This window comes from Rhodococcus zopfii NBRC 100606 = JCM 9919 (genome assembly GCF_001895025.1).
GTDB classification, from domain to species: Bacteria; Actinomycetota; Actinomycetes; order Mycobacteriales; family Mycobacteriaceae; genus Rhodococcus; species Rhodococcus zopfii.
Genome location: NZ_BCXI01000039.1, coordinates 1 through 57,671 on the forward strand (window position 1 = coordinate 1; position 57,671 = coordinate 57,671).

The 57,671-nt window shown below is 69.2% G+C and carries 53 protein-coding genes (1 of these 53 running past the window's edge); 24 read left to right on the forward strand and 29 right to left on the reverse strand.

Annotation, left to right across the window (positions count from 1 at the left end; translation table 11 throughout):
• Positions 1-98: 98 nt before the first annotated feature.
• Both RZ1_RS31450 and RZ1_RS22180 read right to left on the reverse strand, forming a co-directional pair.
• Positions 99-593, reverse strand: a complete 495-nt coding sequence (locus tag RZ1_RS31450; RefSeq protein WP_238072266.1) for a helix-turn-helix domain-containing protein — start codon at positions 591-593, stop codon at positions 99-101.
• Positions 594-639: 46 nt separating this feature from the next.
• Entirely contained in the window at positions 640-1,638 is a 999-nt protein-coding gene (locus tag RZ1_RS22180) for an NAD(P)-dependent alcohol dehydrogenase (protein ID WP_072814755.1), read from the reverse strand.
• A gap of 93 nt (positions 1,639-1,731) precedes the next feature.
• Between RZ1_RS22180 and RZ1_RS22185 the strand changes: the two genes are divergently transcribed.
• Both RZ1_RS22185 and RZ1_RS22190 read left to right on the forward strand, forming a co-directional pair.
• On the forward strand, positions 1,732-2,409 hold the full coding sequence (locus RZ1_RS22185) for a TetR/AcrR family transcriptional regulator (RefSeq protein ID WP_072814687.1): 678 nt from the start codon (positions 1,732-1,734) through the stop codon (positions 2,407-2,409).
• 198 nt (positions 2,410-2,607) lie between these two features.
• A complete protein-coding gene (locus RZ1_RS22190) occupies positions 2,608-2,979 on the forward strand; it encodes a DUF1622 domain-containing protein (protein ID WP_072814688.1) in 372 nt (123 codons plus the stop codon).
• A gap of 74 nt (positions 2,980-3,053) precedes the next feature.
• Here the strand turns inward: RZ1_RS22190 and RZ1_RS22195 are convergent, their stop codons facing one another.
• The 7 genes from RZ1_RS22195 to RZ1_RS22220 all read right to left on the reverse strand — a co-directional run bounded on the left by RZ1_RS22195 (position 3,054) and on the right by RZ1_RS22220 (position 11,002).
• Entirely contained in the window at positions 3,054-3,464 is a 411-nt protein-coding gene (locus RZ1_RS22195; protein WP_218020480.1) for a VOC family protein, read from the reverse strand.
• A complete protein-coding gene (locus RZ1_RS30645; RefSeq protein WP_169918047.1) occupies positions 3,448-3,621 on the reverse strand; it encodes a hypothetical protein in 174 nt (57 codons plus the stop codon). The genes RZ1_RS22195 and RZ1_RS30645 overlap by 17 nt, the downstream gene beginning before the upstream one ends.
• On the reverse strand, positions 3,618-4,475 hold the full coding sequence (locus tag RZ1_RS22200; protein ID WP_072814689.1) for a shikimate dehydrogenase: 858 nt from the start codon (positions 4,473-4,475) through the stop codon (positions 3,618-3,620). Before RZ1_RS22200 ends, RZ1_RS30645 begins: the two co-directional genes overlap by 4 nt.
• Positions 4,465-6,165, reverse strand: a complete 1,701-nt coding sequence (locus RZ1_RS22205) for an endolytic transglycosylase MltG (protein ID WP_072814690.1) — start codon at positions 6,163-6,165, stop codon at positions 4,465-4,467. The genes RZ1_RS22200 and RZ1_RS22205 overlap by 11 nt, the downstream gene beginning before the upstream one ends.
• A complete protein-coding gene (gene ruvX / locus RZ1_RS22210; protein WP_171061494.1) occupies positions 6,162-6,686 on the reverse strand; it encodes a Holliday junction resolvase RuvX in 525 nt (174 codons plus the stop codon). The genes RZ1_RS22205 and ruvX overlap by 4 nt, the downstream gene beginning before the upstream one ends.
• Positions 6,686-9,352, reverse strand: coding sequence for an alanine--tRNA ligase (gene alaS / locus RZ1_RS22215; RefSeq protein WP_072814756.1), 2,667 nt, complete (start codon positions 9,350-9,352; stop codon positions 6,686-6,688). Before alaS ends, ruvX begins: the two co-directional genes overlap by 1 nt.
• Before the next feature lie 243 nt (positions 9,353-9,595).
• Complete coding sequence (locus tag RZ1_RS22220) at positions 9,596-11,002, reverse strand: replication-associated recombination protein A (RefSeq protein WP_072814692.1); 1,407 nt, start codon at positions 11,000-11,002, stop codon at positions 9,596-9,598.
• 126 nt (positions 11,003-11,128) lie between these two features.
• Between RZ1_RS22220 and RZ1_RS22225 the strand changes: the two genes are divergently transcribed.
• Positions 11,129-12,790 carry an alkaline phosphatase D family protein gene (locus tag RZ1_RS22225; protein ID WP_072814693.1) on the forward strand — a complete coding sequence of 554 codons (1,662 nt, stop codon included), beginning with the start codon at positions 11,129-11,131 and terminating at the stop codon, positions 12,788-12,790.
• A gap of 32 nt (positions 12,791-12,822) precedes the next feature.
• On the opposite strand, the gene RZ1_RS22230 is transcribed toward RZ1_RS22225, so the two are convergent.
• Both RZ1_RS22230 and aspS read right to left on the reverse strand, forming a co-directional pair.
• Entirely contained in the window at positions 12,823-13,992 is a 1,170-nt protein-coding gene (locus RZ1_RS22230) for a kinase (RefSeq protein WP_072814694.1), read from the reverse strand.
• A 225-nt stretch (positions 13,993-14,217) separates the two neighbouring features.
• Positions 14,218-16,026, reverse strand: coding sequence for an aspartate--tRNA ligase (gene aspS / locus RZ1_RS22235; protein ID WP_072814695.1), 1,809 nt, complete (start codon positions 16,024-16,026; stop codon positions 14,218-14,220).
• A gap of 140 nt (positions 16,027-16,166) precedes the next feature.
• Here aspS and ypfJ point away from each other — a divergent pair, with 140 nt between their 5' ends.
• On the forward strand, positions 16,167-17,078 hold the full coding sequence (gene ypfJ / locus RZ1_RS22240; RefSeq protein ID WP_072814757.1) for a KPN_02809 family neutral zinc metallopeptidase: 912 nt from the start codon (positions 16,167-16,169) through the stop codon (positions 17,076-17,078).
• Between the two features lie 563 nt (positions 17,079-17,641).
• Here ypfJ and RZ1_RS22245 read toward each other — a convergent pair.
• Positions 17,642-18,592, reverse strand: a complete 951-nt coding sequence (locus RZ1_RS22245; protein WP_072814696.1) for an ADP-ribosylglycohydrolase family protein — start codon at positions 18,590-18,592, stop codon at positions 17,642-17,644.
• 56 nt (positions 18,593-18,648) lie between these two features.
• Between RZ1_RS22245 and RZ1_RS22250 the strand changes: the two genes are divergently transcribed.
• Together RZ1_RS22250 and RZ1_RS22255 are read left to right on the forward strand one after the other, a co-directional pair.
• Positions 18,649-19,338, forward strand: coding sequence for an NUDIX hydrolase (locus RZ1_RS22250; protein ID WP_072814697.1), 690 nt, complete (start codon positions 18,649-18,651; stop codon positions 19,336-19,338).
• Between the two features lie 59 nt (positions 19,339-19,397).
• The gene (locus RZ1_RS22255) at positions 19,398-19,586 is read left to right on the forward strand and encodes a hypothetical protein (protein WP_072814758.1); all 189 of its coding nucleotides are present in this window, start codon (positions 19,398-19,400) and stop codon (positions 19,584-19,586) included.
• Between the two features lie 10 nt (positions 19,587-19,596).
• Here the strand turns inward: RZ1_RS22255 and RZ1_RS22260 are convergent, their stop codons facing one another.
• Both RZ1_RS22260 and RZ1_RS22265 read right to left on the reverse strand, forming a co-directional pair.
• Positions 19,597-20,025, reverse strand: coding sequence for a hypothetical protein (locus tag RZ1_RS22260; protein WP_072814698.1), 429 nt, complete (start codon positions 20,023-20,025; stop codon positions 19,597-19,599).
• Positions 20,022-20,552: a flavodoxin family protein gene (locus RZ1_RS22265; protein WP_072814759.1), complete on the reverse strand. Its 531-nt coding sequence runs from the start codon at positions 20,550-20,552 to the stop codon at positions 20,022-20,024. The genes RZ1_RS22260 and RZ1_RS22265 overlap by 4 nt, the downstream gene beginning before the upstream one ends.
• A gap of 171 nt (positions 20,553-20,723) precedes the next feature.
• Between RZ1_RS22265 and RZ1_RS22270 the strand changes: the two genes are divergently transcribed.
• Positions 20,724-22,436 (forward strand): alpha/beta hydrolase, encoded by a 1,713-nt coding sequence (locus RZ1_RS22270; protein ID WP_072814699.1) that lies wholly within the window; start codon positions 20,724-20,726, stop codon positions 22,434-22,436.
• 58 nt (positions 22,437-22,494) lie between these two features.
• On the opposite strand, the gene RZ1_RS22275 is transcribed toward RZ1_RS22270, so the two are convergent.
• The 4 genes from RZ1_RS22275 to RZ1_RS22295 all read right to left on the reverse strand — a co-directional run bounded on the left by RZ1_RS22275 (position 22,495) and on the right by RZ1_RS22295 (position 25,921).
• Positions 22,495-22,992, reverse strand: coding sequence for a DUF2505 domain-containing protein (locus RZ1_RS22275; protein ID WP_072814700.1), 498 nt, complete (start codon positions 22,990-22,992; stop codon positions 22,495-22,497).
• 93 nt (positions 22,993-23,085) lie between these two features.
• Positions 23,086-24,162: an alpha/beta hydrolase gene (locus RZ1_RS22280; protein ID WP_072814701.1), complete on the reverse strand. Its 1,077-nt coding sequence runs from the start codon at positions 24,160-24,162 to the stop codon at positions 23,086-23,088.
• A 232-nt stretch (positions 24,163-24,394) separates the two neighbouring features.
• Complete coding sequence (locus RZ1_RS22290) at positions 24,395-24,961, reverse strand: LppP/LprE family lipoprotein (RefSeq protein WP_072814760.1); 567 nt, start codon at positions 24,959-24,961, stop codon at positions 24,395-24,397.
• Between the two features lie 108 nt (positions 24,962-25,069).
• Positions 25,070-25,921 carry a universal stress protein gene (locus RZ1_RS22295; protein WP_072814703.1) on the reverse strand — a complete coding sequence of 284 codons (852 nt, stop codon included), beginning with the start codon at positions 25,919-25,921 and terminating at the stop codon, positions 25,070-25,072.
• 83 nt (positions 25,922-26,004) lie between these two features.
• Here RZ1_RS22295 and RZ1_RS22300 point away from each other — a divergent pair, with 83 nt between their 5' ends.
• From RZ1_RS22300 to RZ1_RS22320, 4 genes are all read left to right on the forward strand, one after another.
• Positions 26,005-27,270, forward strand: a complete 1,266-nt coding sequence (locus tag RZ1_RS22300) for a serine hydrolase domain-containing protein (RefSeq protein WP_072814704.1) — start codon at positions 26,005-26,007, stop codon at positions 27,268-27,270.
• 112 nt (positions 27,271-27,382) lie between these two features.
• A complete protein-coding gene (locus RZ1_RS22305) occupies positions 27,383-28,783 on the forward strand; it encodes a wax ester/triacylglycerol synthase family O-acyltransferase (protein ID WP_072814705.1) in 1,401 nt (466 codons plus the stop codon).
• A 441-nt stretch (positions 28,784-29,224) separates the two neighbouring features.
• Positions 29,225-30,397 (forward strand): LLM class flavin-dependent oxidoreductase, encoded by a 1,173-nt coding sequence (locus tag RZ1_RS22315; protein WP_072814707.1) that lies wholly within the window; start codon positions 29,225-29,227, stop codon positions 30,395-30,397.
• 216 nt (positions 30,398-30,613) lie between these two features.
• Positions 30,614-30,910, forward strand: coding sequence for a hypothetical protein (locus tag RZ1_RS22320; RefSeq protein ID WP_072814708.1), 297 nt, complete (start codon positions 30,614-30,616; stop codon positions 30,908-30,910).
• Between the two features lie 255 nt (positions 30,911-31,165).
• Here the strand turns inward: RZ1_RS22320 and RZ1_RS22325 are convergent, their stop codons facing one another.
• The gene (locus RZ1_RS22325) at positions 31,166-31,549 is read right to left on the reverse strand and encodes a VOC family protein (protein WP_072814709.1); all 384 of its coding nucleotides are present in this window, start codon (positions 31,547-31,549) and stop codon (positions 31,166-31,168) included.
• Positions 31,550-31,619: 70 nt separating this feature from the next.
• A complete protein-coding gene (locus RZ1_RS22330; RefSeq protein WP_139281938.1) occupies positions 31,620-32,327 on the reverse strand; it encodes a hypothetical protein in 708 nt (235 codons plus the stop codon).
• Between the two features lie 182 nt (positions 32,328-32,509).
• On the opposite strand from RZ1_RS22330, the gene RZ1_RS30650 reads away from it, so the two are divergent.
• Positions 32,510-32,656: a hypothetical protein gene (locus RZ1_RS30650; protein WP_169918049.1), complete on the forward strand. Its 147-nt coding sequence runs from the start codon at positions 32,510-32,512 to the stop codon at positions 32,654-32,656.
• A 33-nt stretch (positions 32,657-32,689) separates the two neighbouring features.
• Here RZ1_RS30650 and RZ1_RS22335 read toward each other — a convergent pair whose 3' ends face one another.
• The gene (locus tag RZ1_RS22335; RefSeq protein WP_072814711.1) at positions 32,690-34,510 is read right to left on the reverse strand and encodes a flavin-containing monooxygenase; all 1,821 of its coding nucleotides are present in this window, start codon (positions 34,508-34,510) and stop codon (positions 32,690-32,692) included.
• A gap of 163 nt (positions 34,511-34,673) precedes the next feature.
• On the opposite strand from RZ1_RS22335, the gene RZ1_RS22340 reads away from it, so the two are divergent.
• Entirely contained in the window at positions 34,674-35,933 is a 1,260-nt protein-coding gene (locus RZ1_RS22340) for a sigma-54-dependent transcriptional regulator family protein (RefSeq protein WP_072814712.1), read from the forward strand.
• 11 nt (positions 35,934-35,944) lie between these two features.
• Here the strand turns inward: RZ1_RS22340 and RZ1_RS22345 are convergent, their stop codons facing one another.
• Both RZ1_RS22345 and RZ1_RS22350 read right to left on the reverse strand, forming a co-directional pair.
• Positions 35,945-36,271: a hypothetical protein gene (locus RZ1_RS22345; RefSeq protein WP_139281939.1), complete on the reverse strand. Its 327-nt coding sequence runs from the start codon at positions 36,269-36,271 to the stop codon at positions 35,945-35,947.
• Between the two features lie 110 nt (positions 36,272-36,381).
• Positions 36,382-37,401 carry an Rv2578c family radical SAM protein gene (locus RZ1_RS22350; RefSeq protein WP_072814714.1) on the reverse strand — a complete coding sequence of 340 codons (1,020 nt, stop codon included), beginning with the start codon at positions 37,399-37,401 and terminating at the stop codon, positions 36,382-36,384.
• Positions 37,402-37,487: 86 nt separating this feature from the next.
• Between RZ1_RS22350 and RZ1_RS22355 the strand changes: the two genes are divergently transcribed.
• The 7 genes from RZ1_RS22355 (at position 37,488) to RZ1_RS22385 (ending at position 47,049) form a co-directional block, all read left to right on the forward strand.
• The gene (locus RZ1_RS22355) at positions 37,488-37,850 is read left to right on the forward strand and encodes a RidA family protein (RefSeq protein WP_072814715.1); all 363 of its coding nucleotides are present in this window, start codon (positions 37,488-37,490) and stop codon (positions 37,848-37,850) included.
• A gap of 115 nt (positions 37,851-37,965) precedes the next feature.
• The gene (locus tag RZ1_RS22360) at positions 37,966-38,319 is read left to right on the forward strand and encodes a type VII secretion target (protein WP_072814716.1); all 354 of its coding nucleotides are present in this window, start codon (positions 37,966-37,968) and stop codon (positions 38,317-38,319) included.
• Positions 38,316-39,515 (forward strand): WXG100 family type VII secretion target, encoded by a 1,200-nt coding sequence (locus tag RZ1_RS22365; RefSeq protein WP_072814717.1) that lies wholly within the window; start codon positions 38,316-38,318, stop codon positions 39,513-39,515. Before RZ1_RS22360 ends, RZ1_RS22365 begins: the two co-directional genes overlap by 4 nt.
• Before the next feature lie 55 nt (positions 39,516-39,570).
• A complete protein-coding gene (locus RZ1_RS22370; RefSeq protein ID WP_174565230.1) occupies positions 39,571-42,216 on the forward strand; it encodes a carboxylate--amine ligase/circularly permuted type 2 ATP-grasp protein in 2,646 nt (881 codons plus the stop codon).
• A 1-nt stretch (position 42,217) separates the two neighbouring features.
• Positions 42,218-44,044 (forward strand): N-acetylglutaminylglutamine amidotransferase, encoded by a 1,827-nt coding sequence (locus RZ1_RS22375; protein ID WP_072814718.1) that lies wholly within the window; start codon positions 42,218-42,220, stop codon positions 44,042-44,044.
• 6 nt (positions 44,045-44,050) lie between these two features.
• Positions 44,051-45,922 (forward strand): alpha/beta hydrolase family protein, encoded by a 1,872-nt coding sequence (locus RZ1_RS22380; protein ID WP_072814719.1) that lies wholly within the window; start codon positions 44,051-44,053, stop codon positions 45,920-45,922.
• On the forward strand, positions 45,919-47,049 hold the full coding sequence (locus tag RZ1_RS22385) for an amidohydrolase (protein ID WP_072814720.1): 1,131 nt from the start codon (positions 45,919-45,921) through the stop codon (positions 47,047-47,049). The genes RZ1_RS22380 and RZ1_RS22385 overlap by 4 nt, the downstream gene beginning before the upstream one ends.
• Before the next feature lie 15 nt (positions 47,050-47,064).
• Here the strand turns inward: RZ1_RS22385 and RZ1_RS22390 are convergent, their stop codons facing one another.
• The 3 genes from RZ1_RS22390 to RZ1_RS22400 are packed head-to-tail and all read right to left on the reverse strand — an operon-like array spanning position 47,065 to position 49,698.
• Entirely contained in the window at positions 47,065-47,709 is a 645-nt protein-coding gene (locus RZ1_RS22390) for a hypothetical protein (RefSeq protein ID WP_072814721.1), read from the reverse strand.
• A complete protein-coding gene (gene hisS, locus RZ1_RS22395; RefSeq protein ID WP_072814722.1) occupies positions 47,696-48,970 on the reverse strand; it encodes a histidine--tRNA ligase in 1,275 nt (424 codons plus the stop codon). The genes RZ1_RS22390 and hisS overlap by 14 nt, the downstream gene beginning before the upstream one ends.
• 44 nt (positions 48,971-49,014) lie before the next feature.
• Positions 49,015-49,698: an MBL fold metallo-hydrolase gene (locus RZ1_RS22400; RefSeq protein ID WP_218020481.1), complete on the reverse strand. Its 684-nt coding sequence runs from the start codon at positions 49,696-49,698 to the stop codon at positions 49,015-49,017.
• A gap of 152 nt (positions 49,699-49,850) precedes the next feature.
• Here RZ1_RS22400 and RZ1_RS22405 point away from each other — a divergent pair, with 152 nt between their 5' ends.
• The 4 genes from RZ1_RS22405 to RZ1_RS22420 all read left to right on the forward strand — a co-directional run bounded on the left by RZ1_RS22405 (position 49,851) and on the right by RZ1_RS22420 (position 53,399).
• Positions 49,851-50,723, forward strand: coding sequence for a peptidylprolyl isomerase (locus tag RZ1_RS22405; RefSeq protein WP_072814724.1), 873 nt, complete (start codon positions 49,851-49,853; stop codon positions 50,721-50,723).
• Positions 50,723-51,505 carry a peptidylprolyl isomerase gene (locus RZ1_RS22410; protein ID WP_072814725.1) on the forward strand — a complete coding sequence of 261 codons (783 nt, stop codon included), beginning with the start codon at positions 50,723-50,725 and terminating at the stop codon, positions 51,503-51,505. The genes RZ1_RS22405 and RZ1_RS22410 overlap by 1 nt, the downstream gene beginning before the upstream one ends.
• Positions 51,506-51,998: 493 nt before the next feature.
• A complete protein-coding gene (locus tag RZ1_RS22415; protein ID WP_238072108.1) occupies positions 51,999-52,517 on the forward strand; it encodes a peptidylprolyl isomerase in 519 nt (172 codons plus the stop codon).
• A gap of 69 nt (positions 52,518-52,586) precedes the next feature.
• Positions 52,587-53,399 (forward strand): peptidylprolyl isomerase, encoded by an 813-nt coding sequence (locus tag RZ1_RS22420; RefSeq protein WP_244899376.1) that lies wholly within the window; start codon positions 52,587-52,589, stop codon positions 53,397-53,399.
• Positions 53,400-53,417: 18 nt separating this feature from the next.
• Here the strand turns inward: RZ1_RS22420 and RZ1_RS22425 are convergent, their stop codons facing one another.
• The 3 genes from RZ1_RS22425 to RZ1_RS22435 form a co-directional block, all read right to left on the reverse strand.
• Entirely contained in the window at positions 53,418-55,724 is a 2,307-nt protein-coding gene (locus RZ1_RS22425; protein WP_072814727.1) for a RelA/SpoT family protein, read from the reverse strand.
• A gap of 88 nt (positions 55,725-55,812) precedes the next feature.
• A complete protein-coding gene (locus RZ1_RS22430; protein WP_072814728.1) occupies positions 55,813-56,370 on the reverse strand; it encodes an adenine phosphoribosyltransferase in 558 nt (185 codons plus the stop codon).
• Positions 56,367-57,671: the 3' portion of an ABC transporter substrate-binding protein gene (locus tag RZ1_RS22435; protein WP_072814763.1), read on the reverse strand. The gene runs 450 nt beyond the window's last position; 1,305 of the gene's 1,755 nt are visible here — the last part of the coding sequence; the start codon falls outside the window, past its right edge; its stop codon occupies positions 56,367-56,369. The genes RZ1_RS22430 and RZ1_RS22435 overlap by 4 nt, the downstream gene beginning before the upstream one ends.

Sequence of the window (57,671 nt, forward strand, 5' to 3'; positions counted from 1 at the left end):
CCCCGTCCGTCAGCGGGGACGAACGTGTCCGTCTACAGGGAGATTGGCATGTCCGCTTGCAAGCACCGCGCCCGCTGTCCTACAGGAGCGGTGACAGCTCACCAGCGGTGGCACATGTGATGTGACGAGTAGCCACTGGACACAGCCTTCCCGATCGACGCCTGCCGCCCGCCGAGATCCGTGCCTCCCTCGTCCGAAGCTTGAACCCGTCGGTCCTGGTGGGGCTCGAGCCCGAACGCCTTCCAGATCCGTCCGACGGTCGACTTCGAGAGCCCGGTGCGTTCGGCCATCTTCGCCCGCGACCAGTGCGTCGCGTTCGGCGGTGTGGACTCGAGCGTCGCCACGACGACGTCCTCGACTTGCTCGGCGGCGACCGTCGCCGAGCGACCCGGTCGAGGGTCGTCGACCAAGCCGTCCAGGCGGTGCGCGATGAACCGGGACCGCCACTTCCCGACTGTCGTCCTGCTGATTCCCAATCGCGCCGCGACTTCCGTGTTGAACGCTCCCGCAGCGCATTCCAGCACGATCAGTCGTCCGGGTTCGATGTGGCCGGCGAAGATCCTGCGGACGTCACCGAGCAGGTAGATCGGCATAGGCTGATCCAGCTCCCGGCGAGAACAACGCGAGTCCACTCGATCGTCATATGGCTTCCCGGGTTGTAGCGGTGGTGACGGTTTCTTGCCCCGCGGCATGAGGCAGGATCACGAGATTGCCGATTTTCCGGCCGCTGTCGATCCGTCGGTGCGCTTCGGGCAATGCCTCGAGGCTGCCGACGACCTCGACCAGCGGATCGAACGCCCCGCTCGCGACAAGGTCGAGCAGCAGCGCGAAGTCCTCCCGGCGTTCGGGCGCCGCCCCCGCGATCACGCGCCCGTGAGCGGTCACCGCGTCCGCGAGGCCCGCGACCGCGAGCACTGCCGCACCGTGATCCCCAGCGAGCCGGAGCCCGGCGGCACGGCTCAGGTTCCCGACCGCGTCGAAGACGACGTCGAAGCGCTCGCCGAGTCCGGCGACCGGTGTTTGCCGGTAGTCGATCACCTGTGCCGCGCCGAGGCGGCGCAGCAGATCGTGGTTGGGCCTGCTGCTCACCGCGGTGACAGTTGCTCCGAAGTGGGCCGCCAGCTGCACCGCCGCTGACCCGACCGACCCCGATGCTCCGTTCACGAGCACCGTCTGCCCGGTACCGAGCCTCGCGCGGTCGCGAAGAAAGTACAGGGCGGTACTGCCGCCGAAGAGCGCGCCCGCCGCATCCGAATGGGGCATGCCTGCGGGGAGGGGGGTGAGCGCGGTGACGGGTACCGTCACATACTCAGCGTGCGCACCGAACCGGGCGCCGGTCATTCCCGCAATCGAATCGCCCACCGAGAGTCCGGTGGCCCCGTCGCCCAAGCGCTCGACCTTGCCTGAGAACACCACACCGGGAATGCTGCGACGAGGCCCGCGCATGCCGATTCCGAGCCTGGCGGGGAGGCCGAATCCGCGCGGGAATCGGCCCGCCCGAATTCGGGCGTCGCCCGCGGTCACCGCCGCGGCTTCGACTCTGACGAGCACTTCGCCCCGACCGGGTGTCGGGACCGGCATTGTGGTGATCCTGATCGTCGTCGGCGGCCCGTATCGATCGATGGTTGCCGCTCTCATCTGTGTGTCCATGACTCCCCTTACGGATGTAAGTCCCGGTAGATAGGCAAGGTACCCTTACGGACGTAAGGGCACAAGGGAGGCGAGGTAGACATGGTTGCTCGGCAGCCGCTCAGCGAGGAGCGCATCGTCGCAGCCGCGGTCCGCGTCGCAGACGCGGGCGGGTATGCGGCGATCAGCATGCGCAATGTCGGCAAAGCGCTTGGGGTCGAGGCGATGTCGCTCTACCATCACGTTGCGAACAAGGATGCGCTGCTCGATGCACTGGCGGACTGGGTGTTCGCGCAGATCGAGTTGCCGGATCCCGAGATGGGGTGGCGCGAGGGTATGCGGTTGCGGGCGACATCGGCTCGAGACGTGCTGGTGGGGCATCCGTGGGCGCTGACTCTCATCGATTCACGCACGAATCCCGGCGCTGCGCTGCTCCGGCATCACGACGCGGTCATCGGATGCATGCGTCGTGGCGGGTTCCCGATCGATCTCGCGGCCCAGGCGTTCTCCGTGATCGACGCCTATGTATACGGTTTCGCGCTGACCGAGCGCAATCTCCCGTTCGACCCGAGTAGCAGCGATCAGGCGGTCGTCTTTGCTGCCGACATGATGCCGGCGCTGACCGAGTACCCGTACCTGGTCGAGTTCGTGCAGTATCTCACCGGGTCGGGTGTGTATTCCTTCTCGGACCAGTTCGGTGAAGGACTTGACATCATCTTGGACGAATTGGGGCGGCGGCTCGAGGAGCCGGGTTCTGCGTCGTGTTCCCGGTCGGGCTGATCGTGGTCGCTGCCGATCGGCGATCGACGGTGGGGACACGAGGTGGTCGCGATCGTCGTCCCCACCGCAGCTCATCGAGCACGCCGCACAGTCGAAGACCCGAACAACACGAGGGGCGGTGGCGTAGCCCCTTCGCACCGCATCCGGCCTGACGTGGTCACAATGATCCGGACACACGGCACACCGGAAGGAGTTCATATGGAGATCGCCGAGGTGATGGACAGCGTCGGCTCGGTCATCGACATGGTCGGGGTTGCCGTCATCGTCGTGGGGGCGCTTGTTTCCAGCTGGATTGCGTACAACACCCGACGCCACAGGCCTGGCCAACCGATCTACGTCGCGTATCGCCGCAATCTGGGACGGTCGATCCTGCTGGGTCTCGAGTTCCTGGTGGCGGCCGACATCATCAAGACCGTCGCCGTCACCCCCACCTTCACGTCGGTGGGAGTGCTGGCGATCATCGTCCTCATCCGCACGTTCTTGAGTTGGTCTCTGCAACTCGAGATCGACGGCCGCTGGCCGTGGCAGACGAGCGAGCGTCCGGCCGCGGCGGCCGAGCCGGCTCGCTGAGCGGCTTTGTGGCGGTCGGTCGCGCTCTCGACTCTCGACTCTCGACGATTCCACAGGGAAGCGCGGCCGGCCGATCAGCCTTCCCACGCGATTTCGACGTCGAGGACCCCGGTGACGCCGAACCGATCCCTCAGCATTGCGTAAAGCGGTGTCCACTGCGCGGGTGCGAGCGGCATGAGGATTGTCGCTCCGACTGCGAGTTCGCCCCAGCAGCCGGCGATCTCCTCGGCGTCGACGCCCCGGACGCACACGAACACCGGGACAGTGCCGGGGTCCCAGGCCGTGTGGGACGGAACGTCGTAGACCATGACGCGAAAACCGTTGTCGGACAAGATCTCGCCGTACATCATTTGATCGGACTCGGCCGGATCGGTGACGTTGTGGGCGTCATCGTCGGTCGCGACGGTGATCCGGCCGCCGAACACCGACCGGTGGAAGTCCAACGCGACACGGGCGTCCCGCGGAAGTTCAGGTGGGGGTGACATTCACGGACATGGCCTGCTCCCTGCTCATCGTCAACGGGCCGCAACCGGTTCTCGCGCCCGGACGCAGATCGTCGTCGGCGACGCCGAAACCGGCGCCGGCCTGGTCAACGTGTTCGTCGCCCGCGACCACCCCGAGATCCGACCACCCCGAGATCACTGATTCGGCGACTGGCTGAACTCGAGCCCGACGGCCCGCGCCATCTCCGGGCGCGGTGCCGGGCGGCCGGTGAACTGCTCGACTTGACCGAACGCCTGGTGCAGCAGCATGTGGAGACCGGAGACGACGACGCTGCCGCACGTCTTCGCAGCCGATGCGAGCGGTGTCGGCCACGGGTCGTAGATCGCGTCGAGGATGAACGGTGCCCGCGCAAGGACGTCGGCGAACGGTGCGGCGCCCGCGGCCGGGACGGTCGACACCAGCGCACCCGCCTCGGCGCACACATCGCCGAGACCCGGGTCGTCGAATCCCATCCAGCGGGGTGTCACCCCGACCGCTTCGGCACAGTCGAACGTCTCGGTGGCGCGGGCCTGCGATCGTGCGACGACGACGATCTCCCGGACGCCCAGGGACGCCAACCCCACGATCGCCGGCCGGGACGTTCCGCCGTTGCCGACGACGACGGCGCGGCGGCCCGTCAGGTCGGCGACGCCGATCGTGCCGAGCGCACCGGTCACGCCGTCGACGTCGGTGCAGTCGGCGCGCCAGCCGGTGTCGGTGCGGACGAGGGTGTTCGCGGAACCGACGGTCACTGCGCGATCGGTGCGTTCGTCGGCGTAGGCGAGCGCCGCGAACTTTCCGGGCATCGTGACCGACAGGCCGACCCATTCCGGCCCGAGCGAGTCGACGAATCCGGGAAGTTGCTCCCCGGTGCATTCGATGCGGTCGTACGTCCAGTCGGTCAGGCCCAGCGCCCGGTAGGCGGCCAGGTGCAGCAGCGGAGACTTCGAGTGCTGGATCGGGCTGCCCAGAACGGCGGCTTTGCGGGCACCGGTCACGTTGTCATCTACCACTGTCGAGAATTCCGCTTTCCAGGGCTCGTTCGGTGTTCGCGAGGTGCTCTTCGTAGTTGTCGGCGAACAGGGTCGTGCCCTGGGCGTCGACGGTCACGAAATACGTCCAGTTCCCCGGCTCCGGGTTCTCCACGGCCTGGAGCGCACCGATACTCGGCGACGAGATCGGCGTCGCCGGCAGGCCGGGGCTCGCGTAGGTGTTCCACGGAGTCACCCGCGCCCGGTCCGAGTCGGTCGTGGCGAGTTCGGTTTCGTCGAGCGAGTAGTTGACCGTCGAGTCGAACTGCAACGGCATGTCGATGTCGAGCCGGTTCAGGATCACCCGTGCAACCCTCGCGAAATCCGCAGGGAGCGCTTCACGTTCGACGAGGGACGCCGCGACGAGCAGCTCGTAGGGCGAGAGGCCGACCTTGGCGGCAGCATCGGCGATCCCTGTGCGGTCGTACTGTTCGGCGCTGGCCGACACGAGCCGGGCGAGCACCTCGGATGCACTGGCGGACGGATCGAAATCCCAGCTTCCCGCCGCGATGAGCCCTTCGAGCTGACGATCACGGTCCGGCACTCCGGTGACCGCCTGGCGTGCCCACTCCGGAACTCCGAGCGCCGCGAGGTCGATGCTCGCTCCGGCCTGGTTGAGTTCGTCGTAGGTCAGGCAACGGGAGGTTCCATCGTCCTCGTAGCAGCTCGCTTCCGCGATCAGCGTGTAGATGCCCTTGCGGACCGCTCCGGTGTTGACGTCGCGAATGTCGTGCAGTTGCCGGCCTTCGGACACGACGAGCGCACCCACCCGGGAGGCCGGATCGACGAGGTCGGCGACGGCGTCGACCGCCGGCATATTCGTCGCGAGACTGTAGAAGCCGGGCTGCACCGCATTCATCCCGGTGTTCTGCACCGCGGCATTGAAGAACGCGGACGCGCTGGCGACGACGCCCTTCTCGGTGAGTTCGACAGCGATCTCGTTGGCGGTTTCGCCCGAGCGGACCTGGATGATGACTGCCGGGCCGGCGGGGCCGGTGAAGTCCGGGGGCAGATCCGGTCCGACGAATCTCTTGTAGACGAAGAAGCCGCCGCCGACCGCGATCACGAGCAGCAGCGCCACGGCGAGAGCACCGATGACACGTCCGCGCTTCTTGCGTGCGCCGGCCTCGCGGTCGTGGGCACGCCGCACCGGGGACACACCGACCGCCTGGGGGGCGGCACGCTCGTCGTCCGGCCACGCGACCGGATCGGTCTCGTATGGCGCGGCGTAGTGGTCCTCGCCGGCATAGCGGGCTTGCTCGCCGGTGAGCTCTTCCCCGCCGTGGCTTTCGGTGCGCTCGGCGTAGCGGTAGCCGCCGGCGTACTCGTCTTCGTCGTAGCCGTCGCCGCTGTAGCCGTCGCCGCTGTAGCCACCGTCGGCCGAGCCGACCGGGTAGCCACCGTCGGCCGAGCCGACCGGGTAAGCACCGTCGGCAGTCCCGGTCGTCGGTGGCGGGCCGTCGAACACCCCTTCCTCGAAGCGCAGAACCGTCGTGGGCTCGTCGTCGGGGCGTGAGATCGGTCGGTGGTCCGGCTCCGGCGTCGAGCGGACCCTGTCGTAGGCGCCACCGACCTTGCGGCGACCGTCCACGGGTTCTTCACCGAAACGATCACCGAAGAAGTGCTGGTGTGTTGCTTCGGTGTCGTCTTCGGACCGTCCGTGCCTGGTCACCGGCCATCCCCCTGGTCGCCGTCCTCGGCCACGTTCAAAGCTGCACTCCGCTCGTCCAACCAACCCTGCAAGATGGCGACGGCCGCGGCCTGGTCGATGACCGGCCGCGCACCGCGCGCGCTGACTCCGCTGGCGCGGAGCGCACGCGCCGCAGTGACCGTGGTGAAGCGTTCGTCGGCCATCCGCACGGGAACGTCCGGCAGTTGCCGCCGAAGCCGGCGCGCGAAGTCGCTCGCCAGTTTCGCAGCCTTGCCGGGCTCACCGCGCAGCGTCTGCGGCAACCCGACGATAACCTCCACGGCGTCGTATTCCATAACGATTTGGACAATGCGCCGGATGTCGGGCGCGTCGGGCCCGCGGTCCTTGGACCGCGGGACCGTCTCGACCGGTGTGGCGAGGATGCAATCCGGGTCGCTCGAGGCGACCCCGATCCGGACGCTGCCCACATCGATGCCGATGCGTCGGCCTCGCCCGGGGTCGTCGTCGCCCGGGCGATCCGGGCCGGCGACTTCCGCCACGATCAGCCGGCCAGCTCGCGCAGTCGCGCCCGGAACGCGTCGAGCGCCGCGGGGATTCCGGCCGGGTCCGCACCGGACCCCTGCGCCATGTCCGGCTTGCCGCCGCCGCGGCCGCCGATCGCCGGTCCGAAGCTCGATACCAGTTCGCCGGCCTTGATGCCCTTCTCCTGGGCGGCCTTCGTCGTGGCGACGACGAACGGGACCTTGCCGTCGGCGCTGCCGAGCAGCAGCACGACGGCGGGTTCGCTGCCGAGGCGGCCACGCACATCCGTTGCCAGGCTGCGCAGGTCGTTGCCCGCGACCCCGTCGGGTGCCGCCTCGGCGATCACCAGGACGTCCCCGATCCGCTGGGCCTTCTCCGCGAAGGTGCCCGCCGAGGCGAGGACCGCCGCGGCACGGGTCTTCTCGAGTTCCTTCTCGGCCACCTTGAGGCGTTCGATGAGCGATTCGACCCGGCCGGGCACTTCCTCGGACGGCACCTTCAGCGTCGAGGACAGTCCGGCGAGCAGCGCGCGTTCCTTCGCCAGATGCCGGTACGAGTCCAGCCCGACGTACGCCTCGACGCGGCGGACGCCGGACCCGACGGACTGCTCACCGAGGAGGGTGACCGTGCCGATGTGCGACGAGTGCTGCACGTGGGTGCCGCCACACAGTTCCATCGAGAACGGTCCGCCGATCTCCACGACGCGCACCTCGTCGCCGTAGTTTTCGCCGAAGAGCGCCATCGCACCCATCTTCTTGGCCTTGTCCAGGTCGGTGACGAACGTGTTCACCGGGAAGTTCGCAGCGACGGCCTCGTTGGTGACGGCCTCGATGTCCTGCTTCTGCTGCTCGGACAGCGCCCCCGGCCACGAGAAGTCGAAACGCAGATAGCCGGGCTTGTTCAGCGAGCCGGCCTGCACGGCGTTGGGGCCGAGCACCTGACGCAGGGCGGCGTGCACCATGTGCGTGCCGGAGTGACCCTGGGTGGCGCCCTTGCGCCACTCGGGGTCGACCTGCACGAGGACCGTGTCCCCCTCGGTGATCTGACCTTCGAGGACGGTGACCTTGTGCACCCACAACTGCTTCGCGATCTTCTGCACGTCGTTGACCTTGACGCGCAGTCCAGTGGCGGTGATCGTGCCGATGTCGGCGATCTGGCCGCCGGATTCGGCGTAGAGCGGGCTGCGGTCGAGGATCAGCTCCACGTCCTGACCTGCCTGCGCCGCGTGCAGGCGTTCCCCGCCGGTGATGACGGCGAGCACGTTCGCTTCGGACACCAGCTCGGAGAACCCGGTGAACTCGGTGGGTCCGCGGTCGAGCAGTTCCTTGTAGACGGTCAGGTCGGCGTGCGCGTGCTTGCGGGCGCGGGCGTCGTCCTTCGCGCGCTGGCGCTGCTCGGCCATCAGCGACCGGAAGCCCTCCTCGTCGACGGACAGTCCGGCCTCGGACGCCATCTCCAGGGTCAGGTCGATCGGGAAGCCGTAGGTGTCGTGCAGCGTGAACGCCTCGGCTCCGCCGAGCACCGTCAGCCCTTCGGACTTGACCGCGTCGACGGCACCTTCGAACAGCTTCGAGCCGGTGTCGAGGGTCTTGAGGAACGCCGTCTCCTCACCGACCGCGACGGTCTCGATCCGCGAGAAGTCGGTGGCGAGCTCCGGGTAGGACGGGGCCATCGTGTCGCGCACGACGGCCATGAACTGGGCCATCGTCGGGGCGGTCGCGCCGAGCAGGCGCGCCGAACGCACGATGCGGCGCAGCAGGCGGCGCAGCACGTAGCCGCGGCCGTCGTTGCCGGGATTGACGCCGTCGACGATGAGCATCGCGGCGGTGCGGGCGTGGTCGGCGATGACGCGGAAGCGCACGTCGGATGCGTGTTCGGCGCCGTAGCGGCTGCCGGTCAGCTCCTGCGCCTTGTCGATGACGGGGCGCAGCAGATCGGTCTCGTAGACGTTCTCGACGCCCTGCAGCAGGAACGCGACGCGCTCGACGCCCATGCCGGTGTCGATGTTCTTCTTCGGCAGCGGTCCGAGGATCGGGTAGTCGTCCTTGGCACCGCCCTCGCCGCGCTCGTTCTGCATGAACACGAGATTCCAGATCTCGATGTAGCGGTCCTCGTCGGCTTCGGGTCCGCCCTCGACACCGTATTCCGGGCCGCGGTCGTAGAAGATCTCCGAGCACGGACCGCACGGACCCGGGATGCCCATGGACCAATAGTTGTCCTTCATGCCGCGACGCTGGATGCGTTCCTCGGGCACACCGACCTCGTCGCGCCAGATGGCGAACGCTTCGTCGTCGTCGAGGTACACGGTCGCCCAGAGCTTCTCCGGGTCGATTCCGTAGCCGCCCTCGTCGACGGAATCGGTGAGCAGCGACCAGGCGTGGGTGATCGCCTCGCGCTTGAAGTAGTCGCCGAAGGAGAAGTTGCCCGCCATCTGGAAGAACGTGTTGTGGCGGGTGGTGATACCCACCTCTTCGATGTCGAGGGTGCGCACACACTTCTGCACGGACGTGGCACGCGGGAACGGCGGTGTCTGCTGGCCGAGGAAGTACGGCACGAAGGGGACCATGCCGGCGTTGACGAACAGCAGGTTCGGGTCGGCGAGGATCAGCGAGGCGCTGGGCACTTCGGCGTGGCCGGCCTTCACGAAGTGGTCGAGAAAGCGCCTGCGGATCTCGTGGGTCTGCACGTCATGGTCCTTCGGGGTCTGGCGGTGTGGTGTGCGCCCGCGGTGGGGGCTGCCGACTCCGGCGAATCGGCCATCGTTCAGCTTATCGCGACTTCCGATGTCACCGCCGGTCCCCTCCACCCGGGCCCGCGTTCGCAGCGAAGACCACACTCGTTCCTGTCCGGCCTTCCTGTGGGCATCCGGCCGGAACGACCCGGTGGCGCAACTCGACGTCGAGGCCGGACCGCACGACCGTGCCGCCGCCTATCCGCGCACGATGCGGCGCAACTTCGGCACCCGAGACGCCAGTTCCCGTTCGACGCCATGCGCGGTGGGCCGGTAGTAGTCGACGCCCACGAGTTCGTCCGGCGGGTACTGCTGCGCGAGGACACCGTCGGGATGGTCGTGCGGATAGCGGTAGCCGATCGCATTGCCCAATCCGTGTGCGCCCTTGTAGTGGCCGTCGCGCAGATGCGAGGGCACGGACCCGGCCCGGCCCGCCTTCACATCCGCGATCGCCGCGCCGAGCGCCGCGGTCACGGCCCCCGACTTGGGTGCGGTCGCGATGTGAATCGTGGCCTGCGCGAGCGCCAGTTGCGCTTCGGGCATACCGACCTGCTGCACGACCTGCGCGGCGGCCACCGCGGTCTGCAGGGCGGTCGGATCGGCCATGCCGACCTCCTCGCTCGCCTGGATCATGAGCCGTCGCGCAATGAACCGGGGGTCCTCACCTGCGACGATCATCCGGGCGAGGTAGTGCAGTGCCGCGTCGACGTCGGAGCCGCGCAGCGATTTGATGAAGGCACTGGCGACGTCGTAGTGCTGGTCGCCGTCGCGGTCGTAGCGGACCGCGGCCTTGTCGATGCTCGATTCGACGGTGGGCAGATCGATGACCGCTTCGCCGCCCGCCGACCGGTCGACGGCGGTCTCGGCCGACGCTTCGAGGGCCGTCAGCGCCCGTCGGGCATCACCACCGGCAAGACGCACGAGATGATCGAGCGCATCGTCGGTGATCGCCACCGTGTCGCCGAGCCCGCGCGGATCGGTGCGGGCACGTTCGATCAGGGCACGGATGTCGTCGGGTGCGAGCGGCTGCAACTGCAATACCAGCGACCGCGACAGCAGCGGCGCGACCACCGAGAACGACGGGTTCTCGGTGGTGGCCGCGACGAGCAGGACGATGCGGTTCTCGACGGCGGCCAGCAGGGCATCCTGCTGGGTCTTCGAGAAGCGGTGGACCTCGTCGATGAACAACACGGTCTGCTCGCCCTGCGCGAGACGACGCCGCGCGAGTTCGATCACACCGCGCACGTCCTTGACGCCGGCGGACAGCGCGGACAGCGCCTCGAACCTGCGGCCGGTGGCCCCGGAAATCAGGGAGGCAAGCGTGGTCTTGCCGGTGCCGGGTGGCCCGTAGAGCACGACGGACGCCGCACCCGAGCCTTCGACGAGTCGACGCAGCGGCGCACCCGGCGCGAGCAGATGCTGTTGCCCGACGACTTCGTCGAGGCTGCGCGGGCGCATCCGGGCTGCGAGCGGAGCGCCCGGTCCAGTGGGTCCGAGGTTCGCGCGGCGGATCGACGGCTCGGGTTCCGGTTCCGGCGCGCTCGGCGCCTCGAACAGGGCATCCGGAGAGGCGGCAGGATCGTCCGCCCCGAAAAGGTCACTCACCCCTTCGACGCTACAAGGCGGGGCGGACAGCCGGCACAGGCCGCCACCGCCGGAACTGTGCGTGAACATCGCGCACGGCCGTGTGTCGGTCTTTACCTCTGTCCGACGGTGTGGTCGGATCGGCCGGTGCCTTCCAATTCCCCGGCCCCGCGGGTGTCCAGACGGGTCGTCCTGCGCTCCGGCGCGATCGTCGCCGGCGTCGCCGCACTCGGTACGGCCGCCCCCGCCTCGGCAGCACCGGCCGCGTTCGCCCACGGCGTCGCCTCCGGAGATCCGCTGCCCGACCGGGTGATCCTGTGGACCCGCGTCACTCCGGCCCCCGAGGCGACGCCCGGCTCCGGGTCGGGACCGGACACCGAAGTGCGCTGGGAGATCGCAACCGACGAGGGTTTCCGCGCGGTGACCGCATCCGGCTCGGTCACCGCGACCGCGGCGGCCGACCACACCGTGAAGGTCGACGCGACCGGTCTCGATCCGGACACCACCTACTTCTACCGATTCACCGCGGTCGAATCGGATGCGGCCTCCGCGACAGGGCGGACACGCACAGCCCCCGACGACGGTGCGAGCCTCGCACGACTGCGGTTGGGTGTCGTCTCGTGCGCGAACTGGGAGGACGGGTTCTTCTCCGCGTACCGGCACCTGGCAGCCCGCACGGATCTCGACGCGATCGTCCACCTCGGTGACTACCTGTACGAGTACGCGAGCGGCGAATACGCGCCGGCCAGCGGGCCGGTGCGACGCCATGCGCCGCTACGCGAAACCGTCACGCTCACCGACTACCGAATCCGGCACGGCGAGTACAAGACCGATCCGGATCTGCAGGCACTGCATGCACGGCTGCCGTGGATCGTCACCTGGGACGATCACGAGTTCGCGAACGACGCGTGGTCCGGCGGCGCCGAAAATCACGACCCGGTCACCGAGGGACCGTGGGGTGCGCGCGTGGCGGCGGCGCGCCGCGCGTACCTGGAATGGATGCCGGTGCGGGTCGCCGGTGCGGAACCTCGGCTCTACCGGCGCCTGCGGTTCGGGGACCTCGCCGAATTGTCGATGCTGGACCTGCGCAGCTACCGGTCCGCGCAGGTCCGCCTGGGACCGGGCCTGCGCGAGATCGACGACCCGGCCCGCTCGATCACCGGTGCCGAGCAGATGGCGTGGCTGACCGCCGGTATCACCAGCTCCGCCACACGCTGGCAGCTTGTCGGCAATTCGGTGATGATCTCACCGCTGCTGATACCACCGCTCGACACCCGCACCACCGCCGCGGTCACCGAGCTTCTGGGTATCCCCGCGGCGGGAGTCCCGGTCAACCCGGACCAGTGGGACGGGTACTCCGCGGACCGCCGTCGGTTGCTCGAGGCGATCGCTTCCGCCGGGCGCCGCAATGTCGTGTTCCTCACCGGGGACATCCACACGTCGTGGGCGTGCGATGTCCCGGTCGACGCTGCCGCATATCCCGCCGGCGGCAGCGTCGCCACCGAACTGGTCGTGGCGTCGGTGACCTCGCAGAACATCGACGACCTGCTCGGCGCCGCGCCCCGCACGTCTTCTCCCGGTATCGAAGCGGCGGTACGGAACCTCAACCGTCACGTGCGCTACGTGGAGCTCGATTCGCACGGCTTCGGCGTCCTCGATGTCACGCCCGACGCGGTGCAGATGGACTGGATGTATGTGCTCGATCGGGCGGATCCGGCGACCGCTGCGCGGCACGGCGCGAGCATGCGGGTGACCGCCGGATCGGCCCGCGTCGAGCCGACGGCCCCGTTGGATGCCGTCGTGCGCTGAAGCTGCTGCGCCGGCGCGCGTCGGTGGCCGGCTCAGGCGTCGGCTCGGCGCCCCTGGATGCAGGACAGCACGTCGCGGGCGTGTTCGGCGACGTCGTCGTGTCCGGTGTCGGCGGCGAAGTCGGCGAGCAGCGACCACCGGGCCTCGAGCGCGTCGAGCCGGTGCACCGACAGCTGGTGTGCCCGCACCGATGCGATCCGAGCGTGGTCCTCGGGGAGATACAGCTCGGTGCTCAGCCACACGCAGGCGAGCTGCGCGTCGAGCAGGCGCGTGATGAACACTTCGTCGAACGCCAGCTGCGGCCACATCGCCACGACCTCGGCGCGCCACGCGTCCGCCATCGCCCGGACCCGGTCGAGGGTCAGCGGCGCGGTGCACAGGCACGCCGGGAAGGAGGTGAGGGCGTACGCGATGTCGAGGGTGGCGTCCCGGAAGCCGCCCCACTCGTAGTCGAGGAACTGCACGCCGTCGTCGCCGACGACGACGTTGTCGGGGCACAGATCCGACGGGCTGAATGCCCGGAACCGGCCGCCGGTGAACAGGTTGGCGGCGCGGTCAGCGCGATCGAGGACCGACTGCGGCACCGTCAGCCCGAAATCGCGGGCAAGCAGCTCCGGCACCGCGTGGACGGCCTGCACCGCCTGCCGGGCCATCACGTCCGCGGCATTGCCGACGTCGGCGCGTCGCAGCAAGGCCGCGAAGTCCTCTTCACGGCCGACGGTCGCGGCGTGCATGCGGCCGAGCGCTTGGGCGAGGGCCATCAACGTGTTGCCGACGGTGTCGGCGTCGCCGCTGCGCAGCAACGAGGCGAGCGGGGTCGCGTCACCGAGGTCGCTGAGAACGAGCAGGCGGGTTTCGAAATCGTAGGCGAGTAGTTCGGCGCCGGGCCGGTTGTCCTTCGCGAGGGCGGTTGCGAACTGGTAGGACACCGCCTCCCGCAGGAACGCCACCTCTTCGTCGGTTTCGGCGCCGCGGAAGTCGACGTGCCCGATGGCGCGGGTCCGTGGCAACTGCTTGAGCACGAGGGTCCTCGGCAGCGAGAACGGGTTGGCCGCGACTCGCACGCGGAGCACGGTGGACAGGCCGCTACCACCGAGATCGATGGGATCGGCGAGAGTCACCGGTGCACCGGTACGCCGGGTGAGCAGCTTTTCGGCTGCCTGAACAACCTCTGAAACGGGGTCTGCCAATGTTGCGGTCATCGCCTCACAATCTACCCGGTGCGGGGCCCGCGCAGGTCCTGCAGAAGTCTCGATCCGACTAGGACCTTCGGTACGAGGACACGAAACGGCCCCGTGCTCCGGGGCTCACCGCGGCCGGCCGTCCGATCGCGCGAGCGGCGGGAATCGCGATGGCCCGATTCCGTGGCGTGCCGGCGCGGTGCACCGACACGCCACGGATCGAGACACGCAACGGATCGAACTTCCTTACTGGGCCGACACGGCGGGATCGTCCTTCTTCGGCTCGTCCTTCTTCGGCTCGGGCTTGAAGTCCATGCCGGACTCCTTGCGCTGGGCCGCGCTGATCGGGGCGGGCGCGTCGGTCAGCGGGTCGACGCCGCCGCCGGACTTCGGGAACGCGATGACCTCACGGATCGAATCCATACCGGCGAGCAGCGCGGTGATGCGATCCCAGCCGAACGCGATGCCGCCGTGGGGCGGGGCGCCGTACTTGAAGGCGTCGAGCAGGAAGCCGAACTGATCCTGCGCCTGCTCCTCCGAAATACCCATGACCTTGAAGACGCGTTCCTGCACGTCGGGGCGGTGGATACGGATCGAGCCGCCACCGATCTCGTTGCCGTTGCAGACGATGTCGTAGGCGTAGGCCAGAGCCGAACCGGGGTCGGTGTCGAAGGTGTCGAGGAACTCGGGCTTCGGCGAGGTGAACGCGTGGTGCACCGCCGTCCACGCCGACGAGCCGAGGGCGACGTCACCGGACGCGGTCGCGTCGGCGGCGGGCTCGAACAGCGGCGCGTCGACGACCCAGACGAAGGCCCACGCCTTGGGATCGATCAGGTCGAGTTTGCGTGCGATCTCGTCGCGCGCGGCTCCGAGCAGCGCCCGCATGGGCTTGGTGGCTCCGGCGGCGAAGAAGATGCAGTCGCCGGGCTTCGCACCGACGTGGTCGCACAGGCCGGCACGCTCGGTGTCGGTGAGGTTCTTCGCGACCGGACCGGACAGTTCGCCGTCCTCGCCGACCAGGACGTAGGCGAGGCCCTTCGCGCCGCGCTGCTTGGCCCATTCCTGCCAGGCGTCGAGCTGACGGCGGGGCTGGCTCGCACCGCCCGGCATGACAACTGCGCCGACGTACTCGGCCTGGAACACCCGGAAGGTGGTGTCCTTGAAGAAGTCCCTGCACTCGACGAGTTCGATGTCGAAGCGCAGGTCCGGCTTGTCGGTGCCGAACCGGCGCATCGCCTCGGCATAGGTCATGCGCGGGATCGGGGTCTCGAGTTCGAAGTCCACGAGCCGCCACAGAGCGTGCAGGATCTCCTCGGCGAGGAGGATCACGTCCTCCTGGGTCACGAAGGACATCTCGACGTCCAGCTGGGTGAACTCGGGCTGACGATCGGCGCGGAAATCCTCGTCGCGATAGCAGCGGGCGATCTGGTAGTACCGCTCGATACCGCCGACCATGAGCAGCTGCTTGAACAACTGCGGGCTCTGCGGCAGCGCGTAGAAGTTGCCGGGCTGCAGACGCGCCGGCACGACGAAGTCGCGGGCACCCTCGGGTGTGGAACGGGTCAGCGTGGGCGTCTCGACCTCGACGAACGAGTGGTGCGCGAGCACCGCACGGGCCGCGGCGTTGACCTTGCTGCGCAGGCGGATGGCCTTGCCCGGTCCCTCGCGGCGCAGATCGAGGTAGCGGTACTTCAACCGCGCTTCCTCACCGGCCTGGTCGTCGAGCTGGAACGGCAGCGGCGCCGCCTCGTTGAGAACCTCGAGGGTGGTCGCGTTGACCTCGATGGCGCCGGTCGGAATGTCGAAGTTCTGGTTGCCGTCGGGGCGCATCTCGACGACTCCGGTGACCTTGATGCAGAACTCGGCGCGCAGGCGGTGTGCCTGGTCGAGGACCGCGGCGTCGCGGAACACGACCTGGGAGACACCGGATGCGTCGCGCAGGTCGATGAAGATCACCCCGCCGTGGTCGCGCCGCCGGGCAACCCAACCGGTGAGGGTGACGGACTGCTCGGCGTGCTCGGCTCGCAACGAGCCGGCGAGATGGGTGCGCAGCACGGAATTCCTTTCGAAACGATCAACGAGGTTCTTCGTCGGCTGTAATCCTACGAAAGACACGGAGGCGACGAGGACACCCGTACCCGATTCGACGTGCCAAGCTTGTGCCGCTCGAGCACCTGCAACAAGAAGGCGATGCGATGACGTTCAACGACGGGGCACGGATCGAGGCGGGGCGAGTCCGCCGGGGCGGTGGTGGCCGCGGCGGCAAGATGGCGGTCGGCGGTGGTGTCGGCGGCATCATCGTCCTGATCCTCGTGCTGCTGTTCGGTGGCGATCCGGGGTCGCTGCTCGGGTCGGGGACCGTCGATCCGAATGCCGGGTCCGGGGCCGCCGGTTCCGAGGATTGCCAGACCGGTGCGGACGCCAACTCGGATGTGAACTGCCGGGTCGAGTACACCGTCGGCAGCCTCGATCTGGTGTGGGAGCAGCAACTGGACCAGCAGACAGGGGTGGCCTATGTGCGACCCGAGGTCCAGGTGTTCTCGGGTTCGGTCGGGACCGGGTGCGGCAACGCAACCAGCGAGGTCGGCCCGTTCTACTGTCCGGCCGACCAGACCGCCTACTTCGACACGAGCTTCTTCCAGGAGCTCGTGACCCGTTTCGGCTCGAGCGGCGGTCCGCTGGCGCAGGAGTACGTCGTCGCACACGAGTTCGGCCATCATCTGCAGACGCAGCTCGGCGACATCGGCCGGGCACAGGCCGATCCGCGCGGCCCCGAGTCCGGTGCGGTTCGCACCGAACTGCAGGCAGACTGCTACGCCGGTGTGTGGGCCTATCACGCGGACAAGATGGTGGACCCGGACACCGGTCAGCCGTTCCTCGTCCCGCTCACCGACAACGATGTCCGCGACGCGCTCTCTGCCGCGTCGGCGGTCGGCGACGACCGCATCCAGGCCGCCGCGACGGGCCGGGTGAACCCGGAGGGCTGGACGCACGGTTCGTCGGAGCAGCGGCAGAAGTGGTTCCTCGCCGGCTACCGCAGCGGTGAGGTCGGCGCGTGTGACACCTACTCGGCGCCGAACCTGGACAATCCGCCGGCATTGCGCTGACACCTGCCGTACCTCCCGAGGGCGGGCGCTCGATCGGGCGCGCGCCCTCGTTCCGGTGAGGCCCTTCCGATTTTGCGAGCGAATACCACGAACGACGACTCGGGCCGGATGATCAATCGCCGAGACGTCGCCCTGAATTGCATCGACCGAATTACACAATCGAATTCCCGCATGAATCGGACAGAATCGAAAAAGGGGACCCGCGGAGTCGTCTCCGCAGGTCCCCTTCGTTTCGGGTGACTAGCTGCTCAGACCCGAGAAGAAGTCGAGGGCACCGAACAGGTCAGCAGCAGCACCGAAGAAGTCGGCAAGGAAGGCGAGGTCGAGCACGGGGGACTCCAATTCTGATCTTGTGTATTCATGACGCGCGTCGCGCGCTACATCAATTGTTACCGCGAGCGAGCGGTTGTCGCAATTCGGAGACAAAATCGAAAATTCGGGCACGACCCCGCAACAGCGACGACAATCACCGTAATCGCACGCCGTTCAGCGGCATTCGCATCAACTCCAGCCTCCGCCCCGAGTGCGCGGAAGACGACCGGCTCCGCGCGGACACACCACCCCTATCGCGGAGTCGGACCGCCGCGGACCGCCTCCTGCGCGAGGCGGGTGAGGTCGGCGGCGGTGTGACCGGGCCAGCCGTGCAGGATGCGGCACCAGCGCGCCGGGATCGACGCCGCACCCCACCGCGCCCCGAGCAGCCCGCCGGCGATAGCCGCGGTGGTGTCGGTGTCGCCGCCGGCGCGGACAGCGGCTTCGAGCGCGGCGCGCAGATGAACCTCGCCGGTACCGGGGGTGGTCGTGATCGCCCACCATGCAGTCTGCAGGGCGTGCACGACCCAGCCGTTGTGCGCGAAGTCCGCGGGCGTGCCGCCTTCCGCCTCGTCGAGCAGCGGCCGCCAGAAGTCGGCCACACCCGAGGGTTCGATCTCCAGGTAGCCGCGCACACCGTCGAAGCTCCCGTGCCGCACGGCATGCCGGATGGCATGGGACCACAGGCGGCAGGCCTGCTCCGCGGTCGGGTCGTCGTGCGTCAGGGCGCTGATCTGCGCGGCGGCCTCGAGGCATCCGGCGCGATCGTCCAGATACGCGAGCGCGACGGGGGCGGTGCGCATGAGCGACCCGTTGCCTGCCTTGCGGCCGGTGAGTGCCCGCGCGTGCGCCTGCATGGTCGCGGCGTCTCCGGCGCGGCCACGGAGGACGCTGCGCGTCTGATTGCCGATGTCCTTCGGATCCGTGTCGTACCAGCGAACGAACTGCGCGGCAACCGCATCGAGTCCGCGGCCGCAGCCGATGTCGACGCCGGTGGCTGCGACCTCCGCGATCGCCACGGCCATAGCCGTGTCGTCGGTCCACTCCCCCGGTTCCCACGCGAACGGGCCGCCGCCGATCATGTCGATATTCGTACCGGCAGACGGGTAGGTGAATTCGTACCCGGCCCCGAGGGCGTCACCCGCGGCCATCCCGAGCAGCACTCCGGCGGCCCGGTCCATCTGCTGCGCAGACAAGTGCATCCCAAACCTCCAATTGGCTCACTTTTGCGCTAACTATAGATCAGCATTGCGCTAACATGCAAGGCGTGACCGAACGCGAGGACCCGGCGGGCAAGTCCCTCACCGACTACGACCGACCCTCCGTGGCCGTGGACGTCGCGGTGCTCACCTACCTCGACGGCGAGCTCCGCGTACTGGTCGTCGAGCACCGGCTCGGCGGCCGCGCGCTCCCGGGCACGTTTCTCCATCGCGGCGAACGCCTGATCGATGCCGCCGACCGCGCCCTCCGGGACAAGGCGGGCATCACCGGCCTGAAGTTCCACCAGCTGCGCATGTTCGACGACCCCGACCGCGACGAGCGTGGATGGGTGATTTCGATGGCGCACACCGCCGCGGTACCCGTGAGCGACCTACCGCCGGATGCGGCGCTGCGCGTCGTCGACGGTGGTGCGGTCGACGGCGACCTCGCCTTCGACCACACCGACATGGTGCGACTGGCGGTCGACGACCTGCGGGCCCGGTACACGGCACAGGTCGACCCCGACCGACTCCTCGGTGAGGAGTTCACCGTGCTCGATCTCCGTCGGCTCTACGAGGCGATCTTCGACCGGCCCCTGCAGAAGGATTCGTTCCGCCGCCACGTCGTCGCCGCGCTCGACAACACCGGACGACTGTCGCATCCCGGCCAGGGCCGGCCCGCCGAACTGTTCCGCCGGCGCGGGGCGGCACAGCTTCCCGCCCAGGCGGCCGTCCTGCTCACCGGCTGAGTTTGCCGCCGTCGGCTGCCGGGTATCTCGCTGCCGACCGATTCGAGGAGGGCAGCATCGTGACGCGTGCGGACGACACCGGCCCCGAGGGACTCGACGACACCGGGCCCGGTGAGGGACTCGACGACATCGTCGACGAACTGGAACGCAAGGTCGAGCGTGAACGCGACGAACGCGACGTTCCGGGGAGCAGATCGGACCGGGAGGACGTCGAACCCGTCGACACCGGGGACGATGCCCCCGACTGACGGGCGTGGCTCACCGCCTCCGCACCGCCGAGAACAGTGCGACGAGGATGGCGATGATGCTCCCGACGATGCCCAGCCCCAGCAGGATTCGCACGACGAGCGGCCAGTCGAACGAGCTGTCACCGAAGTCGAACGGGAATACCTGCCAGATCCGCAGCAACGCGACGAGTCCGACCGCCGTGGTCAGCACGTCGCCGAGCGACTTCAGCCACGACGTATCCCGCACCAGATACACCAGGTTCGCCGCGATGCCGACGACGATCGAGGCGTTGACCCATCCCAGTACCAGCCTCGTGTCGTCGGTGAGGAACGGCACCGCCTCCCAGCCGGGCCAGATGCTGATCGCATACAACAACGCGGCATTGACCAGCACGGCCACGACGTAACCCGTGCGCCGAGCCGCAGCCGAGGACCTGTTCGGGGCAGATGTCGCGCTCACGGCACCCCCTCCTCGGACGTCACGAGGGACCGCCCCCAGCGCTCGGCACGTTCCTCTTCGCCGGCTTCGAGGTTCGTCTCCTTGTCGACGAGGAAGCTCTCCGGTTCGGCCGCCGCGGAGAATCCCAGGTGCCGCAGCTTCCGCGCGATCGTCTTCGAGGCCCGCCCCGTCAGCAAGGGCGATGCGTCGAGCCGCGTGTCGAACGCTGCTGCCCTCCCGCCGCTCGATTCGAGGGACGCGAGCCACTCACGGACCCCTTCGCTCTCCGCGTCCGGTTCCACCTTCAGCCCCGAGTCCGGTTGCTGCGCCGCCTCGACCGCGCCGCGGCGCGTCGACTCCCGGCTCATACCGTGGATGTGGGTCGGGCCGCCGACGACCAGCAGGTCGTACTCGGAGGGATTCACCTCGTGCGCGTCGGACGCGGCGACGACCCGCACAGTCGCCCCGGATTCGGCGCCCCGCGCAATCGCTTCCGCCACGTGACGGGTATTGCCGTACATCGATTCGTAGACCACGAGCACTCGCATGTCGCACACTCCCAGGAATCGGATGGATGCTCGTTCACCGCCGCCGAGCGGCACGCGTTCACCGCCGCCGAGCGGCACAAACTCATGCTAGGCACACATCGCCGATGCTGACCCGTTCCTGCGCGGTTCGTCGCGAACGCATCCGGTGGCGCTGCGGGTTACTGTCGGCGGGTGAACGCCCTTCGAACCCCGGACGCGCCCGACATCGAGGACACCCGCGCGCACCCCGTGACTGTTCTCGGACTCGATTTCGTCGGACTCGTGGTCGCCCTGTTGTTCTTCGCATGGAGTCTGAGTCCCTCGTTGATCCCACGGGACTGGCTGTATCAGGGCTTGATCAGCGGCATCACGGCTGTGACCGGGTACGGGATCGGCGTGCTGATCGCCTATCCGGCGCGACGCTGGATCGTCCCGCACCTGACCTGGTGGCGGCGACGCCACACGGTCCGGCAGATCGCCCAGGCCGTGGCCGCGCTGCTCGTCGTTGCACTGGTGGTGGGGGCGCTGCTCGTCGCCGCCGATCGCCAGAACGAGATCGAGGCTCTCATGGGCCTCGACGCAACCTCGTCGTTTGCGTATCTGCGAACCGGTCTCGTCGTCGCCGCCGTCTTCACAGTCGTGTTGCTGATCGCCCGGGGCCTACGGCACCTCGCCGACGCGTTCGCCCGGTTTCTCGGTGCGCGCCTGCATATTCCGGTACCGGTCGCCCATGTGGTGGCGCCCGTCCTGCTGGCCGTTCTCGTTGTCGTGTTCGTGAACCAGGTGCTGCTGGCCGGCAGTTCCAAGGCTGCGAACCTGGTCTTCTCCGGCGACAACAACAGCACCGATCCCGGCGACGCTCAGCCCACAGAATCCGAACGCTCGGGCAGCCCGATGTCGGCGGCCGCGTGGGACACGCTCGGTCGTCAGGGTCGGTCCTTCGTCGACGGCGGTTCTCGCGCCGCCGAGCTGACCGCGTTCAGCGGTGCCCCGGCCCGCGAGCCGATCCGCGTGTATGCGGGACTGGAGTCGGCGCCGGACACCGCTGCCCAGGTCGATCTCGTCCTCGACGAACTGGACCGCACCGGTGCGTGGGATCGGCAGGTGCTGGTCGTGTCCGCGACCACCGGCACCGGCTGGGTCAATCCCGTCGCAGCCGATTCGATAGAGCTGATGTACAACGGGGACACCGCGATTGCTGCGATCCAGTATTCGTACCTGCCGAGCTGGATCTCGTTCCTCACCGACGGGTCCGCGGCGGCCTCGGCAGGCAAGGCGCTGATCGACGGTGTGCAGGAACGGTGGTCGCAACTGCCGCAGGATGCGCGGCCCCGGCTGCTCGTCTACGGAGAAAGCCTCGGGTCGCAATCCGCGGAGGCCGCGTTCGACGACATCGCGGATCTGCGGTCGTCCGTCGACGGGGCACTGTTCGTGGGCCCGCCGAACTCGAACACCCTGTGGCGCTCGCTGGTGGACAACCGCGACCCCGGCAGCCCCGAGGTGCTGCCCACCTACAACGACGGTCTCGAGGTGCGGTTCGCCGAGAACGCACAGAACCTCGAACCGAACGGGCGGCCCTGGCTCGAACCGCGCGTGGTGTACCTGCAGCACGCATCCGATCCGGTCGTCTGGTGGGGCCCCGATCTGCTGTTCACCCGCCCCGACTGGCTCTCCGAACCGCCCGGCAGCGACCGGGTTCCGTCGATGCGGTGGTATCCGATCGTCACGTTCTGGCAAGTGGCCGGCGACGTCATGCGCGGCACGTCCCCACCGGTCGGGCACGGGCACAACTACGAGGATCTGATCCCGTACGGCTGGGCGGCGATCGCCGCGCCCGACGGGTGGACGGATGCGGACACCGCTCGGGTAGCCGCGGCGATCGAGGACACGGTCCCGGCGGGCTGAAGACTTCGGGGGGCGTGGCCGAACTCCGCCGGCAGTTCGGCCACGCCACCTCTACCGATCAGTTCCCGGCGAGCTGCGCATTCAGAGCGGCCCCGTCACCGGAGACGATGGCCTCGACCATCTGCAGGACGAGCCCCTCGACCTGTCCACCGACGACCGGAACCTTGACGGTGACCTGGCCGCGCACCTCGAGGACCGCACCGCCGTCACGATCGCGGAGCTCCGACCGTCCCTCGATCGTGACCGGGAAGCTGGACGAACCACCGGTCAGCGTGCCCCGTGCGACACCACCGTCGAGCGGACCCCACTCGTCGGTCCGCTCCATCACGAGAGGGCCACGGAGAATGCCGCGCACGACCGCAGGAAGCCCCGAGATGTCGGTCTCGTCGGTGAGCGTGACGCGGACCGTACCGGGCCCCTGCGGGGACGCGATTTCCACTGAGCCCGTCGGGCTTCCGCCCAGACGGCCCTTCCAGTACTCCTCGCTGATCAGGGCGGCGTGGACCTGCTCCACGCTGTGGTCGATATCGGCGCTGAAAGAAAATTCTTTGGACATGGGGCGCAACAATAGCGCCCCTCACAGCAGGGGACTACAGCGCTCCCGGCAAAGCCCGTCGTTCCCTTTCGTAGACCGGGAGTCCCCGGAAAATCAGGCCGCTGGGCCGTCCGCTCCGGTCACCTTGCGCGCGAACTCGATGGTGCGGTCGAGGGCGATCCGAGCGTCCTCGAGCGAGAGATCGAACTGGTACTCGTGGCCCAGTTCGGGTGTGTGGTCGTCCGGGTAGAACAGCGTGTCCACGGCGGCGCCGAGGTCGGTGAGCTTCGCAGCCAACGGTTTCGACTGGGTGTTCGTGAGCGGGTCACCGTTCCCGCCGGTGATATAGGTCGCGGGGAATTCGGCGGTGACCCACCGCAATGTCGACATCTGCGCGGCCGCCTCCGACGAGGCGAAGTTCCGTGAGCCGGTGTAGGCCCACAGCGCCTGTTTCACCCCCCAGCCGATCAGGCCGCCGCTGCCGCCCATCGCGGGAACGTCGTAGATGCCACAGTTGAGCACGACGCCGCGAATCTGTTCCGGTGCCAGTGCCGGGGTGATTCCGAGTACGGCAGCGTAGTCCGGGTCGGTGATCGCCGCGGCGAGTTGCGCCGACAACTGCGCGCCCGCGGAATCGCCGGCCAGCACGAGCCGATCCGGGTCGATGTACAGTTCCTCCGCGTGCTCCGCCAGGTAGGCGTGGGCATCGTTGAGTTGGTGCACCGGGGTCGGATAGCGGTGTTCGGGGGCGAGCGAATAGCCGATCGAGACGACGGTGAATCCGGCGGCCGCGAGACGCCGGTAGTAGCCGGCGTAGTTCGTCCGGTCCCCCGACAGCCATGCGCCGCCGTGCGTCCACACGATGGTCGGCAGCGCGGTCGTCGTTCCGGGCGGGGTGTAGACATCGAGATACGCGTCGGGATCGTCGACCGGGCGAGCGAAGCGACGGGGATCGTCGACGCGGTAGGACACGTCGGCGACGAGGTCGGTCGTGGGTGCGCCGACCTCGAGCTTCGCGGTCAGGTCACGGGCAGTGCGTTCGAACACCGTACGCACCACAAGAGCACCGGGCGTCGGGGTCAAGGCGAAGGATGCGACGACGATCGCGAGCACCACGACGATCGATATCAGAACCCACCGCAGGACATGCCGGCGCGGGCGATCTCGGGTGGGGGCGCTGGTCGTCGTCACTCGTGTTCTCCTGCCGTGGATCGGACTCGCGTTTGCCGGCCTGGCCGTCACGTCTTCCGAGCCCGTCGATCATCGCAAACCGCGGCGTTCTCCGGGCGCATCGCGCGCCGTGTCGCGAACGCGGGACAGCCGTTCGCGAGGAACCGCCCGACCGCACCCTGCTCCCGTGTCCGGTCGAAATCCCGCGCGCTCCCGGGCCCGTCCGCGACGTACGGGACCGGGAGCGCGCCGGTCACCACACTTCGCAGAAGTTCATCGCGAGGTAGTCCTGGGGCAACCCGCCCTCGGTGATCACGTCGCCGTCCCACCAGCGGAAGGTCTGCGCCGCGAATCCGGTCGCGGCAGCGTGGATCTCACCCTCGCGCGGATAGTGGTATTCGACGTGGATCGAGTCGGCGGTCTCGGCGACAACCGCCGGGTGCAGTGCGCATCCGGTCGCCGTGCCGAGGTAGGTACCGCGGTGGAACAGCAGCAGTTGCGTCGGCGACCATCCCGTGGCGTCGACGATGCCGACCTGCGCGTAGCTCAGGTCGGTGCAGCGGTTGTAGTTGCCGTTGTACGCATACAGCCAGGTCGCGTCCGGAATCTGCTGCGGCGCGGGCAATTGGTCGATCGCCGCGAACACCTCCGGTGCCGCGAGATCGATCTGCGCGTCGCACGGCTGTCCCTCACGGAACAGCGGCGCCGGGACCCCTTCCGGCGCCGGAGCGGCCTGTGCATCCCCCGCCACAGTGCAGGCCGCCACGATCGCGGCCGCGCCGCTGAGCAGCACCGCCGTGCCGATGGTCTTCCCCCTCAATTCCACATCCCTTCGTCAGGTGAGCTCGCGTGTCGAGCACACGTCGGGTATCGCCACCCGACGTGAATTCGTACCACCCGGTTCGCACACCTGCTACGGCAGTGGTTCTCAGCTCGCGGGCGGGCAGATCACAACGGGGCACTCACTGCGCTGCAACACCTCGCGGCTGACCGACCCGACGACCGCACCCGCGAACCGTCCGCGACCGTGACTACCGACGCAGATCAGCTGCGCTTCCCCGGCATACTCGAGCAGCGCGGCCGACGGATCGTCCTCGACGGACACCTCGGCGACGGCTACCTGCGGGAACTGCTCGCGAGCCGCGATCAGGACCTCCGACGGCATATCGTGCGGCGCTGCTGTCACCCCCGGTAGCGAGAACCACGCGTGCACGGCCACCACCGACGTACCGAACAGTGCCGCCAGTTCGAACGCCGTCAGCGCGACGGTCACACCGCGCGGACCCGGCTCGATGCCGACGACGACCGGACGCTGGTCGTCGGGAAGCCGGCCCGGCTGTCCCCGCCAGCTCGCGACCGGGCACGCCGCACGCCGCACCAGGTCCTGCGCCGTGGACCGGCGCAGCAGGGCTTCGAGTGCGCCACCGCCGCTTCCGCTGTGCCCGAGCACAATCATGCGGGCCCCTTCGCTCGCTGCGGCGAGTGCGACGGCGACCGGCCCCGATTCGACCAGACCCTCGACCTCGAGCCACGGGAAGTACGCGCGCACAACGGTGACGACGTCGGTCACGATCGCTTTCGCTGCTTGGTATCCCTCCGCTGCCGACGGTTCCCGGCCCCCGACCGCGGGCGCGGTGCTCGGGCGACGCGATTCGGGCAGGACGTATACGACGCGGAGCCCGCACCGCCGCCGCGACGCCACCACCGCCGCCCATTTCGCGGCATCGGCAGCCGAGCGAGATCCGTCGACTCCGACCACCATCACGCCGTTTTCGGCCATGCGCACCGCCCGTTCACGGTTCCGGAAGGATCGACGTGACGAGAATACCGGCACTGCCGCGCCAGACCTGCCAGACTGCCCGTATGTCGTCCGGTCGGAAGATTTTCGCGCTGATCTGCGCGTTCGGGGTGGTATCGGCGTGCTCGTCGAGCGGGTCTCAGGACACGGCGCAGACACCACCCGCCTCCGCCGCCCCGGGCACTGATGTCACCGAGAGCGCCGATCCGGCTCAGGCCGACGCGATCATGCGGATCGTCGACGAGGCCATGACGGAGCGCCACCTGAGGGCAGTGATCGTTCGGGTCACCGTCGACGGTGAGGAGATCGTCACCCGCGCGGTCGGCGAGTCGATGACCGGTGTACCCGCCACCACCGACATGCATTTCCGCAACGGCGCCGTCGCGATCTCGTACGTGTCGACAGTACTGCTGCAACTGGTCGACGAGGGCACGGTGACGCTCGACGACACGGTGTCCCGATGGCTACCGGACATCCCGCACACCGACCGGGTGACGCTCGGCCAGCTCGCGCAGATGACGTCGGGCTACCCGGACTACGTGATCGGCAACGACGAGTTCGCCGACGCGATCTACGCGGATCCGTTCCGGTCGTGGACCCCCGAGGAACTGCTCGCGTACGCGACGTCGAAACCGTTGCTGTACGAGCCCGGCACGAATTGGAATTACGCCCACACCAACTACGTGATCCTCGGTCTGGCGCTCGAGAAGATCACCGGCGAGACGGTCGAAACGCTTGTGCAGGAGCGGGTCCTGGAGCCGCTGGGCCTCGACGGCACCCACGCCGCGCAGACCGCGACGATCCCGGAGCCGGTTCTGCACGCGTTCAGTTCGGAGCGTCGCGAGTTCCTGGGCGTTCCGCCCGCCACACCGTTCTACGAGGACTCGAGCTTCTGGAATCCGTCCTGGACGATCACGCACGGCGCCGTCCAGACCAGCAACATCTACGACCTCCACGACACCGCGATCGCCGTCGGCACCGGGGAGTTACTCTCCCCCGAGTCGCACCGTGCGATGGTCTCGACCGAACTGCGCGGCAGGACCCACGCACAACCCGGCTGTCCGACGTGCGCCGAGCAGTCGGAGGGCTACACCTACGGGCTCGGCGTCGTGATCTCGGGCGACTGGCTGTTGCAGAACCCCCTGTTCGCAGGGTATTCCGCGGTCGAGGCGTACCTGCCGGATCAGAAGGTCGCGATCGCGGTAGCGGTGACCTACGGTCCGGAGGCATTCGACGACACCGGCGCGTATCCGAATCAGGCCGAGATGCTGTTCCGGGAGATCGGTGCGCAGGTTGCGCCGGACCACGCACCGCCGATGCCGGCCCGGTAGGAACCACATGCGACGACACCCCACCTACGCGACGATTCGTTCCCGATCCTCCGGCGTGCGACGCTGCGGCGGGGAGTCCCGACACGGGGCCACGGACTGGAAGGTGACGCGGATGGCAGCGATGGACGCGATGGGCGCCTTGATGATGACGGCCGAGGAACTGTCGAATCCGATGCACATCTCCGCGTTGATCGTCGTGACGCCACCCGAGGACGCCGGGCCCGCCTTCGTCGACGAGATCCATCGCGCCTGCCATGTCGACGCGAACCTCATCGACCCACGGCTGCGGCGTCGCCCGCACCGCGGCGTCGACACGGGCGGGGTCTGGGTTTGGCGGGACACCGACATGGACATGAGCAAGCATGTGTTCCGGACAACGATGCCGGGCGGATCGGACGGTAAGGCACTGTGGTCGCTCGTCGGCAGCCTGCATGCCGAACCGCTCGACTGGTCGAGGCCCATGTGGGAAGTACACGTGATCGACGGTTTCGACAGCAATCGGATCGGCCTGCTCATCAAGGTGCATCATTCCGTGGTCGACGGCATCGGCGGCATCCGGATGATCGAGTCCTGGGTGTGCGACGATCCGGACCGTCGCGGCATGCAGCTGTTCGTCGCCACCCCCACCCGTGCGGCGGACTCTCCCGACGCCCCCCGCTTCCCGGGGCCGATCGCGCTGGCCCGCTCGACCGTCGGGGCCGCAGCTGCGGGCGCCGACTTCGCGGTCCGGCTCGGCAAGGGCGGATTCGTGAATGTCTTCAGGGCCCTGACCGGAGGCCATGCGACCCTGCCGTTCTCCGCGCCGAACACCCGGTTCAACGGCCGGCTCGGTCCCGCCCGCTCCGTTGCCGGCGCCGAGGTATCCCGCTCCCGCGTCCGTGCTGTCGCCGACACCACCGGGACCACCGGCAACGACGTCCTGACCGCCGTCGTCGCCGGCGTCTTGCGGCACTGGCTGCTCGCCCACGAGGAACTTCCCACCGAATCCCTGGTCGCGATCTGCCCGATCACGGTCCGCACCCGCGACGCCGCCACGGACGGCGACGACGCCAACGCGTTCGGTGTCGCACTGTGCACGCTCGGCACCGAACTCGACGATCCGGCGCAGCGGCTCGCGGTCGTCCACCGCTCGATGTCGGATGCGAAGGAGCAGGTCGCCGACCTCGGGTCGGGAGCGTCGCTGGCCGTTGCCCTTCCGGCTATCGCGCCGACCGTGCTGTTCCCCCAGATCCCGTTCGCTCCGACTCCGCGGCCGGCGTTCAACCTGGCGTTGTCGAGCGTGCCGGGGCCGCCCACCGCGCAGTACTGGAACGGCGCCCACGTCGATGCGATCTACCCGGTGTCGACGGTGTACGACGGCCTCGCCCTCAACGTCACCGTGTGCTCGTACGCCGACAAGCTCGACATCGGGTATGTCGCAGGGAGGGAACAGGTCCCCGACATCGAGACTCTCATCCCACTCACGGAACAAGCGTTGTCGGAACTGGAAACGGCCGTGGGGATCAAGCGATAGGCGAACTCGCCGAAACCGCCGCTCGGACGAGGGCGTCCACCAGGTCGAGAAGCTGACCCGCGGGCCCGCCGGCGGGGTACACCCCGCCGACGGCGAACGCTCCGACGATCACGACGTGGATCCGGTCGGCGAGCCGGTCACCGTCCGCGACGCCCAGGCGCGCGGTGAGCCCGCGCCGCCGGCGGCGGAGTTCCTCTTCGTGTTCGAGACACCTGTCCCGGATGCGGGATTGATCGGAATCGAATTCCGCTGCGGTATTTGCATCGACCGGTGTGGACGCCCGCAGTTCACTCGCGACAGGTCACAATCGAACCCGCCTCTGCAGGACCGGGCACCGGCCGCGACCGCGCAACAGCGACCCGCTCGATAGACACCCAGGGTTACGATCACGCAGATCGCAATGCTCGACCGACCGGGGAACGACCCCTACCGTCCAGGTCTATGCCTCTCGCGTTCCACTGGTTCCTGCCCACCTACGGCGACAGCCGCTCGATCGTCGGAGGAGGCCACGGCACACCGGCCGGGGCGGCCCGCGGCGACCGTCGAGCGAGCATCGGTTACCTCGCGTCCATCGCCCGGGCCGCAGAGGAATTCGGTTTCACCGGAGCGCTCACCCCCACCGGCGCGTGGTGCGAGGACGCCTTTCTCACCACCGCAATGGTCGCGCGCGAGTCGGAGCGGATCGCGTTCCTCGTCGCGTTCCGCCCGGGCCTGATCAGTCCGACGCTCGCCGCGCAGATGGCGGCCACGTTCTCGCTGCACGCACCCGGCCGGATCCTGCTCAACGTTGTCACCGGCGGTGAAGCGCACGAACAGCGCGCGTACGGCGATCACCTCGGCAAGGACGACCGCTACGCCCGCGCCGACGAGTTCCTCTCCATCGTCCGGCGACTGTGGGCCGGCGAGACCGTCACCCATCGCGGACGGCACCTCGACGTCGACGAGGCGGCGCTCGCGACGCTCCCGAACCCGGTGCCGCCGCTGTACTTCGGTGGATCGTCGCCGGCCGCGGGTCCGGTCGCCGCCGAGCATTCGGACGTGTATCTCACCTGGGGTGAACCCCCGGCGGCGGTCGCACAGAAGATCGCGTGGATTCGCGACCTCGCCGCCGCCCGCGGTCGCACGGTCCGGTTCGGCATCCGGCTACACGTCATCAGCCGCGACACCGCGGAAGAGGCGTGGGCGCAGGCCGACAACCTCGTCACCGCCCTCGGCCCGGAGGCCGTCGCAACCGCCCAGGCCGGTCTCGCCCGCAGCGAATCCGAGGGGCAACGCCGCATGCTCGCCCTGCACGAGGCCCACCGGCGCAGCGGCGACTGGCGCGACGCCCGCAATCTCGAAGTGACGCCGAACCTGTGGACCGGTATCGGACTGGTGCGCGGCGGCGCCGGAACCGCGCTGGTCGGCAGCCACAGCGAGGTCGCAGACCGGATCGCCGAGTATGCTGCGCTCGGCATCGAGGAATTCGTCCTCTCCGGATACCCGCATCTCGAAGAGCTGTACTGGTTCGGCGAGGGGGTCCTGCCGATCCTGCGCGAGCGCGCACTGTTCACCGGCGCCATCGAGACGACCGGAAGCGGAAGCGTGCCGTTCCTCGCGGCAGGGTCGAGCTGACCGCCGCACCTGCCGAGTCCGGATCACGAGCGTCTGAGCACCACGGAACCGGTGTCGGCAGCAGTGCGCTGTCGGCACCCCGGGGTGTGCGCCTCCGATCCGGTCTCGCCCCCTGTGAGACACAACAGCCGGTGTGTCGCGCCTCACTTCTGTGTAACAAGAGCGATAGCGTCACACGATAGGAATGTCACACGCCGAGTTTGCAGGGGGTTCCCAGTGACTACGACCCAGAGGCGGCTGTTGTTCGTCGGTCATCCCGACGCGGCCGAAGTATCCCAGTGGACGTCCGTGCGCGATCTGGCGTCCCAGCTGGGCTGGGAGACGACTCGCCGGTTCTCCCCGGATTTCGTCACCATCGCGATCGCGACCGACGATGTGCTGGGTGGCGTCTGTACCCCCTCGGAGGCGTCGACCCTGCACGACGTCACCGCATCGTCGATCCCCTGCATGCGCGCGGGCGACGCGCTCGTCCGGCTGTTCGACAGCAACGACATCTCCGGATCAGCCTACTGATCCCTCCGCGGCGGTTTCCTCAGCTCTGCCGGACCGGCCGGACCTGGTGCCTGCCACTGGCGGAAGCGCCTGGAGTCGTATCGACTCGCGACGGTTCGCCCCGACCGAGATGGCGCTCGTCGGATCCTTACCAACAGCGACGTCAGCTGTTCCCGGCTCGACGCTGCCGGCATCCCGATCAGCGGGTGGGCGATCCGGCCGAGCGGGAACCTGACGGCGTTCGAAGCGGAGCAGAAACGCAGGATCCAGGGCACGTCAGCCTTGGGGAGCCGACTCCCAGAGCCCCATGAGATTGCCCTCGGAGTCCCTGAAGTAGGCCGCGAAACCCATCGTGCCCACGGGTGAACGGGGCGCGACGGTCTTCCCGCCGAGCGATTCGATCTTCTGCAGCGCGTCGTCGATGTTGTCGACGTCGATGGTGACGACCGGTGCAGCGGCTTCCCCTCGCTGCATCATCCCGCCGCCGATGTACCCGGGTTCGGACGACATTCCGGTGTCGTCGACGGGCCCGGTCACGACGATCGTGTAATCCATTTCGGGCATCTCGTTGATCCGCCACCCGAATGCATCGCGATAGAAGCGGCGGGCGCGGTCGCCATCGTCGAACGGAATCTCGAAGTGCACAACTTTGCCGGACATGGCTGGTGCCTCCTTGCTGTGGGCCGCCGGAGGTGCGGCTCGTTCCAGCGTAGGACCCGCCGCCCCGTCCTCACGGGTCGATTCGGGTAGTTTTCGGGTCGAGGAGTTCGACGGTCGGTCCCGACACGGCGTCGAGCAGCGCTGCCGTCGCGGGGTCGTCCGGGTCGACGCTCCCCTCGTTCGCGGCGAGATTCGCGGCGAGAAATCCCCGGACCGGAGCCGCGTCGATGCCGTGGTCGCCGCGCCGGCACTCGTCGGCGACCGCGAACGTCATGAGGAACAGATGCGGGACACGGTCACCGTCGGCGTGGATCGCCGGCTGGAAATAGGGCACCCGGATGATCTTCGCCCCGGCGGCCGCATAGAACTTCAGGCGCCGTTCGGGGTCACCGAATCCGATGTCGGTGTGGTGTCGCGGGTCCTCGACCTCACCCACGATCAACAGCGGATCGACGCGTCGCTGCCAGTCCGCGGCGACCGCTCGCAGGATCTTGCCGCCGACTCCGTCGCCTCGCCGGCCCGGCCTGGTCGCCAGGTACGCGGTCAGCATGACGCGGCACTGCGGGAACCATTGGCCTACAGCGCCACCGAGGATCTCTCCGGCGTCTCCGAGCGCCACGGAGGCGACGGTCTCACCGCGAGGGTCGTTCAGGTCCGCAAGGAACTCGGCGCGCGGAATCAGTTCGGAGTCAACGAACGACGGCGCGAGTACCGTGTCGTAGAACTCCTCGGTTTTCGATGCCGGAAGATCTTTGGAGTCGCGGACGTCGAGTCCCACAGTTGCCGCCTTCGCCGTGCCGGGTGTACGCGCGCACTGCGTCTGTCCGGGCGCACGGATTCCGGATCGGAGCCTACCTGTGTCGCAGCTCGATCCGGCCCGAACGATCCACTGTTCGGGGTTGAGCAGGTACCGCACGGGGTACTGCACCGTGCAGTGGATGCACCGCACAGGAGGTAGGCATGAACGCCCACGTCGTCGAACTGATGTTGTTGCTGCTCGTTGCACTCGCGGCGGTGGCGGTACTGCAGTTGCGGGTGGCACGTGCGCGCAATCTCCATCGACAGACGTACCGCGGGGTGGACGTCCCTCGTGCGTGGTTTCGGTAGCGGGGACTACCGAAACCACGCACGGGACGGGGGTCAGTTGAGGTGGTGCACCTCCTGCAACCCGTACACCGGCGTCGGAATGCCCTCGTAGCGGGCCTTGAGCTGCAGCGCGAGATACAGCGAGTAGTGGCGGGATTGGTGCAGGTTGCCGCCCTGGAACCACAGCCCCTCCTGCCGGGTCGGCTTCCACATGTTGCGCTGTTCGCCTTCCCACGGCCCCGGGTCCTTCGTGGTGTCCGATCCGAGACCCCAGCACTTGCCGACCTTGTCCGCGACGTCCTGGCCGATCAGATCGGCGACCCAGCCGTTCATCGACCCGTATCCGGTGGCGTAGACGACCAGGTCGGCGTCGAGTTCGGTGCCGTCCTCGAGGATCACGGACCGTTCGGTCAGCTCCCGCACGTTCCCGTGGGCGAGCTTGATGTCGCCGTTCGCGACGAGCTCCGCGGCGCCGACGTCGATGTAGTACCCCGATGCCCGGCGCAGGTACTTCATGAACAGACCGGATCCGTCGTCACCCCAGTCGTGCCGGAACCCGGCCTTCTCGAGCCGGTCGTAGAAGTCCGCGTCGCGTTCGCGGATCTTGTCGTAAACGGGGATCTGGAACTCGTGCATGATCCGGTACGGCAGCGACGCGAACGTCAGGTCCGCCTTGTGGGTGGTCACCCCGGCCGCGAGCGCCCGCTCCGAATAGAGGTCGCCGAGACCGAGATCCATGAGCGATTCGGACTTGACGATGTGCGTGGACGACCGCTGCACCATCGTCACGTCCGCCCCGACCTCCCACAGAGCACCGCAGATGTCGTGCGCGGAATTGTTCGCGCCGATGACCACGGCCTTCTTGCCCGCGTAGGCGTCGGGGCCCGGGTGCCGGCTGGAGTGGTGCTGCTCGCCCGCGAACCGATCCATGCCGGGGAACGACGGGATGTTGGGTTTGCCGGACATCCCGGTGGCGATCACGAGCTGCTTCGGACGCAGCACCAGCGGCTCCCCGTCGCGTTCGACGTGCACGGTCCATTCCCCCGTTGCCTCGTCGTAGGACGCCGACGTGCACGTCGTCTTCGACCAGTACGGCACCTCCATGACCCGCGTGTACATCTCGAGCCAGTCCCCGATCTTGTCCTTCGGCGCGAACACCGGCCAGTTGTCGGGGAACGGCAGATACGGCAGGTGGTCGTACCAGACCGGGTCGTGCAGGCACAGCGACTTGTAGCGGCCGCGCCACTGGTCGCCGGGCCGGTCGTGCTTGTCGAGCACGATGGCGGGCACGCCGAGCTGCCGCATGCGGGCGCCGAGAGCGATACCACCCTGACCACCGCCGACGATCACGACGTAGGGCTGACGGCTGTATCCGAGTTCGCGTTCCTCCGCGGCGCGCTGTTCGGACCAGGTGACCCGGTTCCGGTCGGCGCCGTGCGTGGTGCCGCGCGGACGCCGCGTGCCCTTGCCCTCCTCGTGACCGGCCAGTTCCTGCAGGGTCGTGAGCAGGGTCCAGGCGCCGTCCTCGACGAGACGCAGGTGTCCTTCCCCGCGGCCGGTCGCGGTCTCGAATGCGATCCAGGCGCTGACGACGCCGTCGTCCTCGGTGGGCGTTTCCGTGGTGCGGAAGCCGCGCGGGTCGGTGTCGTCGAGCCGCTCGTGCAGCATGGTCGCGACACCGTCGCGGCCCTCGACCGTCTTGAGGTTCCAGGTGAACGCGACCAGGTCGCGCCAGAAGCTGTCGGTGGCGAACATGCCGGCGGCGGCGGCGACGTCGCGGGCGGCGAGCGCGGCCTCGAAATCGCGCAGCCACTCGTCGACGCGTCGTTGCGGGTCGGCGCCCCGGTCGGTGGGCTGCTCGAGAATATCGGTCATGGCGGGAACCCTTCCGGTCGTTGTTGTGATCCAGCACACATCCGACCGCCCAGCGCGCGCAATCGTTGCATCGGGTTGCACGGCCACCAGCCCCGCTTGTGGCACGGACCACATCGCCGCGCCTATGCTCCGGAGGGAACACCCCGGAAACCGGAGAGGAACCGTGAGCAGCTTCAGCGCGATCACACCCGGCACCGACCTGTCACGTCACGCGCGCGACCTCGTCCGGATGCACGACGCGGTGATCGGCAGAGGTCGACCGATCATGCGCCCGCGTGCGGTCGTCGCACGGTCGTGGTCGCGGGTGTTCGAGACCGGACTCGACCCGTCCGGCGTGAACGCCCGCACCCCGTATCCGATCGAGGAGATCGAGCTCCGACGACGCCGGTCGCCGCTGTCCACCGTGATCGGCGATCTCACGCAGATCGTTGCGCCGGTCGCGGATGCGTCACAGCTGCTGCTGGTGGTGACGGACGCCGACGGAGTGATCCTGTGGCGCAACGGTTCCGCGCGGATCCGGGCCCGCGCCGACACCCTCGGGTTCCGCGAGGGGTCGGTGTGGACCGAATCCGCGGTCGGCACCAATGCGATCGGTACCGCACTCGCGGAAGCGACTCCCGTGCAACTGTTTTCGGGCGAGCACTTCGAGCAGACTCAGCATCCGTGGTACTGCACGGCGGCACCCGTCCACGATCCGATCAGTGGTGAGATGCTCGGCATCGTCGATGTCAGCGGACCTGCGTTGACGCTGCACCCGGCGATCAGCGCGTTGGTCGACACCGCGGTGCGGCTGGCCGAATCGCAGTTGTGGCGACGACACGAGCAGCGGCTCGATCACCTGCGCACCAGCGCCGCGCCGCTGCTCGCATCGGTGCGGGGGCCGCTGCTGCTCGTCGACGACCACGGCTGGGTGGCGCACTCCTCGGGGGTCGCAACCACCGGGCGGGTCGCCGCCCCGCGGAGCGACCGGGCGATCACCGTTCCCGGCCTCGGCCTGTGCCTGCCCGAACAGCTCCCCCACGGGTGGCTGATCCGGCCGGCCGAGCGAACGTCGAGAATTTCCATGACACTTCGGCTTTCGTCGCCTCCCACGGTGGAGGTGATCGGCGCGGACTCCTCGTGGCACAGTCCGGTGACGGTGCGGCACGCCGAGATCCTGCTGCTGTTGCAGCGCCGCGGCCGCGAGGGCATGACGGTCGCCGATCTCGGTCATGCCCTGTTCGGCGACGCCGACCACGCGGTCGCGGTGCGCGCGGAGGTGTCGCGGTTGCGCCGCGCGCTCGGCGCGGTGGTGGACAGCCGGCCGTATCGGCTGGCTGAGTCCCTCGATCTCGTCGTCGAGGCGCCCGACGCGGGGCGTCTGTCCGAGTCTGCGTTCGTGCGCCGCTCGACCAGCCCGGGGGTGCGTGCGCTGGCCGCGTGACGGACCGACCGTCAGTGCATCACGCTGTCCCAGTCGATGGTCGCGTCGATGGGTTGTGTGTTGTTCTGCGTCGCTTCCCCGCTCTCGCGGGCGGGGCCGCTGCGCAGGCCGCAGTATTCGTTGACCTTGCCGAAGACGACGCGGTAGCTCTCCAGGTCGCGGGGCGAGATGCCGTGAGGTTCGAGCAGGGAGAGCACGGTTTCGCCGCGAGTGGTGTCGTCCTGGGCTGCGAAGTCGTCGCATGTCGTACCCGTCGTCGCGCCACCGCAGCCTGCCACGGTCGCGCCGAGAACGAACACCGCGGGGACGAACACCGCGGCCATCACACGACTCTTCACCGGCACACCCTCAGTTCTCCTCGACGACACAACAGGACACGATCTTGCCCGACCGTTCGACGTCGGCTTCGATGGGATCCCCGATCATCGCCGGCGGGCAGGCGGCGCCCTCAGAACAGGGTGAGTGCCGTGGCCGCCGAACGCTGCTCGCACACCGGTGACGGCACGTCCCGATGCGCGGATTCGGCGCCGGCGAGGCCGTATCGCTCCACCAGGGGCACGACGCGGGCCTTCAGCCAGCGCTTGTATTCCGGAGTGACGTACGCGCTGCGCCCGTAGAGCTGCCGATAGCGGCGAACCAGCGCGGGATGCTCCGCGGCGAGCCAGGACAGGAACCATCCGCGGGTGGCGCCGCGCAGGTGCATCGGTATCACGGTCGCACCCGAGGCACCGGCCTTCGCGATGGCGGCGAACAGGTCGTCGAGGTGGCGCGTCGAGTCGGTGAGATACGGGATGACCGGTGCCACCATCACATGGCAGGACAGGCCGGCGTCGGTGACGGCGCGGACCAGATCGAGCCGGGCCTGCGGTGAAGGGGTACCCGGTTCGAGCTGGCGTTGCAGGTCGTGGTCGCCGACGGCGAGCGACACCGCGACACCGACGTCGACCTGGCCGGCCGCGAGGGTGAGCAACGGCAGATCGCGTCGCAGCAACGTGCCCTTGGTGAGGATCGAAAACGGGGTGCCAGATTCCGTGAGAGCCCGAATGACGCCGGGCATCAGGCGATATCGGCCCTCCGCGCGCTGATACGGATCGGTATTCGTGCCGAGCGCGACCTGCTCGCGCTTCCAGGATTTCCGGGCCAGCTCCCGCCGCAGTACCGCCGCCACGTTGGTCTTGACCACGAGCTGGGTGTCGAAGTCGTGCCCCGGGTCGAGGTCGAGGTATTCATGGGTGGACCGTGCGAAGCAGTAGCGGCAGGCGTGGCTGCATCCGCGGAAGGTGTTGACGGTGTAGCGGAACGGCAGGTTCGACGCCTCCGGCGTCTTGTTCAGGGCGCTCTTGCACAGCACCTCGTGGAACGTGATGCCCTCGAAGTCCGGCGTCTGCACGCTGCGAACGAGCCCGGCCCTGTCGAAGCCGGGCAACGCGCCGTCGTCGGCGTCCAGGGACTGTGCCGCCCACCTCATACCGCCAGTCGAACACTTGTGCGAGAATCTGTCAACCGGTTGTCGAGATTTCGTTCGACGACCGTGCACCTGTCAGAATTCCGGCCATGACTCGTCAGAACATCTCCTCCGGTTCCGAATGGGAACCGAAGATCGGCTACTCCCGCGCGGTGCGCATCGGCAACCAGGTCGCGGTCTCCGGAACGACCTCGCCCGGCGCGACACTCGAGGAGCAGACCCGCGGCGCCCTGCGCACGATCGAGGCCGCGCTGGGCGAGGCGGGCGCGAAGCTGACCGACGTGATCCGCACCCGTATGTACCTGACCGACATGTCCCGCTGGGAAGAGGCGGCCACCGCGCACGGTGAGGTGTTCGGCGAGATCCGGCCTGCCAGCACGATTCTCGAGGTCAGCCGTCTCGTCGACGGTGATCTGCTCATCGAGATCGAAGCCGACGCGGTCGTCGAATAGTCTGCGATCGTGCGTCTTTCGGGAGTGCGGGACCGCCCGAAGGACGCACGGGGCGCGCGGCGCGCGGCCTCGAGTTAGAGTGCTGCACACTGAGTTCTGATCTGGGGGGATCGCCATGGGGGATCATGCTGCCGTCGGCAATTCGGTCAGGGTTGTGCCCGACGGCGTCCGCGCGTTCGGAAACACGGCACTCGAGGCCGCCGACGACGTCGCACGGGCAGGCGCGGTGGATCTGCAGGAAAACATCTCGGCACTGAGCCCGGCGCTGGGCCTGATCGGGGGGGACTTCCTGGCGGCGTTCGCTGCAGCCCAGAGCGAGCACACCCGTGCGGTCGCTCTATTGTCGGTGGCCTACGCCTCGAGCGGCACCGCCGCGCACGAGACCGCGACCGGCTACGAAACCGTTGTGGCCGAGCAGACTGCGGCATTGGAGAACGCGGCCGTGTACCTGCCCGGGTCCGCACAGTGACCGGGCAGGGAGCGCCCGAAGCGGCCCCGACCGTCCTCGACGCCCTGCGGGCCTCACCGATCGGACCGGTGCTCGACGTGCCGTTGCCCCCGGCGCCCGTCGTCCCGTTCCCCCCACCCGAGCCCGGTCCGAACCCGATCGCCGAACTGCTGCAGTCGATTCCGCTGCCACAGTTGCCGGGTATCGACCAGTTGCTCGCGCCACTGACCGACCTCGGTGGCTTGTTCGGCACCGGCGTCCTCGGCGCGGTGGACCCCGCCGCGATCCTCCGGCAGTCGTCCCGATTCCTCGACACCGCGGCCTCGATAGGACGCAGCGCCGTCGACCTGCTGCCCGATTCGTGGGAGGGTGCGCCCGCCGACGCCGCGATCGACCACGGCCGCCGCGCGCACGCCAGCGCAGTCGAGTTGAGCGAACGTGGCGACCGGATAGGTGAACTGACCCGCGCCGCGACCGCGACCGTCGAACGCGGGAACGTCGAACTGTCCGGCATCGCCCAATCGTTCGTGGCGGTTGCGTCCGCGGCCGCGCCGGTCGCCCTGACACCACCGGGCCAGGCGCTGCTGGTCTCGGCCGCCGCCGAGCACCTGCAGGCCGCGCTCGCCGTGGTGAGCCGCAGCCGCGGCGAACTGAGCATGCACACCGCGGCGATGACCACCCTCACCGCACCGATCCCGGTGCCGGCGCCCATCCCACCGGGCGGTCTGCCCGCCGCCGGCAAGGTGGCGTCGGTCGCGTCCGACGCGGTGAAGTCCATCGCATCCGAGGCGGCGTTCGCGGTCGGACCGATGTTCGGCGGATCCGCCGACGATCCCGCCGCGACCCGGGCCGCGTCCGCGGTACCGACGGTGCCGTCGGCCGGCGGTATCGGACCGATGTCGGCTTCGGCAGGCTTCGGCGGGGCAGGGATCGGTGGTTCCGGCCTCGGCGGCGTACCCGCCGCGCCGGCCCACGGGTTGTTCCCGGGGCCGGTGCCTGCACCGGCGGCTCCCGCGGCTGCCGGTCCGGTAGCCGCGGCACCCGGTCGCGGCGGGATGTACGGGGGCGTCCCCGCCGCCGGTGCCGCGCGCCGGGACGACAGGTCCGATCACCGTGGCACTCCGGGATTCCTGGTGTCCGCCGCCAATTCGACCGAGGTGGTCGGGGAACTGCCGAATGTCGTGCCGCCGGTGATCGGCGGCTCCGGCGACCGGTAGGAGCCGGACCGTCGGCCACGGATTACCCCGTGCCCCGGACGGGTACTCGCCCTAGATGAGTCCTGGCGGTGCGATTCGGCAGTTGGGTGTCGAGGAGGAATTCCAGCTCATCGATGCGAAGACACGCCGGCTCGTTCCCCGCGCCCCGGAGCTGCTCGCGCGGCTGCCGCACGACACCTACGTCGACGAACTCCAACGCTGCGTCATCGAGGTCAACAGTGACGTCCACCCGGACCTCTCGCAGCTGCGCGCGGATCTGGTCCGTCGCCGCTCCCAGCTCGTGACGGCGGCCGCCGAACTCGGTTTGGGAGTCGCTGCCGCGGGAGCCGTTCCGCTCGCCGTCCCGGAAGAACTCCAGGTCAGCGAAACGCCGCGTTATCGCCGGATGCTCGCGGACTATCAGTTGCTCGCGCGCGAGCAACTGATCTGCGGCACCCAGGTGCATGTCGATCTTCCCGATCGGGACGAGGCGGTGCGGGTCGCGAACCGGATCGCACCGCACCTTCCGGTCTTCCTGGCGCTGAGCGCGAGTTCACCCTTCTGGGCCGACGGCACCGACACCGGCTACGCGAGCGTGCGCAGCCTGGTGTGGATCCGGTGGCCGAGCACCGGGCCCGCGGCGCCCGTGTCCTCGGCCGCCGAGTACGACCGGCTCATCGCCGATCTGGTGTCGAGCGGGGTGATCACCGACCCGGGCATGGTGTACTTCGACCTCCGCCCGTCCGCGCATCAGCCGACCCTGGAGTTGCGGGTGTGCGACAGCTGCCCGTCGGTCGACACGATCGCCCTGATCGCGGGCCTGTTCCGGGCGCTCGTCGAGCACGAGTGCACCGCACTGCGCGCGGGCATTCCGGCCACGCGGGCGAACCCCACCCTGATCCGCGCGGCGATGTGGCGAGCCGCCCGGTCGGGGCTCGAGGGCGACCTGGTCGACGTCGAGGCCGCGGTGCCGCGCCCCGCCGTGGAGATGATCGACCGGCTCACCTCGCTGCTGCGGCCCGAACTGGAGCAGATGGGCGACTGGGACACGGTCTCCGAACTGGCCGCCGCGGCCGCCCGCATCGGGAGTTCCGCGGCTCGGCAGCGACGGGTGCTGCGGCGACGCGGCAAACTCAGCGATGTCGTGGACCTGCTGCTCGCCGAGACCGCGGGCCGGGTGCATCCGGTGCCGGAGGTCGCGGACCCCCACGGGACGTTGCTGCACGGGTACGCGCCGCTGCGCGTCGACGACAGCGAAGACGGAGACACCGAAGGCGGATACGACGAGGCGGTCGACGCCCGCGGGCGGCCGCGGCCGGAATACGCCCATGTCCTCGACACCTTGGCGCGGTTCGGAGCGGATGCGCTGCGAACCGCGCAGGCCGACATCGACCGCGAGCAGGGCCTCGACGGGGTGGTGTTCCGGGTCAGCGGCGAGACCCGGGCACGGGTCTTCCCGATGGATGTGGTGCCGCGGATCGTCACGGCCGACCAGTGGGAACACCTCGTACCGGGACTCGAACAACGGGCACGGGCGCTCAACGCGTTCCTCGTCGACGTGTACGGGGACGCCGCGGCGATCCGGGACGGCGTGCTGCCGGCGGAGGTGCTCGACCGTGCACCCGGGTTCCGCCGGAGCGGTGCCGCGGCCCACCCGCACCGGGTACGCGCGCACATCTGCGGCATCGATCTGGTGAGGACCGGCCCGGGACGGTTCGTGGTGCTCGAGGACAATCTGCGGGTGCCGTCGGGCGTCGGGTACGCCTGGGCACATCGCGCGATGACCCGCATGTTCCTCGGTGAACTCCTCGACGACGCCGACGTTCTCGATGTCGAAGACACTTCGGACCTGCTCGTGCGGACGCTGCTGGCCGCCGCTCCGCCCAGGGCGCGCGGCGGCGAGGTCGCCGCGGTCGTGCTCAGCGCGGGACCGGAAGATTCCGCCTGGTTCGAGCACACGATGCTCGCGGAGCGCACGGGTCTGCCGCTGGCCCAGACGCACGACCTGTCGGTTCGCGACGACGTCGTGTACATCCACCGGGGGGCGACGATGTCGCGCGTCGACGTTCTCTACGCCCGCGTCGACGAGGACATGCTGCTGTCCTCCACCGGCTACGACGGGCAGCCGCTGCGGCCCGGGCTGCTCGGCGCCCTGCGCGCGGGGACCGTGACCGTGGCCAACGCCCTCGGCAACGGTGTGGGCGACGACAAGGCCGTCTACTCCTATGTGCCGACGCTGATCGAGTACTACCTTGGTGAGCGACCGTTGCTCGAGCAGGTTCCCACATGGGTGTGCGCCGAACGCGAGCAGCGCGACCACGTGCTCGACCGGCTCTCCGAACTGGTGGTCAAACCCATCGACGGGTTCGGCGGCAGCGGAATCACGATCGGGCCGGAAGCGACAGCGGCCGAATTGGCCGGGCGCCGCCGCGAACTGTTGAGGCAGCCGGAGCGATTCGTCGCGCAGGAGGTGGTGCCGTTGTCCACGCACCCGACGTTCGACGGCACCGGCTTCCACCCGCACCACGTCGACCTGCGCGTGTTCGTGCACGTGCGCGGCGACGGCGAGACGGTCACCGCGCAGGTCGCACCGATCGCCCTGACGCGCGTGGCACCTGCAGGGAGCCTGGTCGTCAATTCGTCCCAGGGCGGGGGCGGCAAGGACACCTGGATTCTGCGGTCCCCCGGACCGCGCCCGGGCCCCGACCGGCAGGGGCACTGACGTGTGCGGCGTGTGCGGCGAGATCCGGTTCGACGGCACTGCGGCCGACACCGGTGCCGTGTCCCGGATGACCGCGGCGATGACACCCCGCGGCCCCGATTCCGGGGGAATGTACGCGCAGGAGTCGATCGCACTGGGGCACCGTCGGCTGAGCATCATCGATCTGTCGGCGCGCGGCCGCCAGCCGATGATCGACAGCGACCTCGGGCTGGCGCTCGTGTTCAACGGGTGCATCTACAACTACCGGCAGCTGCGAGCGCAGCTGGAGGCGGCCGGCTACCGGTTCTTCTCGACGGCGGACAGCGAGGTGGTCCTCAAGGCATTCCACCGATGGGGCGCGGACTGTGTGCGCCACTTCGCCGGAATGTTCGCGTTCGCGATCGTCGACACCGACTCCGGTGTGGTGACCCTTGCGCGCGACCGGCTCGGGATCAAACCGCTGTATCTGGCCGAGACGCCCGGCCGGCTGCGGTTCGCGTCGACACTTCCGGCGTTGCTGCGCGGCGGAGGCATCGACACCGACCTCGATCGGGTGGCACTGCACCACTACCTGAGCTTCCATTCGGTGGTTCCCGCCCCCCGTACCATCTTCCGTGGCGTGCGGAAACTGCCGGCAGCGACCGTGCGCGTGATCCGGCCCGACGGCCGCAGCAGCGACACCGGGTACTGGCAGCCGGTGTTCGGTCCGGACCCGGACCGGGCATCGTGGACCGAACTCGATTGGCAGCACGCCCTGCTCGGCGCCCTGCGCACGGCGGTGTCGCGCCGGATGGTCGCCGACGTGCCCGTCGGGGTACTGCTGTCCGGTGGCATCGACTCGAGCCTGGTGGTCGCGCTGCTCGCAGAACAGGGCCAGCGCGATCTCGCGACCTTCAGCATCGGATTCGACGCGGCAGCAGGAGAATCCGGGGACGAATACGAATATTCGGATCTCGTCGCCGCCACCTTCGGCACCGCGCACCACAAGATCCACATCGATTCATCGCGTCTGCTGCCGGCAGTCCCCGCGACGATCGCGGCGATGAGCGAGCCGATGGTCAGCCACGACTGTGTCGCGTTCTTCCTGCTGTCGGAGGAGGTGCGCCGATCGGTGAAGGTGGTCCAGTCCGGTCAGGGCGCCGACGAGATCCTCGCCGGATACGACTGGTATCCCCCGATGCTCGGGGTTTCCCGCGACCGGTCCGCCGAGGCGTATGCCCGCGTCTTCGTCGACCGTTCCCACGACGACATCGCCGGGCTGTTGTGTCCCGGATACCGCCTCGACCACGACGCGAGCAGCGAATTCCTGACCGCCCGGCACGCCGAACCCGGCGCCCACACCTCGGTCGACGCGGCACTGCGCCTCGACACGACGGTCATGCTGGTCGAGGATCCGGTCAAGCGGGTCGACACGATGACGATGGCATGGGGCCTCGAGGCGCGGGTCCCGTTCCTCGACCACGAATTCGTCGAGCTCGCCGCGACCTGCCCGCCCGAACTCAAGCTCACGTCCGGCGGCAAAGGTGTTCTCAAGGACGCGAGCCGGGGACTGCTGCCGGCGCGGATCGTCGACCGCACGAAGGGTTACTTCCCGGTCCCGGGAATCCGGAATCTCGACGGGGAGCTGCTGACCCTGGTGCGCGACGCCCTGCACAGCCGTTCCGCCCGTGACCGGGGCCTGTTCCGGCCGGACGCACTCGACGCACTGCTCGACGCACCGAACGACACTCGCACCACACTCGGCGCGAACGCGCTCTGGCAGGTCGCGCTGCTCGAGTTGTGGTTGCAGGCGATGGACGAGCAGACCGCAACGACGACCGCGTGGCCGGCGCGGGATCGGGAGGGGTGATCCGCGATGACTGCGGCGCCGGAGGGTTCGGCACACGTGCGTTTCACGTCGGGGGCGTCGACGTCGCCCGATGCGACGGGGTTCGCGCATCTCGTCGACGACGGTGGCTACCCGTGGGCCGTGCAGCGCTTCCTGACGGGTCGGTCGGCCGGCCCGTCCCGCCGCGTGGACCTGCCCGTCGCCGGTCCGGTCACACGGATCCTGCACTCCGAGGACGGCCGGTGGCTCGCGTGCGAGGTCGCCCCGGACGCCGGCACCCGAACCCAGGTGTGGGTGGTGCGGACCGATCCGGACGACCGCAGCGCACGGCGACTCGACACGGAATCGGACTCCTCGACGGAGCTGGTGTGCTGGGACGGTCCGCTCATTGCGGTCACCGCGACCGACGAGGAGGGTGTTGCCGAATCCCGGCTGATCGACCCGCGGTCGCTGGAGCCTGTCGTGCTCGATCGCCGGGTCGGGGGCCGTCTGGTGGATTCGTGGGACGGTTCGGCGTTGCTGCGCGTCGGTCCGCGCGGACACCGGGAGCTGCTGCTGTTGCGCGCAGATGGAATCCGGATACCGTTGCTGCCCAGCGATTTCGGATCGACCACCGATGCCGGGGTCATTCTCGACGATCACCGACTGCTCGGCGGCCTGGACAGGCACGGCTCGCCGTGGGCGTCGAGCGACGGCGAACCGGGACGGTACGTGCGGGCGGTGGTGCGCAGCGATCACGGCGGCGAGTTCGCGCGACTGCTGGGCGTTGCGGTGTCCGACGAGGGCGTCTCGTTCCGGGTACTCGCCGAGCGGCCCGACGCGGACCTCGACGAGTTCGCCGTCAGCGAGGACCACACGTCGGTGGCCCTGCTGTGGAACATCAAGGGAATGAGCGAGTTACAGATGCTCGACCTGAGGGACGGCGCACTCGAACCGCCGATCCTGCTACCGGGCCTCGTCGCTTCGGAGTTGTCGCTCAGCGCGACGGGTGCGCTGCTCGCGGTCACGGTGGAGGGCCCGGGCATGCCGCCGTCGGTCGAACTGGTCAATCCCCGTTCCGGGGACTGGGTGCCGGTCGAACACGCCCGGACCCGGGTCGACCCCGCGGACGAACCGGCGCTGCTCGAATTCGAGGCGCGGGACGGAATGCCGCTGTCCGGCTGGCATTATCGCTCCGGGCGAGGCGAACCGGGACCGGTGATGCTGTACTTCCACGGCGGCCCCGAGGCCCAGGAACGACCCGGGTACAGCGACTACTTCCCCGCCCTGGTCGACGCCGGTATCACCGTGTTCGCCCCGAACGTCCGGGGCTCCGGCGGATTCGGGCGCACCTTCATGCACGCGGACGACCGGTACGGGCGCTTCGCCGGTATCGACGACGTCGCGGACTGTGTGCAGTTCCTCGTCGATCGGGGCATCGCCGACCCGGCTCGGATCGCGTGCGCCGGCCGCTCCTACGGCGGCTATCTCACGTTGGCGTCGTTGACGTTCCATGCGCCGCTGTTCGCCGCGGGCATCGCGGTCTGCGGGATGAGCGACCTGGAGAGCTTCTACGCCAATACCGAACCGTGGATCGCCGCGGCCGCCTACCCGAAGTACGGGCATCCGGTCCACGACCGGGAACTGCTGCAGGAACTGTCCCCGATCCACCGGATCGCCGACCTGACCGCGCCGCTGCTCGTGGTGCACGGCGCACACGATACGAACGTGCCGGTCGGCGAATCCGAGCAGATCGTCGCGGCCGTTCACGCCCGCGGTGGGATCGCGGAGTTCCTGCTGTTCGACGACGAGGGCCACGAGATCGTGAAACGGGAGAACCGCCGCGCGCTGGCCTCGGCGATGGTCGCCTGGCTCACCACGCACCTGGGTCTGAGCCGCGTCGAGGAGGCCGTGCGATGAGCGTCTCGTTCGAACAGCTCGTCGCGTGGCGGCGCGATCTGCACGCGCACCCCGAGTTGGCATTCGCCGAGCACCGCACGACCGCGGTGGTCCGTGACCATCTGCGCGCGCTCGATCTGCACCCGGTGACACTGCCGCGCGGTACCGGGCTGTGGTGCGACGTGGGTCCGGCGAGCCCCCACTGCATTGCACTGCGGGCCGACCTGGATGCGCTGCCGCTGACCGAGGCCACCGGGCTGCCGTTCGCGTCGACGGTGGACGGGGTGTGTCACGCCTGCGGACACGACGCGCACACCGCGATGCTCATGGGAGCCGCCGCCGAGCTCGCCGACGATCCCCCGCCGCACCGGGTCCGGCTGATCTTCCAGCCGGCCGAGGAGGCGACGCCGGGCGGCGCGCTGGACGTCGTCGCGGCCGGGACGCTCGACGGCGTGTCGAAGATCTTCGCGTTGCACTGCGCCCCGCAGTTCGAGGTCGGGATGCTGGCGACCCGGGCCGGGCCGATCACGTCGTCGAGCGACGCCGTCACGGTGCGGCTGTCGTCCGCCGGTGGGCATTCGGCGCGGCCCTATCTGACCGGGGACCTGATCCACGCCGCGGCGGTGCTCGTCACCGGCCTGGCATCGGTCCTCGACCGGCGCATCGACGCACGCAGCGCCACCGTCCTGACGTGGGGGCGGATCTCGGCGGGCCAGGTGGGCAACGCGATCCCGAAGTCCGGGGAACTGGTCGGGACGCTGCGCAGCGCGTCCCACGCGACCTGGGCGAGCCTCGAACCCCTCGTGCGACGCACCATCGGCGAACTGCTCGCGCCCTACGAGGTCGAGCACGAACTGGAGTACGTACAGGGCGTTCCGCCGGTGGTCAACGACCCGGACTGCGCCGCCGACCTGCTCACCGCGATCGAAACGGTGGTCGGTCTGGATAATCTCGCCGAGGCCCAGCAGTCCAGCGGCGGGGAGGATTTCGCGTGGTATCTCGAAAAGATCCCGGGCGCGATGGCGCGGCTCGGCGTCTGGGACGGGGTCGGGCGACGCTGCGATCTGCACCGCCCCGAGTTCACCCTCGACGAACGCGCCCTGGTGCACGGGATGCGCACCTTCGTCGCGCTGGCCCGGCAGGGATGACGCGACCGGTCCCACTCACTCGACGAGCGAGGCCACCTCGTGATCGGTGAGAGTGGTCTGCGGCACCCGGCCCGCCTTCCGGGCCAGCTCGATCGCCCGGTACAGCGGACGCTCCTCGAGCGCCGCACCCCGCGCCTCGGCACGCAGCTGTTCGACGAGGACCGACGACAGCGCCGCGGCCGGTGCCAGTTCGGCGGCGTCCATCGCGTCGGCGAGCCGGCGCAGCGCGAGCACGTCGAGCTCGCGTCCCCCGCCGTCGGCGTACAACGCGAGGGGCACCGACACGAGGCGGTGATCCCCGTCGTTGATCCGCAGAATCACCTGGCTCACGCGCGCGACCCGCACGAGCAACTCGACACCGGCCAGGTGCCGCAGTTCCACGCTGCGCGAACGCACCGATCCCGAGGCGGTCAGCACCGTACCGTCGAGGCGTAGGTGCCGGCGTGTCACGACGAACGCGCCGACGGCGGGTGGTAGCCCGACGATGACGCCGAGCGCGATCGCGACCGACGCCGGCACGAACAGCCACGTCACGAGGCCGAGCACGACGCCGAGCAGTACCGATGCGAGCGCGACCCGGCGGGCACGCGGCAGCAGGAGGTGCGACGGCAGCAGGTCCAGCGACACGGATTCGGACGCGGGCCCGTCAGTCCCGGGCAACGACCTCACCCACGCGCTCGACCGCGTCGGCGAGCGGCACGGTCTGCTGCTCGCCGTTGCGCAGATCCTTGACGACGATCTCGCCGGACTCGAGTTCACGGTCGCCGAGGACCAGTGCGACGACGGCACCGGACTTGTCGGCGGCCTTCATCGCTCCCTTGAGGCCACGTCCCCCGTAGGCCAGGTCGACGCGAAGGCCCGCGCCGCGCAGTTTGTGGGCGAGGGGAACCAGCGCGGACTTGGCGGCGTCACCCATCGGCACCCCGTACACCTCGCAACGGGCGGGGGTGGCGGCGCTCTTGCCTTCGGCGGCGAGCGCGAGGATCGTGCGGTCCACGCCGAGACCGAAACCGATGCCGGACAGCGGCTGTCCGCCGAGTTGCTCCATCAGCCCGTCGTAGCGGCCGCCGCCGCCGATGCCGGACTGGGCACCGAGGCCGTCGTGCACGAACTCGAAGGTCGTCTTCGTGTAGTAGTCGAGGCCGCGCACCATGCGCGGGTTGATGACGTAGGGCACCCCGAGTGCGTCCAAGTGGCCGAGCACCTCGTCGAAGTGGGCCTTGGCGCTGTCGGACAGGTGGTCGAGCATGAGTGGCGCGTCGGCGGTCATCTCCCGCACCTCGCGACGCTTGTCGTCGAGCACCCGCAGCGGGTTGATCTCGGCCCGGCGGCGGGTCTCGTCGTCGAGCGGCAGCCCGAACAGGAACTGTTGCAGCAATTCCCGGTACTGCGGGCGGCAGGTGTCGTCGCCGAGCGAGGTGATCTCGAGGCGGAATCCGTCGAGTCCCAGGCCCCGGAACCCGGCGTCGGCGATCGCGATGACCTCGGCGTCGAGCGCCGGATCGTCGATGCCGATGGCCTCCACACCGACCTGCTGCAGCTGCCGGTACCGGCCGGCCTGGGGCCGCTCGTACCGGAAGAACGGACCCGCGTAGCTGAGCTTGACGGGCAGCTGGCCGCGGTCGAGGCCGTGCTCGATGACCGCGCGCATGACCCCGGCGGTGCCTTCCGGGCGCAGCGTGACGGACCGCTCACCGCGGTCGGCGAACGTGTACATCTCCTTGGTGACGACGTCGGTGGATTCGCCGACGCCGCGCGCGAACAACCCGGTGTCCTCGAAGATCGGCAGCTCGATGTGCCCGTACCCGGCCAGACGCGCGGCTCGCGTCAAACCGTCGCGCACGGCCACGAACTCCGCAGACTGCGGCGGAACGTAGTCCGGGACACCCTTCGGGGCCGAGAACGTGGAGACCTTGCTCACCTGTCGCTGCTTTCTCTCGTCGGAACGATGTGCGTGTGCCGGGATCAGCGGGATCCGGCCAGACCGGTCAGGAACGGATTCGACGCCCGCTCCCGCCCGATCGTGGTGGACCGGCCGTGTCCCGGAAGGATGTTCGTGGTGTCATCGAGCACCAGCAGTTTCGCGGCGAGCGACTCGAGCAACTGCTCGTGGTTGCCGCCCGGAAGGTCGCTGCGGCCGATGGAGCCTTCGAACAGCGTGTCGCCGGTCAAGGCGACCGGAACCTCGCTGCCGTCGGGGGTGGAGGCGACGGTACGCAGCACCACCGATCCCTGCGTGTGGCCGGGGGTGTGGTCGACGATGAAACGGATCCCGGCGTACTCGATCTCGTCGCCGTCGGCGAACTCGATCACCTCGTGCGGCTCGGTGAAGGTAGCACCCTCCAAGAACGGCGCCAGGCTCGAACCGAGTCCGACGCCCGGGTCGGCGAGCATGTGCCGGTCCCCGGGATGGATGTAGGTGGGGATGTCGTAACGGTCCGCGACTGCCTGCGCCGACCAGACGTGGTCGAGATGTCCGTGGGTGAGCAGCACCGCGCGCGGCGTCAGGTCGGATCCGGTGAGGAACTCGTTCAGCGGTTCGGCGGCGTCCTGACCGGGATCGACGACGACGCACTCCTTCGAGTTGTCCTGCGCGAGGATGTAGCAGTTGGTCTGGAACATCCCGGCGGGGAATCCGGTTACGAGCACGAGCATCGCTCCTACGGTGAGGACAGTTCTGGGGGCTCCTACAGCGTAGGTGCAACGCCCGGTCCGTCCGCTCCCAGGTTCGGGTGGCAGACTCGATCCGGCCTGACTTCACAGCTCAACCACGACTGATCGGTTACGGGAGGACTACAGCAGTGCCGAGCAACGCACAGCGGCGCCAGGCCGCGAAACGCAAACTCGAACGGCAGCTCGCACGCCGTGCGGAGCGTGAGCGCAAGCGCCGCCAACGGAACATCGGCCTGACGGCCCTCGGGGTGATCGTCGCGATCGGCGTGGGTGTCGCGCTGTGGGCGGTCAACAGCGGCGACGACGAGAGCGCCACGACCGCCGAGGGCGAGACCGAACAGAGCAGCGAATACGCGGCGTTGCCCGCCGGTCGCGCCGAACCGCTGGCCGAGTCGGTGAACTGCGCATACCCGGCCGACGGGCGCGAGCCGTCGCGTCCGGTGGAGCCACCGCGCACCGAGGGCATCCTCACCAGCGGGGAAGCCAACACCGACATCAGCGTCAGCGTCGAGACGACGCAGGGGAACATCGGGATGATCCTGCACAATTCGGAGTCTCCGTGCACGGTCAACAGCTTCCTGTCCCTCGCGGCGCAGGGATACTTCGACAACACCGACTGCCACCGGTTGACGACGTCGCCCACCCTCGAGGTGCTGCAGTGTGGTGATCCCACGGGCACCGGCAGCGGCGGACCGGGCTACCAGTTCGCCAACGAGTTCCCCACGGATCAGTTCGCCGCCGACGACCCGGCGTCGCAGGAGCCGATGACCTACCCGCGCGGCACCCTGGCGATGGCCAACGCCGGCCCGGGCACCAACGGCAGCCAGTTCTTCCTGGTCTACGGCGATTCGGTGCTGCCGCCGCAGTACACGGTGTTCGGCACGATCGACGAGACCGGCCTGGCCACGCTCGACAAGATCGCCGCGGAGGGTGTCGCCGGTGGCGGCGCCGACGGCAAGCCCGCCGCCGCCACGTCCCTGACCAGTGTGAGGATGGACTGATGACCCGCACCCCGATCCGCCTCGCCGTCGCCGCCGGAGCGGCGCTGCTGGTGGCCGGCTGTTCCGACGACGGCACCGGCACCTCGACGACCACCACGACCCGGACGGCCACCGCGACGCAGAGCGCGCCGGCGTACACGGGTGAGCTGCCCGAACGTCCCGCCGCGGGCGCACCCGTCGACTGCAGCTACACGCCCGACGGCGGCGCGGCGAAGGACGTGGCGCCGCCGCAGGAGAGCGGGGTGACCACCGCAGGCTCGCCGGCGGTGACGATGTCCACCAGTGCGGGTCCGATCGGCCTCACGCTGGATCCGGCCGCCGCGCCATGCACCGTCAACAGCTTCGTCTCGCTCGCCGGCCAGGGCTACTTCGACGACACGCCGTGCCACCGGCTCGTGACCTCGCCGGGCCTGCAGGTGCTGCAGTGCGGCGATCCGTCCGGTACCGGGCGAGGCGGGCCGGGCTACGGATTCGACACCGAGTACCCGGAGACCGCCTACGCGCCGACCGATCCCACCCTCTCCCAGGCCGTGGTGTACCCGCGGGGCACGGTCGCGATGGCGAACACCGGACAGCCCGGCAGTAACGGCAGCCAGTTCTTCCTCGTCTACGCGGACTCTCAGCTTCCGCCGGCGTACACGATCTTCGGGACGATCGACGAGGCCGGCCTCGCGACGATCGAAAAGGTCGCGGCGGCGGGTGACGACGGCTCGATGGGCAGCGTCGGCGGCGGTGCCCCCAACCTGCCCGTGCAGATCGAATCGGTGACGGTCACGTCCTGACCGACGGACGGACGGTGCCTTCCCACCCGGAAGCCACCGTCCGTCATCCGACCCGGCCGGCCGACTCACTCGACCACCGGCCCGCCCGCTGTACCCGTGGCCGCTCACCGAACCTCCGGGACCCGTCGCGGGTACAGTTCGCGCCTTACTGTCTTATCCGTATCGGATCGGATAACGTGCCGTTTTTGTGACCCCACTTACCTCGACGGTGCCCGCCCACGATCGGACAGCCGGCGGCCTCGCACTCCGGGGCGTCGTGATTCTCGCTGCCGTTCTCATGACGGGATGCGCGGCCGACAGCGGCGCGGTCGCCACACCGCCGGCAACCACAACGTGGAATGCGTTCGACCCGTCGAATGCGTTCGACCCGTCGATCTATCCGACGCTGCCCCCGCCCCCCGCACCCCCCGGTGAGACCGTGGAGTGCCGGTACACCGAGGGGGGTCCTGCGACGCCGCGGGCTCGGTTCTCCCAGACGGCGACGGTATCGACGGTGGGGACCGTGACGATGACCCTCGACACGACCATCGGCCCGATTCCGCTCGTGCTCGACCGCGCGAAGGCGCCGTGCGCGGTCAACAGCTTCGTCAACCTGGCACGCCAGGGCTACTTCGACCGCAGCGTGTGCGACCAGCTGGCCAACGATCCGGGATCCCAGCTCTACACGTGCGGAGATCCCACGGGAACCGGGACCGGCGGGCCCGGCTATCTGTTCGCCGACGAGTACCCGGTCACGGTGGCCCCGAACGCGAACGGGTTTCTCGCGCCCATGCTGCATCCCCGCGGCACACTGGCGATGGCGTCGGACGGGGGTGTCGACAGCAACGGCAGCCGATTCATGCTCGTGTTCGGCGATACCATCCTGCCCGCCCAGTACACGATTTTCGGAACGATCGGCGAACCCGGGCTCCCACTGCTCGATGCCGCCGCAGCCACAGGATACGACGGCGGCGCGGACGCAGCCGGCCGTGGCCGTCCCGTCACCCCGGTGATGATCAACAGGGTGATCTGAGGGTGAAACGGGCGCGTAGCGGCGGCGGGGCCTGTCCGTGAATGCTCGAATCGACTACGGTCCGGATCTGTGACAGCCGTTACAGCGACGACGCAGGGGGTCGTGCGCTGGTCTCGCGCCTGCACGCTCGGTGTCGTCGCGGTGGTCGCGGTCGTCGGGACCGGGTGCAGCACCGGTACCGCGACCACCGCCGACACCCCACCCCCGGCAGCATCCGCCGCCGCGCCGGGTCTCGCCATGCCCGTCGCTGCGCCGCTGCCCCCACGCCCGGTGCCGGACGCGACGAACGTGACGTGTGCGTACGTCCCCGGCGGCCGATCGGCACGTCCCGCGACGGCCCCGGCCACGACGTCGGCGCCCACGAGCGGAACAACCGAGATCACACTCGACACCACCATCGGTGCCGTACCGCTCGTGCTCGACCGCGCGAGCGCGCCCTGTGCAGTGCACAGCCTGGAATCGCTGGCCCGCCAGGGGTTCTACAACGGCGTGGCCTGCCACCGCCTGTCCACCCACGTAGGGGCGCGCCTGTATCAATGCGGGGATCCGTCGGGCACCGGAACCGGCGGTCCCGGCTACACCTTCGCCGACGAGTGGCCGGTGACCGTGTCACACGGCTCCGGCGGATACACACCGCCGCCCGCGCTCTATCCTCGCGGCACGATCGCGATGGCCAACACCGGCCGCGCCGACACCAACGGCAGCCAATTCTTCCTGGTCATCGGAGATTCGGTGCTGTACCCGCAGTACACCGTGCTGGGTACGGTCGGCGAGGCGGGTCTGCCGCTCCTCGACGCAGCGGCGGCCGCCGGTGACGACGGCAGCAGCCCGCTCGGCGGCGGCACCCCCACGACCCCGGTGGTGATCACCGGCATCCGGTGACCGAGTAACCGTTTCGGGTCAGGCCGCCGACGTCACGCGGTACACGTCGTAGACGCCCTCCACGTTGCGGACCACGTTCAGGACGTGCCCGAGATGCTTCGGATCGCCCATCTCGAACGTGAACCGGCTGACCGCGACCCGATCTCCGGACGTGGTCACCGACGCCGACAGGATGTTCACACGCTCGTCGGCGAGCGCCTTGGTGACGTCCGACAGCAGCCGGTGCCGGTCCAGCGCCTCGATCTGGATCGCGACGAGGAACACCGACGACGGCGACGGCGCCCAGCGCACCTCGATGATCCGCTCCGACTGTTCCTTCAACGATCCGGCGTTGGTGCAGTCGGTGCGGTGCACGCTGACCGACCCGGTGCGGGTCACGAACCCCATGATCTCGTCGCCTGGGACCGGCGTGCAGCACTTGGCGAGCTTCGACACCGTGCCCGGAGCCCCGGGGACCTCGACACCCGAATCGCCGCTCTGCCGCGACCGTGTCGGCGTCGTCGACGGTGTCGCGCGTTCGGCGAGTTCCTCCTCGACCCCGCCGACCCCGCCGAGCATCGTCACGAGCCGCTGCACGGCGTGCTGCGCGGAAACGTGGTGCTCCCCCACCGCCGTGTACAGCGCGGACACGTCGGTGTAGCGCAGTTCCTTCGCCGCCGCGAGCATCAGGTCGGCGTTCATCAACCGCTGCAGGGGCAGCCCGACACGCCGCACCTCCTTCGCGATGGCGTCCTTGCCCGCCTCGAGGGCCTCCTCGCGACGCTCCTTCGCGAACCACTGCCTGATCTTCGCCTTCGCGCGCGGCGATCCGACGAACGACTGCCAGTCACGACTCGGCCCGGCGTTCGGGTCCTTCGACGTGAACACCTCGACGACCTCGCCGTTCTCGAGCTTGCGTTCGAGCGCGACGAGCCGGCCGTTGACGCGGGCGCCGATGCACCGGTGCCCGACCTCGGTGTGCACCGCGTACGCGAAGTCCACCGGCGTCGATCCCGACGGCAACGTGATGACGTCGCCCTTCGGGGTGAACACGAAGATTTCGCGGACCGCCAGGTCGTACCGCAGCGACTCGAGGAACTCCCCCGGATCCGCGGCCTCGCGCTGCCAGTCCAGCAGCTGACGCATCCACGCCATGTCGTCGAGCTCGTTGGCGTCGCCCGAGTGTTTGCCCTTGGTTTCCTTGTAGCGCCAGTGCGCGGCGATCCCGAACTCGGCGGTCCGGTGCATCTCGCGGGTGCGGATCTGCACCTCGAGCGGCTTACCCTCCGGGCCGATGACCGTGGTGTGCAGCGACTGGTACACCCCGTAGCGCGGCTGAGCAATGTAATCCTTGAAGCGGCCTGCCATCGGCTGCCACAGCGAGTGCACGACACCGACAGCGGCGTAGCAGTCCCGGATCTCGTTGCACAGGATGCGCACACCGACCAAGTCGTGGATGTCGTCGAAGTCGCGGCCCTTGACGATCATCTTCTGGTAGATCGACCAGTAGTGCTTGGGCCGGCCCTCGACGGTGGCGTCGATCCGCGACGCCGACAGCGTCGCGTTGATCTCGGCGCGCACCTTCGCCAGGTAGGTGTCACGGGACGGCGCGCGGGTCGCGACGAGGCGGACGATCTCCTCGTACTTCTTCGGATGCAGAATCGCGAACGACAGATCCTCGAGTTCCCATTTGACCGTCGCCATGCCGAGCCGGTGCGCGAGCGGCGCGATCACCTCGAGGGTTTCGCGGGCCTTGCGCGCCTGCTTCTCCGGCGGCAGGAACCGCATCGTGCGCATGTTGTGCAGCCGGTCGGCAACCTTGATGACCAGTACCCGCGGATCCCTCGCCATCGCGATGATCATCTTGCGGATCGTCTCGGCCTCGGCGGCATTGCCGAGCACGACCTTGTCGAGCTTGGTGACCCCGTCGACGAGGTGCGCGACCTCTTCCCCGAACTCGGCGGTGAGCTGCTCGAGGCTGTAACCGGTGTCCTCCACCGTGTCGTGCAACAACGCCGCGACGAGGGTGGTGGTGTCCATCCCGAGTTCGGCGAGAATCGTCGCGACCGCGAGCGGATGCGTGATGTACGGGTCGCCCGACTTTCGTTTCTGCGTCGAGTGGCGTTCCTCGGCGACGTCGTAGGCACGCTGCAGCTGCGACAGATCCGCCTTCGGATACAGCTCGCGGTGGATGGTGACCAGCGGCTCGAGCACGGGCTTGAGGGTGGTGCCGCGCTGACCGGTGATGCGCCGAGCCAGCCGGGCCCGCACCCGGCGCGACGCGGACGTCGACGCCGGTGTCGGGGTGGGGCCGGAGTTCGACGACCGATCAAGATTCTGGGTCATACCCACTCCTCCCGCCGCAGCCTGCACAGACCGCCCTGCTCGGCCCGCCGGGTCCGTCCGGCCCCGGTACCTGCGCCAACTCTAGTCCTCAGATCCGCACGATCGACGTCAGCGGGTGCTGCGCGAGCCGTGCGCGTCCGGCCAGCGCCGCGATTTCGGTGACGACCGACACCGCGACGACGTCCGCACCCGCTTCCTCGAGCAACTGCACGGTCGCGGCGAGGGTGCCCCCGGTGGCCAGCACGTCGTCGACGACGAATACCCGCCGGCCCTCGAGCACAATCGAATCGCCGGGAATCTCGATGGATGCGGTGCCGTACTCGAGCGAATACTCGCAGGTGCGGACCGGCGGCGGCAGCTTGCCGGCCTTGCGCACGGCCAGCACCCCGACGCCGAGCTCCCGGGCGATGCCTCCGCCGAGGAGGAAACCTCGCGCGTCGACGCCGGCCACGAGTTCCGCCCCGTCCGCGGCGGACGCCAGCGCCGCGATCACCGCACCGAAGGTCGGGCCGTCCGCGAACACCGGGGTCAGATCCGCGAATCGCACACCGGGGGTCGGAAAGTCGTCGACCCAGCGGGTCCGTTCCGCCACCACGTTCGCGGCGTGTTCGAGGAGGGCGGGTTCGACGATTCCGTGCGTGTTCACCTGGTCAGTATCCACCGGTCCATGTTCCAGCCCGCACCCGCGGTGGTCGGATTCGCGACGGCGGTATGCATGCCCGGCGCGAACGCGGTGGCGCGGGGCTGCGCGTACAGCGGCACCGTCGGCATCTCGTTCCACAGGATCGTCTCGGCTTCACCGGCCAGACCGGCGACCGCGGCATGGTCGTCGGTGACGAGCAGCGCGTCGAGGATTTCGTCGACGCGGCGGTTCGCAAAGCCGCCGACGTTGCTGCCGGTTCCGGAATGCAGCGCGTCGCGGGCGTCCCCCTGGTCGGCGGCGCCGCCCGCACCGGCGACCGCGGCCGTGCCGGCGAGCACGGCGTCGACCTGCCCGGCCGTCAACTGCGACGGCGTGAACGTCTCGGACGCCGCGTCGACGACCTCGATGCCGGCGTCGCGGCACGACTGGGCGACGAGTTCGACGGTCCGGGCGCGGCGCGGGTCGGGTCCGAGATAGCCGACCCGGACGGTGATCCGGTCCTGGCCGCTGCCGGAGAGTTCGCGCTTCGCGGCTTCTCGGTCGGCCTGGGTGTAACGGGACGCGGTCCCGGCCACGCCCGGATACAGCGGGGAATCCGCCGCGAGGATCCGTGAATCGACCGGGCCGGCACCGATGCCCGATTCCGGGGCGTCACCGACCGTGCCGAGCTGCTCGAACAGCTCGGCACGGGGGATGCACAACGCGAACGCGCGTCGCGCGGCCGGGTTCTCGAACACGCCCGCGGTGGCGAGAGTCAACTGTTCGACATTGCGCGACGGCACCGTCGTGACGGTGGCGCCGTCCCCGGCGGCGATGCCCTCGAGGGCACCATCGGCGCTGTCGACGACCTGGATCCGGCCGTCTTCGGACGCAGCCGACGCGCCGGTGCCGCGCGGCCACACCACGATCGTGTCGGTGGCCGGGCGGTTGCCCCACCAACGCTCGTTCACGACGAGGACGAGGCCGTCGTCGACTGTGTAGGAATCGATGCGATACGGCCCGGCGGACGGCAGCAGCGACAGGTCGAGCGTTCCGGGAGTGAGGTTCCAGCCGGTGTTCCAGAACTCCGCCATGCGACGCACCGCGTCGAGGTCACCGTTGGTGATCGCCGCGACCGGGTCGGCGACCCCGGAGGCCCGGGCCACCACGTGCGAGGGCAACAGTTCGGTCGCCCCGAACAGCGACCGCCAGTCCGTGTCGCCGCGGTCCGCGCGGAAGACCACGGTCGCTTCCTTCGAACCGGGCTGGCAGTCGACCCGGTCGATGTCGGCGTAGCCGCCGCGCTGCGCGGAGTCGAACACGTT

Coding starts and splice junctions, on each gene's coding strand:
- RZ1_RS31450 (WP_238072266.1), bottom strand. CDS start 593: ATGCCGATCTACCTGCTCGGTGACGTCCGCAGGATCTTCGCCGGCCAC.
- RZ1_RS22180 (WP_072814755.1), bottom strand. CDS start 1,638: ATGAGAGCGGCAACCATCGATCGATACGGGCCGCCGACGACGATCAGG.
- RZ1_RS22185 (WP_072814687.1), top strand. CDS start 1,732: ATGGTTGCTCGGCAGCCGCTCAGCGAGGAGCGCATCGTCGCAGCCGCG.
- RZ1_RS22190 (WP_072814688.1), top strand. CDS start 2,608: ATGGAGATCGCCGAGGTGATGGACAGCGTCGGCTCGGTCATCGACATG.
- RZ1_RS22195 (WP_218020480.1), bottom strand. CDS start 3,464: ATGTCACCCCCACCTGAACTTCCGCGGGACGCCCGTGTCGCGTTGGAC.
- RZ1_RS22230 (WP_072814694.1), bottom strand. CDS start 13,992: ATGACCGCAACATTGGCAGACCCCGTTTCAGAGGTTGTTCAGGCAGCC.
- ypfJ (WP_072814757.1), top strand. CDS start 16,167: ATGACGTTCAACGACGGGGCACGGATCGAGGCGGGGCGAGTCCGCCGG.
- RZ1_RS22245 (WP_072814696.1), bottom strand. CDS start 18,592: ATGCACTTGTCTGCGCAGCAGATGGACCGGGCCGCCGGAGTGCTGCTC.
- RZ1_RS22250 (WP_072814697.1), top strand. CDS start 18,649: ATGCAAGGCGTGACCGAACGCGAGGACCCGGCGGGCAAGTCCCTCACC.
- RZ1_RS22265 (WP_072814759.1), bottom strand. CDS start 20,552: ATGCGAGTGCTCGTGGTCTACGAATCGATGTACGGCAATACCCGTCAC.
- RZ1_RS22275 (WP_072814700.1), bottom strand. CDS start 22,992: ATGTCCAAAGAATTTTCTTTCAGCGCCGATATCGACCACAGCGTGGAG.
- RZ1_RS22295 (WP_072814703.1), bottom strand. CDS start 25,921: ATGGCCGAAAACGGCGTGATGGTGGTCGGAGTCGACGGATCTCGCTCG.
- RZ1_RS22300 (WP_072814704.1), top strand. CDS start 26,005: ATGTCGTCCGGTCGGAAGATTTTCGCGCTGATCTGCGCGTTCGGGGTG.
- RZ1_RS22305 (WP_072814705.1), top strand. CDS start 27,383: ATGGCAGCGATGGACGCGATGGGCGCCTTGATGATGACGGCCGAGGAA.
- RZ1_RS22315 (WP_072814707.1), top strand. CDS start 29,225: ATGCCTCTCGCGTTCCACTGGTTCCTGCCCACCTACGGCGACAGCCGC.
- RZ1_RS22325 (WP_072814709.1), bottom strand. CDS start 31,549: ATGTCCGGCAAAGTTGTGCACTTCGAGATTCCGTTCGACGATGGCGAC.
- RZ1_RS30650 (WP_169918049.1), top strand. CDS start 32,510: ATGAACGCCCACGTCGTCGAACTGATGTTGTTGCTGCTCGTTGCACTC.
- RZ1_RS22335 (WP_072814711.1), bottom strand. CDS start 34,510: ATGACCGATATTCTCGAGCAGCCCACCGACCGGGGCGCCGACCCGCAA.
- RZ1_RS22350 (WP_072814714.1), bottom strand. CDS start 37,401: ATGAGGTGGGCGGCACAGTCCCTGGACGCCGACGACGGCGCGTTGCCC.
- RZ1_RS22355 (WP_072814715.1), top strand. CDS start 37,488: ATGACTCGTCAGAACATCTCCTCCGGTTCCGAATGGGAACCGAAGATC.
- RZ1_RS22360 (WP_072814716.1), top strand. CDS start 37,966: ATGGGGGATCATGCTGCCGTCGGCAATTCGGTCAGGGTTGTGCCCGAC.
- RZ1_RS22370 (WP_174565230.1), top strand. CDS start 39,571: ATGAGTCCTGGCGGTGCGATTCGGCAGTTGGGTGTCGAGGAGGAATTC.
- RZ1_RS22380 (WP_072814719.1), top strand. CDS start 44,051: ATGACTGCGGCGCCGGAGGGTTCGGCACACGTGCGTTTCACGTCGGGG.
- RZ1_RS22385 (WP_072814720.1), top strand. CDS start 45,919: ATGAGCGTCTCGTTCGAACAGCTCGTCGCGTGGCGGCGCGATCTGCAC.
- RZ1_RS22410 (WP_072814725.1), top strand. CDS start 50,723: ATGACCCGCACCCCGATCCGCCTCGCCGTCGCCGCCGGAGCGGCGCTG.
- RZ1_RS22425 (WP_072814727.1), bottom strand. CDS start 55,724: ATGACCCAGAATCTTGATCGGTCGTCGAACTCCGGCCCCACCCCGACA.